The 56,669-nt window shown below is 62.1% G+C and carries 56 protein-coding genes (1 of these 56 running past the window's edge); 17 read left to right on the forward strand and 39 right to left on the reverse strand.

The annotated features are described in order from the left end of the window. Positions 1-57 precede the first annotated feature (57 nt). The 9 genes from P9250_RS14775 to P9250_RS14815 all read right to left on the reverse strand — a co-directional run bounded on the left by P9250_RS14775 (position 58) and on the right by P9250_RS14815 (position 7,880). The gene (locus P9250_RS14775; RefSeq protein WP_310393738.1) at positions 58-195 is read right to left on the reverse strand and encodes an entericidin A/B family lipoprotein; all 138 of its coding nucleotides are present in this window, start codon (positions 193-195) and stop codon (positions 58-60) included. 9 nt (positions 196-204) lie between these two features. Further along, positions 205-1,614 carry a 3-isopropylmalate dehydratase large subunit gene (leuC, locus tag P9250_RS14780; RefSeq protein WP_244829113.1) on the reverse strand — a complete coding sequence of 470 codons (1,410 nt, stop codon included), beginning with the start codon at positions 1,612-1,614 and terminating at the stop codon, positions 205-207. Positions 1,615-1,861: 247 nt separating this feature from the next. Further along, complete coding sequence (gene gltA / locus P9250_RS14785; protein ID WP_244829112.1) at positions 1,862-3,163, reverse strand: citrate synthase; 1,302 nt, start codon at positions 3,161-3,163, stop codon at positions 1,862-1,864. A gap of 147 nt (positions 3,164-3,310) precedes the next feature. After that, positions 3,311-3,607 carry a succinate dehydrogenase assembly factor 2 gene (locus P9250_RS14790; protein WP_310393741.1) on the reverse strand — a complete coding sequence of 99 codons (297 nt, stop codon included), beginning with the start codon at positions 3,605-3,607 and terminating at the stop codon, positions 3,311-3,313. Positions 3,608-3,620: 13 nt separating this feature from the next. Further along, entirely contained in the window at positions 3,621-4,325 is a 705-nt protein-coding gene (locus tag P9250_RS14795; RefSeq protein ID WP_244829110.1) for a succinate dehydrogenase iron-sulfur subunit, read from the reverse strand. Positions 4,326-4,344: 19 nt separating this feature from the next. Continuing rightward, complete coding sequence (sdhA, locus tag P9250_RS14800; RefSeq protein ID WP_244829109.1) at positions 4,345-6,120, reverse strand: succinate dehydrogenase flavoprotein subunit; 1,776 nt, start codon at positions 6,118-6,120, stop codon at positions 4,345-4,347. 5 nt (positions 6,121-6,125) lie between these two features. Further along, positions 6,126-6,494: a succinate dehydrogenase, hydrophobic membrane anchor protein gene (gene sdhD / locus P9250_RS14805; RefSeq protein WP_244829108.1), complete on the reverse strand. Its 369-nt coding sequence runs from the start codon at positions 6,492-6,494 to the stop codon at positions 6,126-6,128. Between the two features lie 4 nt (positions 6,495-6,498). Next, positions 6,499-6,909, reverse strand: a complete 411-nt coding sequence (gene sdhC / locus P9250_RS14810; protein WP_244829107.1) for a succinate dehydrogenase, cytochrome b556 subunit — start codon at positions 6,907-6,909, stop codon at positions 6,499-6,501. 179 nt (positions 6,910-7,088) lie between these two features. After that, complete coding sequence (locus P9250_RS14815; RefSeq protein WP_244829106.1) at positions 7,089-7,880, reverse strand: GntR family transcriptional regulator; 792 nt, start codon at positions 7,878-7,880, stop codon at positions 7,089-7,091. A gap of 613 nt (positions 7,881-8,493) precedes the next feature. Here P9250_RS14815 and P9250_RS14820 point away from each other — a divergent pair. The 6 genes from P9250_RS14820 (at position 8,494) to acnA (ending at position 16,842) form a co-directional block, all read left to right on the forward strand. Continuing rightward, positions 8,494-9,480, forward strand: a complete 987-nt coding sequence (locus P9250_RS14820; protein WP_250493087.1) for a malate dehydrogenase — start codon at positions 8,494-8,496, stop codon at positions 9,478-9,480. 182 nt (positions 9,481-9,662) lie between these two features. Then, on the forward strand, positions 9,663-10,673 hold the full coding sequence (locus P9250_RS14825; protein WP_310393744.1) for an aldolase/citrate lyase family protein: 1,011 nt from the start codon (positions 9,663-9,665) through the stop codon (positions 10,671-10,673). Between the two features lie 94 nt (positions 10,674-10,767). Beyond that, positions 10,768-11,943: a 2-methylcitrate synthase gene (gene prpC, locus P9250_RS14830; RefSeq protein WP_250466472.1), complete on the forward strand. Its 1,176-nt coding sequence runs from the start codon at positions 10,768-10,770 to the stop codon at positions 11,941-11,943. A gap of 85 nt (positions 11,944-12,028) precedes the next feature. After that, complete coding sequence (locus P9250_RS14835; protein WP_244829743.1) at positions 12,029-12,538, forward strand: hypothetical protein; 510 nt, start codon at positions 12,029-12,031, stop codon at positions 12,536-12,538. 29 nt (positions 12,539-12,567) lie between these two features. Then, positions 12,568-14,019, forward strand: a complete 1,452-nt coding sequence (locus P9250_RS14840) for a bifunctional 2-methylcitrate dehydratase/aconitate hydratase (protein ID WP_309959334.1) — start codon at positions 12,568-12,570, stop codon at positions 14,017-14,019. A gap of 105 nt (positions 14,020-14,124) precedes the next feature. Next, on the forward strand, positions 14,125-16,842 hold the full coding sequence (gene acnA, locus P9250_RS14845; RefSeq protein ID WP_310393748.1) for an aconitate hydratase AcnA: 2,718 nt from the start codon (positions 14,125-14,127) through the stop codon (positions 16,840-16,842). Between the two features lie 84 nt (positions 16,843-16,926). On the opposite strand, the gene P9250_RS14850 is transcribed toward acnA, so the two are convergent. Next, complete coding sequence (locus P9250_RS14850; protein WP_250493085.1) at positions 16,927-17,253, reverse strand: DUF2917 domain-containing protein; 327 nt, start codon at positions 17,251-17,253, stop codon at positions 16,927-16,929. A gap of 318 nt (positions 17,254-17,571) precedes the next feature. On the opposite strand from P9250_RS14850, the gene P9250_RS14855 reads away from it, so the two are divergent. Further along, on the forward strand, positions 17,572-18,990 hold the full coding sequence (locus tag P9250_RS14855) for a PLP-dependent aminotransferase family protein (protein WP_250493084.1): 1,419 nt from the start codon (positions 17,572-17,574) through the stop codon (positions 18,988-18,990). Here P9250_RS14855 and P9250_RS14860 read toward each other — a convergent pair. Together P9250_RS14860 and P9250_RS14865 are read right to left on the reverse strand one after the other, a co-directional pair. Continuing rightward, a complete protein-coding gene (locus tag P9250_RS14860; protein ID WP_310393750.1) occupies positions 18,987-19,793 on the reverse strand; it encodes a DUF1932 domain-containing protein in 807 nt (268 codons plus the stop codon). The two genes, P9250_RS14855 and P9250_RS14860, sit on opposite strands and share 4 nt — an antisense overlap. A gap of 51 nt (positions 19,794-19,844) precedes the next feature. Then, a complete protein-coding gene (locus tag P9250_RS14865; RefSeq protein ID WP_250466468.1) occupies positions 19,845-21,296 on the reverse strand; it encodes an NAD-dependent succinate-semialdehyde dehydrogenase in 1,452 nt (483 codons plus the stop codon). Between the two features lie 130 nt (positions 21,297-21,426). Between P9250_RS14865 and P9250_RS14870 the strand changes: the two genes are divergently transcribed. After that, complete coding sequence (locus P9250_RS14870; protein WP_244829096.1) at positions 21,427-21,843, forward strand: MarR family winged helix-turn-helix transcriptional regulator; 417 nt, start codon at positions 21,427-21,429, stop codon at positions 21,841-21,843. 46 nt (positions 21,844-21,889) lie between these two features. On the opposite strand, the gene P9250_RS14875 is transcribed toward P9250_RS14870, so the two are convergent. The 4 genes from P9250_RS14875 to P9250_RS14890 form a co-directional block, all read right to left on the reverse strand. Beyond that, positions 21,890-22,501: a hypothetical protein gene (locus P9250_RS14875; protein WP_244829095.1), complete on the reverse strand. Its 612-nt coding sequence runs from the start codon at positions 22,499-22,501 to the stop codon at positions 21,890-21,892. Between the two features lie 44 nt (positions 22,502-22,545). Further along, entirely contained in the window at positions 22,546-23,319 is a 774-nt protein-coding gene (locus P9250_RS14880) for a molybdopterin-dependent oxidoreductase (RefSeq protein WP_310393752.1), read from the reverse strand. A 3-nt stretch (positions 23,320-23,322) separates the two neighbouring features. Next, entirely contained in the window at positions 23,323-23,844 is a 522-nt protein-coding gene (locus P9250_RS14885) for a cytochrome b/b6 domain-containing protein (RefSeq protein WP_310394174.1), read from the reverse strand. An 88-nt stretch (positions 23,845-23,932) separates the two neighbouring features. Next, positions 23,933-24,073 carry a hypothetical protein gene (locus P9250_RS14890; RefSeq protein WP_244829093.1) on the reverse strand — a complete coding sequence of 47 codons (141 nt, stop codon included), beginning with the start codon at positions 24,071-24,073 and terminating at the stop codon, positions 23,933-23,935. Here P9250_RS14890 and P9250_RS14895 point away from each other — a divergent pair. From P9250_RS14895 to P9250_RS14905, 3 genes are all read left to right on the forward strand, one after another. Beyond that, complete coding sequence (locus tag P9250_RS14895) at positions 24,072-24,743, forward strand: heavy metal response regulator transcription factor (RefSeq protein WP_250466465.1); 672 nt, start codon at positions 24,072-24,074, stop codon at positions 24,741-24,743. The genes P9250_RS14890 and P9250_RS14895 overlap by 2 nt on opposite strands. Continuing rightward, the gene (locus tag P9250_RS14900) at positions 24,740-26,179 is read left to right on the forward strand and encodes a heavy metal sensor histidine kinase (RefSeq protein ID WP_310393754.1); all 1,440 of its coding nucleotides are present in this window, start codon (positions 24,740-24,742) and stop codon (positions 26,177-26,179) included. The genes P9250_RS14895 and P9250_RS14900 overlap by 4 nt, the downstream gene beginning before the upstream one ends. A gap of 222 nt (positions 26,180-26,401) precedes the next feature. Beyond that, positions 26,402-27,571, forward strand: coding sequence for a porin (locus P9250_RS14905; protein ID WP_244829090.1), 1,170 nt, complete (start codon positions 26,402-26,404; stop codon positions 27,569-27,571). A gap of 54 nt (positions 27,572-27,625) precedes the next feature. Here P9250_RS14905 and P9250_RS14910 read toward each other — a convergent pair whose 3' ends face one another. The 13 genes from P9250_RS14910 to P9250_RS14970 form a co-directional block, all read right to left on the reverse strand. Beyond that, entirely contained in the window at positions 27,626-29,428 is a 1,803-nt protein-coding gene (locus P9250_RS14910; RefSeq protein ID WP_310393756.1) for an FAD-dependent oxidoreductase, read from the reverse strand. After that, positions 29,425-30,549 (reverse strand): DedA family protein/thiosulfate sulfurtransferase GlpE, encoded by a 1,125-nt coding sequence (locus P9250_RS14915; RefSeq protein WP_409014902.1) that lies wholly within the window; start codon positions 30,547-30,549, stop codon positions 29,425-29,427. The genes P9250_RS14910 and P9250_RS14915 overlap by 4 nt, the downstream gene beginning before the upstream one ends. Before the next feature lie 271 nt (positions 30,550-30,820). Continuing rightward, the gene (gene denD / locus P9250_RS14920) at positions 30,821-31,786 is read right to left on the reverse strand and encodes a D-erythronate dehydrogenase (protein WP_309959350.1); all 966 of its coding nucleotides are present in this window, start codon (positions 31,784-31,786) and stop codon (positions 30,821-30,823) included. Between the two features lie 13 nt (positions 31,787-31,799). Further along, positions 31,800-32,588, reverse strand: a complete 789-nt coding sequence (otnI, locus tag P9250_RS14925; RefSeq protein ID WP_310393760.1) for a 2-oxo-tetronate isomerase — start codon at positions 32,586-32,588, stop codon at positions 31,800-31,802. Between the two features lie 138 nt (positions 32,589-32,726). Beyond that, on the reverse strand, positions 32,727-33,368 hold the full coding sequence (locus tag P9250_RS14930; RefSeq protein ID WP_244829741.1) for an aldolase: 642 nt from the start codon (positions 33,366-33,368) through the stop codon (positions 32,727-32,729). After that, positions 33,368-34,654 (reverse strand): 3-oxo-tetronate kinase, encoded by a 1,287-nt coding sequence (otnK, locus tag P9250_RS14935; RefSeq protein ID WP_310393762.1) that lies wholly within the window; start codon positions 34,652-34,654, stop codon positions 33,368-33,370. Before otnK ends, P9250_RS14930 begins: the two co-directional genes overlap by 1 nt. Then, the gene (gene ltnD / locus P9250_RS14940; RefSeq protein WP_310393764.1) at positions 34,654-35,547 is read right to left on the reverse strand and encodes an L-threonate dehydrogenase; all 894 of its coding nucleotides are present in this window, start codon (positions 35,545-35,547) and stop codon (positions 34,654-34,656) included. The genes otnK and ltnD overlap by 1 nt, the downstream gene beginning before the upstream one ends. 28 nt (positions 35,548-35,575) lie before the next feature. Continuing rightward, positions 35,576-36,280 (reverse strand): FadR/GntR family transcriptional regulator, encoded by a 705-nt coding sequence (locus tag P9250_RS14945; protein WP_244829740.1) that lies wholly within the window; start codon positions 36,278-36,280, stop codon positions 35,576-35,578. 91 nt (positions 36,281-36,371) lie between these two features. Beyond that, complete coding sequence (locus tag P9250_RS14950; protein ID WP_250466457.1) at positions 36,372-36,710, reverse strand: thioredoxin family protein; 339 nt, start codon at positions 36,708-36,710, stop codon at positions 36,372-36,374. Positions 36,711-36,803: 93 nt separating this feature from the next. Then, positions 36,804-37,331 carry a chromate transporter gene (locus tag P9250_RS14955; RefSeq protein ID WP_250493072.1) on the reverse strand — a complete coding sequence of 176 codons (528 nt, stop codon included), beginning with the start codon at positions 37,329-37,331 and terminating at the stop codon, positions 36,804-36,806. Continuing rightward, complete coding sequence (locus tag P9250_RS14960; RefSeq protein ID WP_244829081.1) at positions 37,328-37,894, reverse strand: chromate transporter; 567 nt, start codon at positions 37,892-37,894, stop codon at positions 37,328-37,330. The genes P9250_RS14955 and P9250_RS14960 overlap by 4 nt, the downstream gene beginning before the upstream one ends. A 160-nt stretch (positions 37,895-38,054) precedes the next feature. Continuing rightward, positions 38,055-38,987, reverse strand: a complete 933-nt coding sequence (panE, locus tag P9250_RS14965) for a 2-dehydropantoate 2-reductase (RefSeq protein ID WP_310393766.1) — start codon at positions 38,985-38,987, stop codon at positions 38,055-38,057. Positions 38,988-39,032: 45 nt separating this feature from the next. Beyond that, on the reverse strand, positions 39,033-39,413 hold the full coding sequence (locus P9250_RS14970) for a hypothetical protein (RefSeq protein WP_310393767.1): 381 nt from the start codon (positions 39,411-39,413) through the stop codon (positions 39,033-39,035). A gap of 291 nt (positions 39,414-39,704) precedes the next feature. Here P9250_RS14970 and gndA point away from each other — a divergent pair, with 291 nt between their 5' ends. After that, the gene (gndA, locus tag P9250_RS14975; RefSeq protein ID WP_244829078.1) at positions 39,705-41,111 is read left to right on the forward strand and encodes an NADP-dependent phosphogluconate dehydrogenase; all 1,407 of its coding nucleotides are present in this window, start codon (positions 39,705-39,707) and stop codon (positions 41,109-41,111) included. A 59-nt stretch (positions 41,112-41,170) separates the two neighbouring features. Here gndA and P9250_RS14980 read toward each other — a convergent pair whose 3' ends face one another. The 8 genes from P9250_RS14980 to P9250_RS15015 all read right to left on the reverse strand — a co-directional run bounded on the left by P9250_RS14980 (position 41,171) and on the right by P9250_RS15015 (position 49,739). Next, a complete protein-coding gene (locus tag P9250_RS14980) occupies positions 41,171-41,671 on the reverse strand; it encodes a DUF4411 family protein (protein WP_244829077.1) in 501 nt (166 codons plus the stop codon). A gap of 2 nt (positions 41,672-41,673) precedes the next feature. Then, a complete protein-coding gene (locus P9250_RS14985; protein ID WP_310393770.1) occupies positions 41,674-42,840 on the reverse strand; it encodes an XRE family transcriptional regulator in 1,167 nt (388 codons plus the stop codon). Positions 42,841-43,001: 161 nt separating this feature from the next. Beyond that, positions 43,002-44,126: a Gfo/Idh/MocA family oxidoreductase gene (locus P9250_RS14990; protein ID WP_310393772.1), complete on the reverse strand. Its 1,125-nt coding sequence runs from the start codon at positions 44,124-44,126 to the stop codon at positions 43,002-43,004. Beyond that, positions 44,123-45,184 carry a sugar phosphate isomerase/epimerase gene (locus P9250_RS14995; protein ID WP_250466453.1) on the reverse strand — a complete coding sequence of 354 codons (1,062 nt, stop codon included), beginning with the start codon at positions 45,182-45,184 and terminating at the stop codon, positions 44,123-44,125. Before P9250_RS14995 ends, P9250_RS14990 begins: the two co-directional genes overlap by 4 nt. Before the next feature lie 54 nt (positions 45,185-45,238). After that, positions 45,239-46,201, reverse strand: a complete 963-nt coding sequence (locus P9250_RS15000; RefSeq protein ID WP_244829073.1) for a substrate-binding domain-containing protein — start codon at positions 46,199-46,201, stop codon at positions 45,239-45,241. A gap of 28 nt (positions 46,202-46,229) precedes the next feature. Further along, positions 46,230-47,246, reverse strand: a complete 1,017-nt coding sequence (locus tag P9250_RS15005) for an ABC transporter permease (protein ID WP_244829072.1) — start codon at positions 47,244-47,246, stop codon at positions 46,230-46,232. Beyond that, positions 47,227-48,714, reverse strand: a complete 1,488-nt coding sequence (locus tag P9250_RS15010; RefSeq protein ID WP_244829071.1) for a sugar ABC transporter ATP-binding protein — start codon at positions 48,712-48,714, stop codon at positions 47,227-47,229. Before P9250_RS15010 ends, P9250_RS15005 begins: the two co-directional genes overlap by 20 nt. A 2-nt stretch (positions 48,715-48,716) precedes the next feature. After that, the gene (locus P9250_RS15015) at positions 48,717-49,739 is read right to left on the reverse strand and encodes a LacI family DNA-binding transcriptional regulator (RefSeq protein ID WP_244829070.1); all 1,023 of its coding nucleotides are present in this window, start codon (positions 49,737-49,739) and stop codon (positions 48,717-48,719) included. Positions 49,740-49,925: 186 nt separating this feature from the next. Between P9250_RS15015 and P9250_RS15020 the strand changes: the two genes are divergently transcribed. Then, complete coding sequence (locus P9250_RS15020; RefSeq protein WP_244829069.1) at positions 49,926-50,342, forward strand: YciI family protein; 417 nt, start codon at positions 49,926-49,928, stop codon at positions 50,340-50,342. A gap of 29 nt (positions 50,343-50,371) precedes the next feature. On the opposite strand, the gene P9250_RS15025 is transcribed toward P9250_RS15020, so the two are convergent. Next, positions 50,372-50,806, reverse strand: a complete 435-nt coding sequence (locus P9250_RS15025) for a MarR family winged helix-turn-helix transcriptional regulator (RefSeq protein WP_310393777.1) — start codon at positions 50,804-50,806, stop codon at positions 50,372-50,374. A 350-nt stretch (positions 50,807-51,156) separates the two neighbouring features. On the opposite strand from P9250_RS15025, the gene P9250_RS15030 reads away from it, so the two are divergent. Then, entirely contained in the window at positions 51,157-52,302 is a 1,146-nt protein-coding gene (locus P9250_RS15030) for a branched-chain amino acid ABC transporter substrate-binding protein (RefSeq protein ID WP_244829067.1), read from the forward strand. 13 nt (positions 52,303-52,315) lie between these two features. On the opposite strand, the gene P9250_RS15035 is transcribed toward P9250_RS15030, so the two are convergent. Then, positions 52,316-53,245 carry a LysR substrate-binding domain-containing protein gene (locus P9250_RS15035; protein WP_309850176.1) on the reverse strand — a complete coding sequence of 310 codons (930 nt, stop codon included), beginning with the start codon at positions 53,243-53,245 and terminating at the stop codon, positions 52,316-52,318. Positions 53,246-53,371: 126 nt separating this feature from the next. On the opposite strand from P9250_RS15035, the gene P9250_RS15040 reads away from it, so the two are divergent. The 3 genes from P9250_RS15040 to P9250_RS15050 form a co-directional block, all read left to right on the forward strand. Beyond that, positions 53,372-54,526, forward strand: a complete 1,155-nt coding sequence (locus P9250_RS15040) for a methionine aminotransferase (RefSeq protein WP_250493063.1) — start codon at positions 53,372-53,374, stop codon at positions 54,524-54,526. Between the two features lie 21 nt (positions 54,527-54,547). Then, positions 54,548-55,330 carry an ABC transporter substrate-binding protein gene (locus P9250_RS15045; RefSeq protein ID WP_244829064.1) on the forward strand — a complete coding sequence of 261 codons (783 nt, stop codon included), beginning with the start codon at positions 54,548-54,550 and terminating at the stop codon, positions 55,328-55,330. Positions 55,331-55,436: 106 nt separating this feature from the next. Then, on the forward strand, positions 55,437-56,669 hold the 5' portion of the coding sequence (locus P9250_RS15050; protein ID WP_244829063.1) for a DHA2 family efflux MFS transporter permease subunit. It continues 351 nt past the right edge of the window; only the first 1,233 of its 1,584 coding nucleotides appear in the window; its start codon is at positions 55,437-55,439; its stop codon lies beyond the right edge, outside the window.

Genomic DNA, 56,669 nt, shown 5'->3' on the forward strand with positions numbered 1-56,669 from the left:
TTGTCTGTTGCAGATCCGGCAATGCTTGGCGCGCCTTGCCGGATGAATGCGGCTCGCCTACTTAGCCGCGTTGCTGATCGAATTGCCCAGATGCTGCAAATCTTCGCCGAAACCGTGCATCGTGTTGCAGCCCGCGAGTGTCAGTATGAGCAGACAACCGGCGGCAACCACGAGCGAGAGTAGATTTCGCTTCATCGCACCGAGTCAGGCGAGCTTGCGAACGTCGACGAAGTGACCTTCGATTGCAGCGGCGGCCGCCATTGCCGGGCTCACCAGATGCGTGCGTCCGCCCGCGCCTTGACGCCCTTCGAAATTGCGGTTCGACGTCGATGCGCAGCGCTCGCCCGGATCGAGCCGGTCCGCGTTCATGGCGAGGCACATGGAGCATCCCGGCTCGCGCCATTCGAAGCCCGCGTTGGTGAAAATCTTGTCGAGCCCTTCCCGCTCGGCCTGCGCTTTCACGAGACCGGAGCCCGGCACGACCATCGCCAGACGAATGTTCGATGCCACGCGGCGGCCGAGCGTCTTCACCACATACGCGGCGGCGCGCAGGTCTTCAATACGCGCATTCGTGCACGAGCCGATGAAGATTTTGTCCGGCTTGATGGCCTCGATTGGCGTGTTCGGTTGCAGCGCCATGTAGTGCAGCGCGCGTTCCATGGCGTCGCGCTTGACCGGATCTTTTTCGCGCTCGGGATCGGGCACGCGGCCATCGACCGACGTGACCATTTCCGGCGACGTGCCCCACGTGACTTGCGGCACGATTTCGGCCGCATTGAGTTCGACCACGCGGTCGAACTGCGCGTCTGGGTCCGACTTGAACTGACGCCAGTACTCGACCGCCTGATTCCACTCGACGCCCTGCGGCGAGTACGGACGATCCTTGAGATAGTTGATCGTGGTGTCGTCGACGGCCACCATGCCGGCGCGCGCGCCCGCTTCGATCGCCATGTTGCAGACCGTCATGCGGCCTTCCATGGTGAGCGCGCGGATGGTCGAGCCGCCGAATTCCATGGCGTAACCGGTGCCGCCCGCCGTGCCGATCTTGCCGATGATCGCGAGCACGATGTCCTTCGCGGTGCAGCCGCGCGGCAATTGGCCTTCGACCTTGATGAGCAGGTTCTTGCTCTTCTTCTGCAAGAGCGTTTGCGTGGCGAGCACGTGCTCCACTTCCGAGGTGCCGATGCCGTGCGCGAGCGCGCCGAACGCGCCGTGCGTGGAGGTGTGCGAGTCGCCGCAGACGATGGTCATGCCCGGCAGCGTCGCGCCCTGTTCCGGCCCGATGATGTGCACGATGCCCTGACGCAGATCGTTCATCTTGAACTGAGTGATGCCGAAGCTATCGCAATTGGAGTCGAGCGTATCGACTTGCAGCTTCGACACGGGATCAGCAATGCCGTGGGAACGGTCGGTGGTCGGCACGTTGTGGTCGGACACGGCCAGGTTCGCGCTGATGCGCCACACCGGGCGCTCGGCCAGCTTAAGGCCTTCGAAGGCCTGCGGGCTCGTCACTTCGTGCAGCAGGTGACGGTCGATATAGAGGATCGACGTGCCGTCCTCTTCCGTGTGGATCACGTGTGTGTTCCACAGTTTGTCGTAGAGAGTCTGTGCCATGTGAGCGCTTTGGAGTGTGACTGCGGGGTTTTCAGTTTGACGACTTGTGAGTCGATTATGCCACTCTCAAGGAGCGCGTGGATAGTACTAGGCTACGGAAAAATCCATTAAAAACAGTGGGTTGGGTGGTGGGTTCGGTACCTGGATCAGCGATACCCGGATAGAAAGACGGACGAGGAAGAAGCCAAAAGCAAAAAGCCCCGGCAATCACTTGCCGGGGCTTTCATCCAACCTAACCTGCATGCGCTTAACGCTTGTCCAGCGCCTTTGCATCACGCGGCGTTTGACCAATGAACAACTGACGCGGACGGCCAATCTTTTGTTCCGGATCGGCGATCATCTCGTTCCATTGCGCGATCCAGCCAACCGTACGGGCCATTGCAAAGATACACGTGAACATGGACGTCGGAATGCCCAGCGCGCGCTGCACGATACCCGAGTAAAAGTCTACGTTCGGGTACAGCTTGCGCGACACGAAGTATTCGTCTTCCAGCGCGATCTTTTCCAGTTCCATCGCGAGCTTGAAGAGCGGGTCGTCATGCAGACCGAGCTCGTTCAGCACTTCGTGGCAGGTTTCGCGCATGAGCTTCGCGCGGGGATCGTAATTCTTGTAGACGCGGTGGCCGAAGCCCATCAGCTTCACGCCCGAGTTCTTGTCCTTCACCTGCTTGATGAACTCGGCGATGTTGTCGACCGAGCCGATTTCTTCCAGCATGTTCAGCGCGGCTTCGTTCGCGCCGCCGTGCGCCGGGCCCCACAGACACGCGATACCCGCTGCAATACACGCAAACGGATTGGCGCCCGACGAACCCGCGAGACGCACCGTCGAGGTCGACGCGTTTTGCTCGTGGTCCGCGTGCAGGATGAGGATACGGTCGAGCGCGCGCACCAGCACGTCGTTGACTTTGTACTCTTCGCAAGGGTTCGAAAACATCATGTACATGAAGTTCGCGCTATACGACAGATCGTTCTTCGGATAAACGAACGGTTGACCGATGCTGAACTTATAAGCCATGGCCACCAGCGTCGGCAGCTTGGCGATCATGCGGATGGCCGACACTTCGCGATGACGCGGGTCGTTGATATTCAGCGAGTCATGGTAGAACGCCGACAGCGCGCCGACTGCGGCGACGAGGACGGCCATGGGATGCGCGTCGCGACGGAAACCGCGGAAGAAGAAGTGCATTTGCTCATGCACCATCGTGTGGCGCGTGACCGTATCCACGAATTCCTGGTTCTGCGCGGCGGTCGGCAGTTCGCCCTTCAGCAGCAGATAGCAGGTTTCGAGGAAGTCGGCGTTCACCGCCAGTTCTTCGATCGGATATCCGCGATAGAGCAGTTCGCCCTTGTCGCCGTCGATATACGTGATCGCGGAATTGCACGCTGCCGTCGACATGAAGCCCGGGTCATACGTGAACTTGCCGGTCTGACCGTACAACTTGCGAATGTCGATCACGTCCGGGCCCATGGTGCCCTTGTAGATCGGCATTTCGACGCTCGGCGAGTTGTCGCTGAACGATAGCGTGGCTTTAACATCTGACGGGGTCATAGCACATCCTCAATCGAAGTATGGATACAGGTTCTCGATAATTTGCACGACGGAAGCTGCGCGGCACAAACTGTACTGTGGGCCTCTTGCGGCCTTAATTCGTTTATTTCGGCTTATTGTGCAGAACTCCGTGGATTCCTGCTGAAATCACACGGTACGCAGCATACCTAGCAGACGGATTACATCGGGCGTCGCAAGCTCGCCTTCGGGCTCGGTGCGCGCCAGCAACAAATCCATCAGTTCGTTGTCGCTCAGCTCCAGCACACGGGTCAACGCGAACACGTCGGCGTCACTGAGGTCATGCTCATATCGGCTGAAAAAACGCTCGAAGATCAGATCGTTTTCCAGCAGGCCGCGCCGCGCACGCCAGCGAAGACGCGCGCGACGAAGGGGGTCGGACTGATGCGGACCGTCGTCCGCGGTATTGCTTGAATTGTCGACCATCTCTTAGCCCATCTCAGACAGCGCGGCGCACCATCAATTCCTTGATCTTGCCGATCGCCTTGGTCGGGTTGAGCCCCTTCGGGCACACGTCGACGCAATTCATGATCGTGTGGCAACGGAACAGACGATACGGATCTTCCAGGTTGTCCAGACGCTCGCCGGTCGCTTCATCCCGGCTATCCGCAATGAAGCGATACGCCTGCAGCAAGCCCGCCGGTCCGACGAACTTGTCCGGATTCCACCAGAAGCTCGGGCACGACGTCGAGCAACTCGCGCACAGAATGCACTCGTACAGCCCGTCGAGCTCGTCGCGTTCGACCGGCGACTGCAGACGCTCTTTTTCCGGCGGCGGCGTGTCGTTGATCAGATACGGCTTGATCGAATGATACTGATTAAAAAATTGCGTGAAGTCGCAAATCAGATCGCGCACCACCGGTAAGCCCGGCAGCGGACGCAGCACAATGCGCTGCGGCAGATCGTTCATGTTCTGCAAACACGCGAGACCGTTCTTGCCGTTGATGTTCATCGCGTCCGAGCCGCACACGCCTTCGCGGCACGAACGGCGAAACGACAGCGTCTCGTCGACCGACTTCAGCTTGAGCAGTGCATCGAGCAGCATGCGTTCGTGCGAGTCGATCTCCAGCTCGTAGGTCTGCATGCGCGGGGCTGCGTCCTTGTCCGGATCGTAGCGATAGACTTCGAAGATTCTCTTTGCCATTTCGATTTTCCCTTGTGCCTTAGAAGGTCCGTGCCTTCGGCGGCACCGATTCGACCGTCAGCGGCTTCATCTGCACCGGCTTGTAGTCGAGGCGATCGCCTTCGCTGAACCACAGCGTATGGCGCATCCAGTTCTCATCGTCGCGATGCTCGAAGTCGCTGTGCGCGTGCGCGCCACGGCTTTCCTTGCGCGCTTCGGCCGACACCATGGTCGCGCGCGCGACTTCGATCAGGTTCGCCAACTCCAGCGCCTCGACCTTCGCCGTGTTGAACACCTTCGATTTGTCCTTCAGATGCACGTGCTTCACGCGCGCGGTGAGTTCGTCGATCTTGCTCACGCCCTCTTCGAGCAGCTTCGATGTGCGGAACACGCCCGCATGCGCCTGCATGGTCGAACGAATGTCGTTGGCGATGTTCTGCGTGTATTCGCCCGACGTCGACTTCTCCAGCACCGCGAGGCGTTCGAGCGCGAAGTCGGCGGCATCGGCCGGCAGCGGCTTGTGCTCTTTCAACTCCTTCGCGTGCTTGATGATGTGATTGCCCGCCGCGCGGCCGAACACCACCAGGTCGAGCAGCGAGTTCGTGCCCAGACGGTTCGCGCCATGCACCGAGACGCACGAGCATTCGCCCACCGCGTAGAACCCGTTGACTGGCTCGTTATAACCATTGGACGTACCCACGACCTGCCCGTGCATGTTCGTCGGTATGCCACCCATTTGATAGTGGATGGTCGGCACCACGGGAATGGGCTCCTTGATGCAATCGACATTGGCGAACTTGAGCGCGATCTCGCGAATCGACGGCAAGCGCTTCATGATCGTCTCGGCGCCGATGTGCGACAGATCCAGCAATACGTGGTCCTTGTTCGGACCCACGCCGCGGCCTTCCTTGATTTCCTGATCCATCGAACGCGAAACGAAGTCGCGCGGCGCGAGGTCCTTGAGCGTCGGCGCGTAGCGCTCCATGAAGCGGTCGCCGTTCGAATTGCGCAAGATGCCGCCTTCGCCGCGCACGCCTTCGGTAATCAGCACGCCCGCGCCCGCGACACCGGTCGGGTGGAATTGCCAGAACTCCATGTCCTGCAACGCGATGCCCGAGCGCGCGGCCATGCCCAAGCCATCGCCCGTGTTGATGAACGCATTCGTCGATGCCGCGAAGATACGTCCCGCGCCGCCCGTGGCGAACAGCGTGGTCTTGCCTTCGAGGATATACACGTCGCCCGTTTCCATCTCCAGCGCGGTGACGCCGAGCACATCGCCTTCGGCGTCGCGGATCAGGTCCAGCGCCATCCATTCGACGAAGAAGTGCGTTTTGGCCGCGACGTTCTGCTGATACAGCGTGTGCAACAACGCGTGGCCGGTACGGTCGGCCGCGGCGCAGGCGCGTTGCACGGGCTTTTCGCCGTAGTTGGCCGTGTGTCCGCCGAACGGACGCTGATAGATCGTGCCATCCGGATTGCGGTCGAACGGCATGCCCATGTGTTCGAGCTCATACACGGCGTTGGGCGCTTCACGGCACATGAATTCGATTGCATCCTGGTCGCCGAGCCAGTCGGAGCCCTTGATGGTGTCGTAGAAGTGATAGTGCCAGTTGTCCTCGCTCATGTTGCCAAGCGAGGCGCCAATGCCGCCTTGCGCGGCGACCGTATGCGAGCGCGTGGGAAACACCTTCGACAAAACAGCGACCGACAGGCCCGCACGCGCGAGCTGCAGCGATGCGCGCATGCCCGAGCCGCCCGCGCCCACGATGACCACGTCGAAACGGCGACGCGGCAGGGAAGTCTTGATTGCAGCCATGTTCTTTAAACTCTCCAGAGAATCTGTGCAGCGTAGCCGGCGCATCCGACGAGCCAGAGGATGGTCAGCACCTGAAGAAACAGGCGCACGGCCATGGGCTTCACGTAATCCATCCAGATATCGCGAATGCCGACCCACGCGTGATAGAACAGGCAAAGCAGAGTCACGAACGTGGCAAGCTTCATCCACTGCATGGCGAAGATGGACGCCCAGCCTTCATAGGAGAAGCTGTGTGCGGCGAAGAACCAGAACAGCAAAACGACGGTGTATGCCGCCATCACGACGGCGGTAATGCGTTGCGCGAGCCAGTCGCGCAGGCCGTAGTGCGCGCCCACGACCAGGCGCTTCGGGCCAACTCTGTTTTGGGTTGCCATGATCTTAGAAGGCTCCGAAAATTTTAAGGGCCATCACAGCCGTGAGAAGCAGCGAGACGACGAGCACGATCAACGCGCTTTGCTTGCCGCCTTCCTTGTTCACGCCAACGTGCGTGTCGAGCAGCAGAAAGCGAATGCCCGCGCAGAAGTGATGCAGATACGCCCACGACAGCACGAGCGTGATGATCTTGACGATGGGGTTGGCCAGAAAGCCCTTGAACGCGTCGAAACTGAGTTCCGAGGTCAGGCTCTGATCGAGCAGATAGAGAATGAACGGCAGCGACACGAAAAGCAGCAAGCCGCTGATGCGATGCAGGATGGACACCTTCCCCGCGAGCGGCAAGCGATACTTCGCGAGTTGACCAAGCCCGATGTTCCGGAACTCGGGCCTTGGTTTTTTTACGGCTTCAGCCATGCTAGACCCCAACTTGTTATTACACCAATCCGCGATTTTAGCGCCTTTTTATTCCGCGCTGCAGCGAAAACCGGCCTAAAACACTCTTCTAAGGCGTGTAAGAAAAGAGTATCCCTTACGTGCTTGCGCGAAACTTACGCACTGCTTGCCACCCTGCATTTCCCGCCTGCTTTCGGCGCTCAACTCAAGTCGTTCTGATAGTAATACCCGGTCGTAACGTACCAGCCGCGCCGCACTTCGACCGGCCGGTCGCCATACGTATAGGAGACGCGTTCGACTGACAGCAGCGGAAAGTCCGGTTTCACATCGAGCAGGCGCGCGACCGCTGGGTCAGCGGCGACGGCGCGGATCTTCTCTGTCGCACGAATCATGCGCGTACCGAACTCCGTCTCGAACATTGCGTAGAGCGGACCCTTGTAATCGGCGAGACGCTCGGCGGTCAGGCCGCGAAAGACCGCGCCGGGCAGCCAGATTTCGTCGAAAACGGTCGTCACGCCATCAAACTGCAACAGGCGCTTGATAAGAACAACGGGGTCGGCCGGTTTCAGATCGAGTTGACGCGCGATCTCGGCGGGCGCGCGCAGCCGCTTGCATTCGAGCAGGCGGCTGACGTGGGGATGAGCGTCGCCGTCGTCGGGCAACAAGCGCAGGAAGCGGAACTGGACGCGGTCTTCATTGTGCGTCGCAACAAACGTGCCCTTGCCTTGACGGCGCACGAGCAGATTGTCGGCGGCGAGTTCGTCGATGGCCTTGCGGACGGTGCCCTGGCTGACTTTATAGCGCGCGGCGAGTTCGACCTCGCTCGGGATGATTTCGCCGGGCTTCCATTCACCCGTTTCGAGCCCCTGCGTGATGAGCGATTTGATTTGCTGATATAGCGGACTGAACGTAGGCGACGACGTACTCGCGGCAGCCTCAGCCGCGCTCGCGCTGCCGTTCGGGTTCGTCGTGCTCGCCGGGTTCGAATTCATGCCGCGCATTTCAACACAAAGCCGCGCCGTGCGTCCAGAGCTTTCCCTGAGAATCCTATGTCTTATATAAGACATAAGATAGTGTTGACTTTGCTTGTGACGAACCCTACACTCCTTGTCGAGCAAGGGTTTGCGGGTTGTCGTAACACCGGAAACCGAGCTGACCGGCGCGTTTGTCCTGGCGGTTTTCGCCAGATGCCGTCAGTTCTTCGGCCGCGCGACATACCGCCAGGCACGCCCTTTCGCTTTCGCCTTACGCCGATCGACCACTCGATTCGCGCGCCGCTGCCTGCCTATCGCCTCGCAACGTCAAGCGCCGTCTCGTATGGGCGCGTTGCCGTAGGACCCAAGCGAATTTCGCGTCCTTTAAGAAACCTCCCGCAAGCAACTCGCTCGAACGAGAGATTCATGGCATGACAGTCACGCCGCGCCCGTCGGTGCGCCGCTCGCCTTGGCGCCAACACAGGCGCGAAGCCGCATCGGCAGGACATCGGCCGGGCGTTCCCACGCTTCGCGGGCGGCATGGCAGGCATGTCTTTCATCAACGCTTTGCGTAACGCGCATAAAATGGCGCTTTCCCTAGCGTTCCACGCACCGTCCAGGAGAGTTATCAATGGCTAAGTCCGCAAAGCGCGTTGCCGTCACCGGCGCCGCAGGTCAAATCGGCTACTCGCTGCTGTTCCGTATCGCCAATGGCGATCTGCTCGGCAAAGACCAGCCCGTGATTCTTCAGTTGCTCGATTTGCCGCAAGCGCAAGGCGCAGTCAAGGGCGTCGTGATGGAACTGGAAGACTGCGCGTTCCCGCTGCTCGCAGGCGTGGTCGTCACGGACGACCCCAAAGTCGCGTTCAAGGACGCCGACGTCGCGCTGCTGGTCGGTGCGCGTCCGCGCTCGAAAGGCATGGAGCGAAAGGACCTCTTGTCGGCCAACGCCGAAATCTTCACGGTTCAGGGCAAGGCGCTCAACGAAGTCGCAAGCCGCGACGTCAAGGTTCTCGTGGTCGGCAACCCGGCCAACACGAACGCCTATATCGCGATGAAGTCGGCGCCGGATCTGCCGAAGAAGAACTTCACCGCCATGCTGCGCCTGGACCACAACCGCGCGCTGTCGCAACTGGCGGCCAAGTCGGGCAAGCCGGTCGCATCGATCGAAAAACTGGCTGTGTGGGGCAACCACTCGCCGACCATGTACCCCGACTTCCGCTTCGCCACGGCCGCCGGCGACGACCTGACGAAGCTCATCAACGACGATGAATGGAACCGCAACACGTTCATCCCGACGGTCGGCAAGCGCGGTGCGGCGATCATCGAAGCGCGCGGTCTGTCGTCGGCGGCATCGGCGGCTAACGCTGCAATCGACCACGTGCGCGACTGGGTGCTCGGCACCAATGGCAAGTGGGTCACCATGGGCATTCCGTCGGACGGCTCGTACGGCATTCCGGAAGACATCATCTACGGCGTGCCGGTCACGTGCGAAAACGGCGAGTACAAACGCGTCGAAGGTCTGGAAATCGACGCGTTCTCGCGCGAAAAAATGGACGGCACGCTGAACGAACTGCTAGAAGAGCGCGACGGCGTGGCGCATTTGCTGGGCAAGTAATTTTAAGTATTGCGGGGAAGCCGGGAGGCTTCCCGCTGGCGCGAATGCATCCGATGCATCGCGCCTGATTCGAACGCGTTTGGAGCTTGCCGTGCTTTCACGGAAGCAGCCCGAGCGCGGCCGAATCAGAAGCATTGAGCAAGATCGACATCCTTTTCCCCCAATTGGACCCGACGCCGACGATGCGCGCTCTCACCCCCGCCGAAGTGCTGTTTGACGGCGACCCGCAGCCTGCTGTCCTGCCGCCCTGCGATCACTACGCGGGCAGCGAAAAGCTGATGAAGAAGTCGCTCGCGTTGCAGGCGCAACTCGGGCCGGTCTTCGACATCACGCTCGATTGCGAGGACGGTGCGGAAGTAGGCCGCGAGGCGGAGCATGCGGAACTCGTCGCGTCGTTCGTCGGCGGCGAGGAAGACCGCTTCGGGCGCGTGGGCGTGCGCATTCACGACTTCAATCACCGCGCGTGGCGCGACGACGTGCGCATCATCCTGCGTCACGCGAGGAAAGCGCCTGCCTTCGTCATGCTGCCGAAAATCCGCAGCGTCTTCGACGCCGCCGAGATGGTGGCTTTCGTCGAGGCATCGCGTTGCGAGTTCGGCATCGAGAAACCGGTGCCTTGTCATTTGCTGATCGAAACGCATGGCGCGCTTCGCGAAGCCTTCGAGCTCGCGGCGCTGCCCGGCGTCGAATCGCTGAGCTTCGGTCTGATGGACTTTGTTTCGGCGCACAACGGCGCCATTCCAGATACCGCCATGCGCTCGCCCGGCCAGTTCGAACATCCGCTCGTGCGGCGCGCGAAGCTGGAAATCGCGGCGGCGTGTCATGCACACGGCAAGGTGCCTTCCCACAACGTATCGACGGAAGTGCGCGACATGGGCATCGTGGCGAACGACGCCGGGCGCGCGCGCAACGAGTTCGGCTATACGCGCATGTGGAGCATTCATCCGGAGCAGATACGGCCTGTCGTCGAAGCCTTCTCGCCACGTGCCGATGAAATCGCGCTCGCCGCCGAGATACTGCTTGGCGCACAACGCGCGCAGTGGGGCCCAACGCGTCACGGCGATACCTTGCACGATCGCGCGAGCTATCGCTATTACTGGTCGGTGCTGCGGCGCGCCGAGGCCACCGGCCAGGCAATGCCAAGCGATTACGCGTCGCTCTTCGCCACGCCGGCGCAAGGCGGCAACGCATGACAGAGCATTTGCAGCACGCGCGCGAGCGGTTACGCAGCGCGCGTTTCAAGAAGAAGTAACGCACGCCCTGAGCGTTGAAAGGAGACTTGAAGCAATGAGCGATACCGTATCGACCGACGCACCCGCCGCAGCGGGCGCATTCAAGCCAAAAAAATCCGTCGCGCTTTCGGGCGTGACCGCGGGCAATACCGCGTTGTGCACAGTCGGCAAGACCGGCAACGACCTGCACTATCGCGGTTACGACATTCTCGATGTCGCGACCACCAGCGAGTTCGAGGAGATCGCTTATCTGCTCGTGCATGGCAAGCTGCCGAACGTCGCCGAGTTGAAGGCGTACAAGACAAAACTCAAGGCTTTGCGCGGCTTGCCCGCAAACCTCAAGGCCGCGCTCGAATGGATTCCGGCGTCCGCGCACCCCATGGACGTCATGCGCACCGGCGTATCCATGCTCGGCACCATCCTGCCCGAAAAAGACGATCACAACGTTCCCGGCGCGAAGGATATCGCCGACAAACTGATGGCCTCGCTCGGTTCGATGCTGCTCTACTGGTATCACTACTCGCACAACGGCAAGCGCATCGAAGTCGAAACTGACGACGACTCCATCGGCGGACACTTTCTGCATTTGCTGCATGGCGTGGAGCCCTCGAAATCGTGGGTCGAAGCCATGCACGTATCGCTCAATCTTTACGCTGAACATGAGTTCAACGCATCCACGTTCACCACTCGCGTGATCGCGGGCACGGGATCGGACATGTATTCGGCGATCGTGGGTGGCATTGGCGCATTGCGCGGCCCGAAACATGGCGGCGCCAATGAAGTCGCGTTCGAAATTCAATCGCGCTATCAGACGCCCGACGAAGCCGAGTCCGATATTCGCGCACGCGTCGAGAAGAAGGAAGTGGTGATCGGCTTCGGTCATCCGGTCTATACCATCTCCGATCCGCGTAACAAGGTCATCAAGGAGGTCGCGAAGAAGCTCTCGAAGGAAGCGGGCGACAACAAGCTCTTCAGCATCGCCGAACGGCTCGAATCCGTGATGGCCGACGCGAAGAAAATGTTCCCCAACCTCGACTGGTTCAGCGCGGTTTCGTATCACATGATGGGCGTGCCCACGGCCATGTTCACGCCGCTCTTCGTCATCTCGCGCACGGCGGGATGGAGCGCGCACATCATCGAGCAACGCATCGACAACAAAATCATCCGGCCGAGTGCGAACTACACGGGCCCCGATAATTTGAAGTTCACGCCACTAAATAAGCGAAAATAGCGGACTGCGCGATCGAATTTCGCGAGGACGAAATTCACTCCGCGCGGCAACCGTTACCAACCTCCATGTTTTGAAAGGTTTTTCGATGAATAAACTCCTGATCGCTGCAATCGTCGGCACACTGGCTACCACCAGCGTGTTCGTCAGTGCCGACGCCTTCGCCGCGACGACCACCACGGACTCGAAGGCGGCAAAGGCCAAACGCCCGGCTCCGGCACGTCGACTCATCAAGCGCTCACCCAAGGCCGAAGCGGCCGCGGCAGCGAAGACCGACCCGATTCCCGAAGGCGCCGTCAAGTGGACCTGTAAGGAAGGCGCGTCTTTCTATCTGAAAGGCGACATGAAGCGTGACACCATCGTCACCGTGAATTGGGCCAAGAAGGACTACAAGCTGCCCCGTCAGGACACCACGACCGGCGCCGATCGTTTCCACGATGCGGCAACGGGCATGGATCTCGTCGTGATCCCGTCGAAGGCAATGCTGTTCTCCGACAAAGATTCGTCGCGCCTGGCCGACGAGTGCATGACCGCCGAAATGGCTGCGGGCGCAACCGCTCCCACGCAGTCGGAAGCGTTGTTCAAGAAGGCCGAATAACAAAGTCTGCAATCAAACAGGAATCCTCGATGTCCGCACCGATCTCGAACGTCCGGCCAGAGCCGGATCAGGTACTCGTCGACATAGTCGACTACGTTCTCAACTATCGCGTCGAGAGCACGCTTGCGCTGGAAACCGCGCGCAACTGCCTGATCGACACCCTCGGCTGCGGACTCGAAGCCCTCTCGTACCCTGCCTGCACCAAGCTGATGGGACCGATCGTGCCCGGCACGATCGTCCCCAACGGCGCGAAGGTGCCTGGCACCCAGTTTCAGCTCGACCCGGTTCAGGCCGCCTTCAACATCGGCGCCATGATCCGCTGGCTCGACTTCAACGACACATGGCTCGCCGCCGAATGGGGCCATCCGTCGGACAACCTGGGCGGCATTCTCGCCACCGCCGACTGGCTGTCACGTAACGCAATCGCCACCGGCAAGAAGCCGGTCGCCATGAAAGACGTGCTGATCGCCATGGTCAAGGCGCACGAAATTCAAGGCTGTATCGCGCTGGAAAACTCGTTCAACAAGGTCGGGCTCGATCACGTGCTGCTGGTCAAGCTCGCGTCCACAGCGGTCGTCGGTCAGTTGATCGGCCTCTCGCGCGACGAACTCATCAACGCGGTGTCGCTCGCTTTCGTCGATGGTCATTCGCTGCGTACATATCGCCATGCGCCGAACACGGGTTCGCGCAAGTCGTGGGCCGCGGGCGACGCGACCTCGCGTGCCGTGCGTCTCGCGCTGATCGCGAAGACCGGCGAAATGGGCTATCCGTCGGTCTTGACCACGAAGACCTGGGGCTTCTACGACGTGCTCTTCAAGGGCAACGACTTCAAGTTCCAGCGCCCGTACGGCTCGTATGTCATGGAGAACGTGCTCTTTAAGATTTCGTTCCCGGCCGAATTCCATTCGCAAACCGCCGTCGAAGCCGCCATGACGCTGCACGGCAAGCTGAAGGAAGCGGGCAAGAGTGTCGAAGATATCGCGAAGATCACCATTCGCACGCACGAAGCGGCTATCCGCATCATCGACAAGAAGGGACCGCTCAACAATCCGGCCGACCGCGATCACTGCATTCAGTACATGATCGCCGTGCCGCTCATCCACGGCCGTCTCACCGCCGCCGATTACGAAGATTCGATCGCGCAGGACCCGCGCATCGACACCTTGCGCGCGAAGATGGAATGCGTGGAAGACCCGCAATACACGACCGATTACCACGACCCTGAGAAGCGCTCGATTGCGAACGCGCTCACCGTCGAGTTCACGGACGGTTCGAAGCTCGATGAAATCGCGGTGGAATATCCGATCGGTCACAAGCGCCGCCGCGAGGACGGCATTCCGCTGCTCGTCGAGAAGTTCAAGACCAATCTCGCGCGCCGGTTCCCGCAAAAACAGCAACAGGCGATCCTCGCGGTATCGCTCGATCAGGCAAAGCTCGAAGCCATGCCGGTCAATGAATACGTCGATTTGTATGTGATCTAGCGCCTGGAGCCGGTGCGCGCGTGCCGGCGCGTCAAACCAGGCACGACCCGGTTTCAGATTCAGGAAACGTTGCATCAAACCCAGATCAGCCCAAGGAAAATAACCATGGCCCACAATCTTCACAATACGCTCAAGGAATTCGACAGTGGTTCCGGCAAAGGCAAGTTCTACTCGCTGCCGCAACTCGGCGAAGCCCTGAAGGTCAAGATCGAACGTCTGCCGGTGTCTATCCGGCTGGTGCTCGAATCCGTGCTGCGCAATTACGACGGCAAGAAGATTTCCGAAGAGCACATCGAACAACTCGTGAACTGGAAACCGACTGCAGCCCGCGTCGATGAAATCCCGTTCGTCGTCGCGCGCGTCGTGCTGCAGGATTTCACCGGCGTGCCCCTGCTCGCCGACATCGCCGCCATGCGCGGTGTGGCCGAACGCGCGGGCAAGGACCCGAAGGCGATCGAGCCGCTCGTGCCGGTGGATCTCGTCGTCGATCACTCGGTGCAGATCGATCACTTCCGCGAGCCGAACGCGCTCGACCTGAACATGAAGCTGGAGTTTCAGCGCAATAACGAGCGCTACCAGTTCATGAAGTGGGGCATGCAGGCGTTCGACACGTTCAAGGTCGTGCCGCCGGGCGTGGGTATCGTCCACCAGGTGAATCTGGAGTATCTCGCACGCGGCGTGCACAAGAAGACCGAAGGCAACGACACGGTCTACTACCCGGACACGCTCGTCGGCACCGACAGCCACACGACGATGATCAACGGCATCGGCGTGGTGGGCTGGGGCGTGGGCGGCATCGAAGCGGAAGCGGGCATGCTCGGCCAGCCGGTGTATTTCCTCACGCCGGATGTCGTCGGCGTCGAGTTGAAGGGCAAGCTGCGCGAAGGCTGCACGGCAACCGACCTCGTCTTGACCATCACGGAAATGCTGCGCAAGGAGAAGGTCGTCGGCAAGTTCGTCGAGTTCTTCGGCGAAGGCACGGCTTCCATCGCGGTGCCGGACCGCGCGACCATCGGCAACATGGCGCCGGAATACGGCGCCACCATGGGCTTCTTCCCGGTCGATGAAAAAACCATCGACTACTTCAAGGGCACGGGCCGTACCGACGCCGAAATCTCCGCCTTCGAGAACTACTTCAGGGCGCAGAAGCTGTGGGGCGTGCCGAAGGCCGGCGACATCGACTTCACGAAGACGCTGACGCTAGATCTGTCCACCGTCGCGCCGTCGCTCGCGGGTCCGAAGCGCCCGCAAGACCGTATCGAAATCGGCAATGTGAAGACCACGTTTACCGACCTCTTCTCGAAGCCGGTCGGCGAAAACGGCTTTGCCAAGAAGCCCGCCGATCTGACCGCCGACTACAAGACCGCCGATGGCGTCGACGTGAAGAACGGCGACGTGCTGATCGCCGCGATCACGTCGTGCACGAACACGTCGAACCCGAGCGTGCTGCTGGCCGCCGGTCTGCTGGCCAAGAAAGCGGTCGAGGCCGGTCTGACGGTGGCGCCGCATATCAAGACGTCTCTGGCACCGGGATCGCGTATCGTCACCGAATATCTGACGAAGACCGATCTCCTGCAGTATCTGGACAAGCTCGGCTTTACGCTCGCCGCTTACGGTTGCACGACGTGTATCGGCAATGCGGGCGACCTGACGCCGGAACTGAACGACGCCATCGTGAAGAACGATATCGTCGCGGCCGCCGTCCTGTCGGGCAACCGCAACTTCGAAGCGCGTATTCACCCGAACATCCGCGCCAACTTCCTGGCTTCGCCGCCGCTGGTAGTTGCTTATGCCATCGCGGGCAACATCACGCGCGACCTCATGACCGAGCCGGTCGGCAAGGGCAAGGACGGGCATGACGTGTATCTCGGCGACATCTGGCCGACGAGCGAGGAAGTGCATTCGCTGCTCAAGTACGCGCTCAACGCCGAAGCCTTCCGCGAGAACTACTCGCAGCTTACGAAGGATGGCGACCTGTGGAGCAAGATCGCGGGCGAAACCGGTCAGGTCTATGACTGGCCGAAGTCGACGTATATCGCGGAGCCGCCGTTCTTCGGCCACGACTTCTCGATGACCCCGGCCGACTCGATTCCCGCCGTGAAGGGCGCACGCGCGCTCGGCATCTTCGGCGACTCGGTCACGACCGACCACATCAGCCCGGCAGGTTCAATCAAGGAAACGTCGCCGGCGGGCGTGTGGCTGAAGGCGAACGGCGTGCAGAAGGCCGACTTCAACAGCTACGGCTCGCGTCGCGGCAACCACGACGTGATGATGCGCGGCACTTTCGCCAACGTGCGTATCAAGAACCTGATGATTCCGCTGAAGGAAGATGGCACGCGCGTGGAAGGTGGCCTGACGATCCATCAACCGAGCGGCGAACAGTTGTCCATCTACGACGCCGCGATGAAGTACATCGGCGACAACACGCAGACCGTGATCTTCGCGGGCGAGGAATACGGCACGGGTTCGTCGCGCGACTGGGCGGCGAAAGGCACGCAACTGCTCGGCGTGAAAGCCGTGGTGGCGCGCAGCTTCGAGCGTATCCATCGTTCGAACCTGGTCGGCATGGGCGTGTTGCCGCTGCAGTTCAAGGGTACGGACAGCGTGCAGACGCTCGGCATCACGGGCGAAGAGACGTACGATATCGAAGGTCTGGGCGACGACTTCAAGCCGCAGCAAGAAGTGACGCTCGTGATCCATCGGAAGGACGGCAAGGAAGATCGCGTGCAGGTGCTGCTGCGTATCGACACGCCGATCGAAGTCGACTACTACAAGCACGGCGGCATTTTGCCGTTCGTGTTGCGCTCGCTGCTGGCGGCGTAAGCGAGTAGTCTGTAGCTTTGCAGGTGACCGCGCTCGAAAGAGCGCGGGAACATTGGACCCGGCCTCGGCCGGGTTTTTTTTCGCCTATGCCTTCGAGATCGCCGCACCGGAAGGCGCCGTGCGGCGCGCGAGCCACGCGCGGGCTGCGTCGATCAAGCGCCTCGATGTGGTCGTCGGCGTGGAAACCGACGCCAACGAAAAAGCGCTTTCGTCCCGCGCGCCGCTTACCCAGATCGTCGAGAACGGCTGAAGTTCGACGCACTCGCCCGCATCGAGCCAGAAATCGCCGGCGTCGCCTTCGATGGTCAGCCAGATCTGGCCACGCGTAGCGCGCAGCGTTTGCGGCCGGTCGATAAACCAGCTAGTCGGCGCATCGCGCCCGTCGAGTTCAAAAGTCCTGATTTCACGCATGATGCCGCTCCCTGTCGCTCGATCGCCTGATCGCTTGATGGATGCTGCGAATGTAAAAGCGTGTCGCAGCCGTTAAGCGTATTATTCGGCCAGTGCCGAACATCTAGAATGAACACTTGCGTACAGTTACACAGGAACTGTATAGCCAGAAATACCGAACACTTCTAAGTGAGTAATTTTGTCGGTATTCGCTCAGAACAGTGTGGATGGCCGTTTGGCCTAGTTGACGGCGATTTTCGGATGCGTTCGAATACTTCAAATTACTCCGCAAACACTTGATCGCAACTGTTCACTCTGTTCGACCGAACACTTAAAACGATGAACGCACTTCCGCTAAATATCGATGGCGCCACGGGCGTGCCGCTGACCGAGCAGATCGTCAGCCAAATCGAAACCATGATCCGCTCGCGCCGCGTGCTGGCGGGCGCGAAACTGCCGTCGATCCGGCAACTTGCGACCGAACAGAGCATCAGCCGCTTTCCGGTGATCGAAGCGTACGACCGTCTTGCGTCGCGCGGGCTGATCCAGCCGCGTCACGGTTCGGGCTTTTACGTGGCGAATCATGTGGACGAACACGCGCGCGACGCTGGCAATTGCGACCCGCGTCTCGCGGAAGAGGAGTCGAGCCAGATCCTCGCGCAGTTCAACTATCCCGGCGAGACGCTCAAGCTGTCGAGCGGCTTCATTCCCGAGGCATGGCGCGATGTCGATGGCCTCACGCAGGCGGTGCGGCAGGCGTCGCGCGCGGACATCGCAAGCGTGATCGACTACGCCATTCCGCACGGCGACACGAACCTGCGCCAGCAGATCCAAATGCGCCTCAACACGCTCGGCATCAACGCGGATTTGCCCAATGTGATGATCACGAGCGGCGCGAGTCAGGCGCTCGATCTCGTCGTGCGCTACATGCTCAAGCCCGGTGATACGGTATTCGTCGAAGATCCCGGCTACTACAATCTGTTTGGCTTGCTGAAGCTGCAAGGCGTGCGGCTCGTCGGCGTGCCGCGTCTGGCCAACGGGCCGGATGTCGAGATGGCCGAAGCGCTTCTGAAGCAGCACACGCCCAAACTGTTCTTCGTGAACACCGTGTTCCAGAACCCGACGGCGACCAACATCGCGCCGCAAGTCGCTTTCAGGCTGCTGCAACTTGCGACGCAGCACGGTTTCACTATCGTGGAAGACGACATTTATGCGGATTTTCAGACCGTGCCGACGCAACGGCTCGCATCGCTCGATCAGTTCGACCGCGTGATTTATGTGGGCGGCTTGTCGAAGACGCTGTCGTCGTCGCTGAGAATCGGCTATCTTGCGGCCAATCGCGAGCTCGTGAAGAATCTCGTCGATGTGAAAGTGCTGACGAGCCTCGGCGGCACGCGCTTCGCCGAGAGCGTTGCGGCAAGTCTGCTGGAACGCGGCACGTACAGGAAGTATCTCGAAAGGCTGCGCAAGCGCGTGCGCGATTCGCTTTCTAGCGCGGTGCAGCAGTTGGAGAGCTACGGCTGGGACGTATTCGATCAACCGAGCGGCGGCAATTTCGTCTGGGCGAAGGTACCGGGTATCGAAGACTCGACGAAGCTCGTGAGTGAAGCGCTGAAGTTCGGCGTTACGCTGGCGCCGGGGAATTACTATCGGCCAAACGGCGAGGCGTGCGCGTGGGTGCGCATCAATTCGGCATACGCAGGCGACCGGCGCGCCGCACGCTTTTTCGAACACATGACGCAGACGGCCAGGGCTTAACGCTCGAAGAACTGCTTGAGCGCGTCGGTGGCGTCCTTGTCCTGGGCCAGGCGTTCGTAGAGACCGGCCGCGCCTTCATAGATGCGATGCTCGGCATGTTCGTCGCCGATAAAGCCCGCGATCTCTTCCATCTCCGCGACCCATCGATACGCCTTGGGCGGCATGCGCGGCACGCTATTCGCAAGCCATTTGGCCAGCTCGGGCTGACTCGCCGATAACTCTTCGAAGAGCGCATCGCCCGCGCCATTGCGAAGCGCGGCGAGCGACATGGCCGCGCCGATCGCGGTCAATCCCTTCGTGATTCCCGCATACGACATCTTGAGCGCCGATGCCGCGCCGACAGGACCATCGAGCACGTGTACGTCGAGGCCCGCATCGGCGAGTGCGAGCGTACGGTGCGCTTGCGGTCCCGACACATAGAACTTTGGCGCGGATGGCAAACCGATGATCGCGCCATCGACGAACGGAACGTCGAGCGCTTCTGCCACGCGCTTGACCGTCGCCGGACTGACCGCGTTGCAATCGACGTAGAGAGGCTTACGGGCGGCCCGCGCAAGCACGGGCGCCAGACGGTGCGCCGATTCGACCGCCACCGCGGGCGGCACGATCGATAGAATGAAATCGCACTCGGCGAAGCGGTCGGGACTTGCGTCTTCGATCCCCGCCTCGCGCGCGCGAGCGATGCTGGCCTCGCTGCGCCCTTCGAGCGTCGTCAAGACACGCGCGCCCTTCTGCGTCAGCCTGTGGCCGACAGCCGCGCCCATGCTGCCCGTGCCGAGCAAACCCACGACCGTTCGCGTCACCTGCTTCTCCTGTCGATGCGCAAGCGTCGTGATAACGCCCGCGCGTTTCCATCAACGATGCTCGGTCACGAACTTGGTGACGAGATACGCTTCCATCGCCTCGCTGCCGCCTTCCGAACCGTAGCCCGAATCCTTCACACCGCCGAACGGCGTTTCAGGCAAGGCAAGCCCGTGATGGTTGATCGACAGCATGCCGCTTTCGATATCGTCCGATACCGCCGCCGCGGTCGCCGCCGAACTCGTGTACGCATAAGCGGCGAGACCGTAAGGCAAGCGATTCGCTTCGGCGATGACTTCGTCGTACGACTTGAACGAGGCGATAGGCGCAATCGGGCCGAACGGCTCTTCGGTCATGATGCGCGCGCTCATGGGCACGTCCACCAGCACGGTCGGCGCGAAGAAGTAACCTTCGCGGCCCACGCGTTCGCCACCCGTCAGCACCTTTGCGCCGTGCTCGCGGGCATCGGCGACGAGGCGTTCCATGGCTTCGAGACGGCGGCCGTTGGCGAGCGGGCCCATTTGCACGCCGTCGTCGAGACCGTTGCCGACCTTCACCGCGCTCGCCGTCGCGACGAAGTGATGCACGAACTCTTCATACGCCGCTTCTTCGACGAGAAAGCGCGTAGGCGAGATACACACCTGACCGGCGTTGCGGAACTTGGCCGATGCCAGCATCTTCGCCGCGCGCGGCACGTCCGCGTCCTTGAAGACGATAGCGGGCGCATGTCCGCCGAGCTCCATGGTCACGCGCTTCATATGCTCGCCCGCCAGCGATGCGAGCAGCTTGCCCACCGGTGTGGAACCCGTGAACGAAATCTTGCGGATGGCCGGATGCGCGATCAAATATTTCGATACATCCGCCGGCACGCCGAACACGAGATTCAGCACGCCCTTGGGCAAACCCGCATCGGCATAAGCCTGCACGAGCGCCGCGCAACTCGCGGGCGTTTCCTCCGGTCCCTTCAACACGACCGAGCAGCCCGAGGCCAGCGCCGCCGACACCTTGCGCACCGCCTGATTGATCGGGAAGTTCCACGGTGTGAAAGCGGCCACGGGACCGACGGGCTCGCGCGTCACGATCTGGCGCACCGCGTCCGAACGGGACGGAATCACGCGGCCATACGTGCGGCGCCCTTCTTCGGCAAACCATTCGATGATGTCCGCAGCCGACAGCGTCTCGATGCGAGCTTCCCCGAGCGGCTTGCCCTGCTCCATCGACATGATGGCGGCGATCTGCTCCGCGCGGTCGCGGATGTTCTGCGCGGCGCGACGCATCAGCTTGCTGCGCTCGTACGGCGAAACCTTGCGCCATTCCTTGAAGCCACGCGCGGCGGCATCGGCGGCAAGCGAGAGTTCGTCGATGCCCGCGAGCGCCAGACGGCCGATTTCCGCTTCGCTCGCGGGATTGATCACGGCGGTGTCGCGCGAGCCGGCGCGCCATTCGCCATCGATAAAAAGTTGTGTGTTCGGATATGACGGAAGGTCGGAACGCGTATTGCTCATGCATGTTCTCCTGACGAGTGGTTCGCGGCAAACGACGATGTTAACCCGAGCCCGTAAAATCTGCTGACCCGTTCGTCGACGACACGCGGATAGTTGCAGAGCAAATCAATTCGATTCAAAGGAAAGCCGCATGTTCGACCAATGCCTTTACTTCAACACCACGGCGCTTGCACGCACATTGGAGCGCGAGTGGACGAAAGCGTTCAAGCCGTTCGGCCTTACGCCGTCACAAGGCTTCATGCTGCGCGCGATCGTCGAGCATCCCGGCTTGCTGCAGGGCGAGCTTGCCGATGCGCTCGCCATTTCGCGACCCACGGCCACGCGCACGCTGGACGGCTTACAAAAGCTCGGCTTGGTCGAACGCTGGTCGACCGACAGGGATGGACGCGAGGCATCGATTCATCCGACAGCCGCGGCGCCTGCGCTGATGAAGCGCATTGGCTCGATGAGCTCGGAGGTCACGAAGCGCATGAGGCGCAAACTCGGGTCTGCGCACTTCGACGAGACGGTGTCGAACGTGAGAGACGTGCGCGCGAGTCTGGAATGAAAACGCCCGCTTTGAAGCGGGCGCGGGTCTTACGTTACATCGAAGCTTACATCGGCGGAGCGACGCCGTCCTTTTCCACGACGATACGCTGCGCGGCAAAGTCGCCACCTGCCGGACTCGCCACGACGAACACCTTCTTGCCAGGCTTCAGGTCGTCATGCGAAGCGGGCGCGAAGGTCACGACCGGCACGTTCGGCGGCACGGTGACAGCGTTCGAGCCGCCCTTGTACGACAGCTTGAGATCGCGTCCGCTCGTGCCTTGCACGACCTGATCGACGTTCGCGTTGGTCATCGAGCTTTGCGGGCCGAGGTCCCACGCGTAGTGGCCTTCACCCGTGCCGCGTGCCGCTTCCGGAAACACCAGCACCTCGGTTGCGGTCATCTTGCCGTCGGTGCCCGTGGTCGCGGCCGTGCCGACGAACTGCCCCGGCTTGATGTCTTCGAGCTTGATGTTCTTGAGCGCCGTGACTGGCGTGTCGGCCTTCACCGCGACCTTGACCGTGTCGCCGCTACGCCGATGCACCGTCATCGTGTCGCCGGACAGGGACACGATATCGCCGCGAATACGCGTGGGTTTGGCAGCGGGCGTCTGCGCGAAGGCCGCGCTCGTGAGTGCGAGCGCCGCGATGCTGACGCCGAGTTTCATGCGAATCGACATGGATTCTCCTTTGGTATCGATAAGGGTCAAGCGAAGAGACTTCTTCAGGAACCGCCGAACCAGTTATAGCCCTGGTTCTCCCAGTAGCCGCCGGGGTAATCGTTGGTCACGGTGATCGCGACGATATGCTTCGGATTCTTGTAGCCGAGCTTGGTCGGCATGCGCAGCTTCATCGGAAAACCGTATTTGGGCGGCAAGGTCTGACCGTCGTAGCTGAGCGTGAGCAAGGTTTGTGCATGCAGTGCGGTCGGCATGTCGATGCTGGTCGAGTAATTGTCCGCACAGTGAAAGGCCACGTATTTCGCGGTCATATCCACGCCTGCATGCAGCAGAAAATTCGCGAAGCGCACGCCGCCCCACTTGCCTATGGCGCTCCATCCTTCAATGCAAATGTGCCGTGTCACCTGGCTCTCTTGCGGCATGGCATGAAGCTCGTCGAGCGTCCAGACCCGCTTGCCTTTGACCAGGCCGCCGACCTGCAGCTTGTAGCTCGAAGCGTCCACTTCGGGCACTTCGTCGATGTCGTAGAACGCGTTGAAGGGAAACGGACGCGTAATCATCGAATCGGGATAAGTCGGCGCGAGTTGCTTGGGATCGAAGAGCAACGCCTGCATGTCGTCGTTGAAGGACGAGATCTTGCGCAGCATCGCGTTGACGGATTTGTCGTCGGTGATGTTGCAGCCGGACAGCATCGCAAGGCCGCCGAGCGAAAGAATGCGCTTGCCGAATAAACGGCGCGCGGGGGCTTTTAATTCCTTCGCCGCATCTTTAACGATGAGTTCGGCGTCCGTTCGTGTTTTAAAAAGCTTGAGCGACATGAATCAACGTCCCTTGATCATCAACACGAGCGAACGCGGCACGAGCGCGACCATGGCGACATGCACGACGAAGAACGCCACCAGGAAGCTCATGCCGAGGAAATGCACGACGCGTGCGTTGTCGTAGCCGCCCATTAGCGCGCGTAAAAGCGGGAACTGCACCGACTTCCACACGACGAGGCCCGACAGAATGATGACGACGATATCCACCGTGACCGCCAGATACGCGAATTTTTGCACGGCGTTGTAGCGCGTGAGATCGTCGTGACCGAGCTTGCCGCGCACGGCGGCAATGCCATCGGCAATGATGCTTTTGATGCTGAGCGGAAACATGCGCTCGCGCAGACGGCCCGTCGCAACGTTCATCCCGACATAGACGATGAAGTTCGCCACGAGCAGCCACATGGCCGCGAAATGCCATTGCAGCGCACCGCCGAGCCAGCCGCCGAGCGTGATGGCCGGATAAAACGTGAACGCTTTGAAGATCGGCGATGCGTTGTAGATTTGCCAGCCGCTCGTCACCATGATGAGTATGGCGAAGGCATTGACCCAATGTGTGATGCGAAGCCAAAGCGGCTGCACGGAATGTCGCGAATTGTTCTGCACGTCTTTCTCACGGAGCAAACACAGGACCGATGGTAGCCAGCCCGCTCTGATCGATCCATGACGCATCGATGACTTTTTTGTCATTTTCGACGGACCGTTCGAGCGCACTGGCAAAATGACGGCAATACAAAGCAAGAATGCCGCGCATGACCATCCTCGTTATAGAAGACGATCGCAAGACCGGAGACTACCTGAAAAAAGGGCTTATCGAGTCCGGGTATCAGGTCGATCTCGTGCGCAACGGCACCGACGGTCTGCATCAGGCGCTGGCGAACTCTTACGAGCTGATCGTGCTCGACGTGATGCTGCCCGGCATCGACGGGTGGCAGGTCATGTCGGCGTTGCGCGCGAAACGTGACTTGCCTGTCATCTTTCTCACGGCCCGCGACCACGTCACGGACCGTATCCACGGTCTCGAACTCGGCGCGGACGACTATCTCGTCAAGCCCTTTTCCTTCACCGAACTCGTGCTGCGCATTCGCACGCTCTTGCGTCGCGGCGTGATGCGCGAATCGGACATGTTCCAGATTGCCGATCTCCACGTCGATGTGCTGCGCCGCAAGGTGACGCGCAAGGGCATGGATATCGCGTTGACGAACAAGGAATTCGCGCTGCTGCATCTCTTTTGCAAGCATCAGGGCGAGGCGTTGTCGCGCACGCAGATTGCCTCGGAAGTGTGGGACATGAATTTCGATAGCGACACCAACGTGGTCGATGTCGCCATCAAGCGTCTGCGCGCGAAGATCGACAATCCGTTCGAGCCGAAGCTGATTCATACGGTGCGCAGTATTGGCTATTCGTTTGGGGAAGAGCCTTGAACGACGCCGTCTTGCGCTGGCTGCCGCCGCAGCCGTCGCGCTCGCTTGCCGTGCGTATTGCCGTGTCGTTCGTGCTGATCGTGTGCGTGGTGGTCGGCATGGTCGGCGCATCGCTCTATCACGCGACCAACTCCGCCCTCTCCACGCGTGCGGATTATCAGTTGATCGCCCGTGTCGAACACTATCGCGCGCTGCTGCACGACCTCTACACGATCAAGGAAATCGAAGCGCGGCCGCGGCTTTTCGAAACCATGCTCGGCGACCGGCAGGACGTGATCATCTTCCGGCGTGCGGGCGCGGCGCCGTTCATCGCCGTCAATCCCGAGAACATGCCGCTGCCGCCGCTGCAGACCGTGCCCGTGACACGCGCAGTCGCGCTCGACGATCTCTTCGAAGGCACGCGCGCCGATGGCGTGCGCATGCGCTGGCTCGGTGCGCAGGCGCGTATCGGCGAAAGCGGTGAAGTGGTTGAGATCATGGCCGCGCACGTGATGACGCAGGAAGCGCACGTGTTGTCGGCGTATCTCGTGCGCGTGTGGATCACCATGATCGCCGCCGTGCTCGTTACGATGCTGCTCGCTTACTGGGTCACGAGCCGCGGCCTGATGCCGCTCAGGCTCATGGCGGACAAAGCCGCCGAGATCGCGCCGGACAGCATGTCGGCGAGACTCGACGTCGCGCACGCGCCGCAGGAACTCCAAAGCCTCGCGGCTTCGTTCAACGCCATGCTCGACCGACTCGAACACGGCTATGCGCGCCTCGTGCAGTTTTCCGCCGATCTCGCGCACGAACTGCGTACGCCGATTGGCGTGTTGATCGGCGAGACGCAGGTAACGCTCGCGCATGAACGCAGCGTGGCGGAGTATCGCGCCGTGCTCGAATCGCATCTGGAGGAACTGGAGCGAATCGCGCGCATTGCGCAGAACATTCTGTTTCTGGCGCAAGCGGATCACGAGACGCAACGCATCGAATGCGAGAAGCTCGATATCCGCGACGAACTCGACAACCTCGCCGCTTACTTCGAAGGCATCGCGGAAGAACGGCACATCAGCTTCGATATCGAGGCAAGCGGCCAGATAGTTGCAAACGCAATCATGTGCCGCCGCGCGATCGGCAATGTGGTCGTCAATGCGGTGCGTTACGCGAGCGCAGGCACGGTCGTGCGCCTGTCAGGTCACGCGGATGCGGACGGCGCATGCATCGTCGTGGGCAATCGCGGCGCGCGTATAGAAGACGCCGAACTGGCGCGTCTCTTCGACCGCTTCTATCGTGGCGATGCGGCTCGTAGCGAGTTCACGGAGTCCAGCGGGCTCGGCCTTTCCATCGTCCAGGCAATCATGCGCATGCATGGCGGCAGCGCGTCGGCGCGTTGCACGCAGAACGGCTGGATCGAATTCGAACTGCGCTTTCCTGCCTCATCCTTGCTCAAGCTATAAAAATTCTTATAGCAAGTATTGTGGAAGAAAGGCTACAGCTTCCCCTCGAAGCGTTTACCGCTAGCTGACATTTCGCTATATTCCACGCGACATAACGATGGTGTTCATCGCGCAACGGTATGTCCGACGAAACCCTTCGGCGTGAACACAACAGCCGCACAAGCGGCGCCGCTTCGCGTGGCAAATCGTCACTCGCGAACAGCAAATAACAAGGAAAGATCGATGAAGCAGAAAATCCTGGCGCTCGCCATCCTCGGGACCTTCGGCATGGCCGCGCATGCGCAAAGCAGCGTCACGCTTTACGGCCTGATCGACGCCGGTATCACCTATGCGAACAAGGTTTCGACCGGACCGAACAGCCACGACAGCCTCGTGAAATACGGCGACGGCGTTGCATCAGGCAGCCGCTGGGGTTTGCGCGGACAGGAAGACCTGGGCGGCGGGCTCAAGGCCATCTTCGTCCTGGAAAGCGGCTTCAATAGCGGCGATGGCACGCTCGGCCAAGGCGGCGCGGAATTCGGCCGGCAAGCCTTCGTCGGTCTGTCGAAGAACGATGTCGGCGCGCTGACCTTCGGTCGCCAGTATTCGTTCTCCACCGATGTCATCGGCGGCAATTACACGATGGGTAGCCAAACGCCCGCCGGCAACTATGCGTACCACATCAACGATCTGGATCAGTTGACTTCGAGCCGTATCAACAACTCGGTGAAGTTCAACAGCGCGAGCTTCTATGGCGTAACCTTCGGCGCCATGTACGGCTTCTCCAATTCAACGCAATTCGCAGGCACGCCGACTACCACGGGCGCGGGCGCGACGCAAGGTTCGTCGAGCACGTACAGCTTCGGTTTGAACTACAACCAGGGACCGTTCGGCATCGGCGCGGCGTACACCAACATCCGCTTCCCGAATGGCGCGACGCCTGCATTCAGCACGAACATCGCGAACATCGCCACGGGCGGCCTGCGCGATCTCGAAACCTATGGCGTCGGCGCGCGCTACACGTTCTCCGCGGCCACGGTCTGGGCGAACTGGACGCATACGACGTTCGAACCGCTGGTCGCGGCATCGTCGAAGTTGAACAACTACGAAATCGGCGGCAAGTACAACATCACGCCGGCGTTCAGCGCGGGTCTCGGCTATACGTTCTCAAAGCTCGACGACAACTTCGAAGGCAAATGGCATCAGATCAACGGCGCGGTGGATTACGCGTTGTCCAAGCGCACCGATGTGTATTTGCTCGGCATCTATCAGAAGGCGTCGGGCAGCAACACGGTTGCCGGCCGCAATGTGCCGGTGCAAGCGGAAATTGGCTCGTCGACGGCCTTTATCGGCCAGAGTGCCGGAGCGAACACGCAGTTCGTCACGCGCGTCGGCTTGCGGCATCGGTTCTGACCGGCTTTCGAGCCTGCCTCAAACGAAAAGCCCCGCGAATGCGGGGCTTTTTCATCAAGCAACCGGTGCAGGCACCGCCTGTCGCCGTGCGAGCAAGCCGTGTATCTGCGCGACGACCGCCGCACCCTCGCCGACCGCGGCCGCCACGCGCTTGGTCGAACTCGAGCGGACATCGCCGATGGCGAACACGCCCTGCACGCTCGTCTCCAGCATCATCACGCCTTGCGTGCGGCCCTCGTGCGCTTCCGGCCCGGTCAGCACGAAACCCTTTTCGTCCGTGTTGACGTTGCAATTGGTCAGCCAGTCCGTGTTCGGGTCCGCGCCCGTGAAGAGAAACAGATGCCGCGATTCGAGCCGCAACGGCCCCTCCGGCGTCTTGCAGACGACGGCGCTCAACATGCGATCGTCGCCTTCGAGCGAGGTAATCTCCGTATGCGTGCGCACCGTCACGTTCGGCAAGGACGCAATGCGCTCGATCAGATAATGCGACATGCTGGCCGCGAGCCCCGCGCCGCGAATCAGCACATCCACGTGCTTTGCGTGCGAAGCGAGATACACGGCCGCCTGTCCCGCCGAGTTACCGCCGCCGACCAGCACCACTTCCGAGTTCTTGCACAACTTGGCCTCGACCGGCGACGCCCAGTAATACGTGCCATGCCCTTCGTACTTTTCGAGCCCGGCGATGGCCGGCCGCCGATATGCCGCGCCCGATGCAATCACCACCGTCTGCGTCGCCACGCACGTGCCGTTCTCGAGTTCGATCCGAATGGGCGTCGCACCGCAATGCAGCGCCTTGATGCGCGTGGGAATGGCGATATGCGCGCCGAACTTCTGCGCCTGCACGAACGCGCGTCCGGCAAGCGCTTGCCCTGAAATACCGGTCGGAAAACCGAGATAGTTTTCGATACGCGAACTCGCGCCCGCTTGTCCGCCCGGCGCGCGACAGTCGAACACGGCAACCGACAATCCCTCCGACGCCGCATACACCGCCGTGGCGAGCCCGGCCGGTCCCGCGCCGACGATCGCGACATCGTAGACATGGCTCGGATCGAATTCCGGCAGCCAGCCGAGTTGCGTCGCCACCTGGTTCTCGGTCGGCGCGCGCAATACGGTGCCGTCCGGGCAGATCACCAGCGGAAAGTCGGCTTTAGAAGCCGAGATGCGTTCGAGCAGCGCGATGGCATCGGGATCGGTACACGCGTCGATTACCGTGTGCGGATGGCCGTTGCGCCGCAAGAAACCTTGCAGCGAAACCAGACGCCCATCGTCGGACTGGCCGAGCAGCACCGGTCCGCTGCCTTTTTCGATCAAGCCGACGCGCCGCAGAATCAGCGCCCGCATGATGCGCTCGCCCAGTTCCGCTTCCGCGACGAGCAGCGCGCGCAGACGCTCGGGCGGGATCACCACGCCTTCGACATCCTCGGCGGCCATGCCATCGACGAGACACGGCTTGCCCGAAAGCTGCGCCACTTCCGCCAGAAAATTGCCCGGACCATGCTCGACAACCAGATGCACGCGGTCGAGCGCATCGCGCCGCGTCACGCGCACCGAACCGCTCAGCACGATCACCATGCCGCGCCCGAGATCGCCCGTGCGAAAGAGCCACTCGCCCTTGCGCCAGCGCGCCGCGCTGCCGAAGCGGATCATGCGTTCGATCTCGTTCGCCGTGAGGATAGGGAACATCTGATGCATACGCGAATTCAGCGGCGAATATGGCGCGTTTTCATCCGCTGCCGCAGGCTCGACGACGGTCGTCGACGGAACGACGTTCGGATCTTCCGACGACGGCACACGCGCGCTCCATGCCACGACATTGGGCATGTCCGCGCCGTGCTCGTTGTTCGGGGTTGTACTCATGCGCGATCTCCGTGTGGAAAACCAGCTTCATGCAAGGATGCGGAGCCCGTGGATGCCGCCGTCGCGGAAGACGCGGCAGCCGATGCGCCCGGCGCCTGTTTCACGGGCCACGGGCACATTGCCGCCATCTCGGCGACTTCTTCCGGCGTGGCCGCGACGATCTGGCCGAACTCGGTCAGCTTCGCGACATCGAAGCCGGCGAGACGCCAGGCATCGAGCCCGCCCGTGAGCGGCACGACATCGTTGAAGCCCGCGTTGCGCATGGTCTTCGCCATCCACGCAGCGGACACTTCATTCGGGCACGAACAGTAGATGACGATCTTGCGCGACTTGTCGTAGTTTTCAATGATCTTCGCCAACTCGCGTTCATCGGCGAACACGGAGCCGGGAATCGTGAACGGATCGAGCATGCGCTTTTCCGGCGAGCGGATATCGAAGATCACCGGCACGGGTTCGTCGCGCATCATCGTGTAAAGCGTGTCCACGCTGATGCGCGCTTTTTCCAGCGTCGCCATGAGCGCGCGGCGACGCCACCAGCGATACGCCACATACACCGCGAGCAGCACCGCGACGACCATGATGGCCTGCCGGCCGAGCTGCGAAATCATGGCGAAGACCATTTCCAGTTCGGCCGCGAACAGCACGCCGACCGTAAGGCCAACCGTGCCCCACAGCGCAATGCCAAGACCGTCCCAGGTAATGAAGCTGCGCAGCTTCACGCCCATGGCGCCCGCGAGCGGCACGGACACGAGCGACAAACCGGGAATGAACTTCGCCACGAGCAGAATGCGCACGCCCCACCGGCCGAAGAAGCGCTCGGTTTTCTTGACGCAGGTATCGCGCGACAGCGAGAGCTTGCAGATGGTCTTGAGCGTGCGGTCGCCGTATTTGCGGCCGCCTTGGAACCAGACGAGATCGCCGATCACTCCGCCCGCGACCGCCACGCACAGAACACCGATAAGCGGTGGCCAGAACGCCGCGCCATTCACCGCCATTAGCGCGAAGGACGCGCCGACGACGATCATCGTTGGCATGGCGGGCACGGGCAGCCCGAGCGCCGCGCCCATCACATTGACGAATACGATCAACGGGCCGAATCGATCGACGAGCTGGTGGAGCAACATGGGATTCTCCGCGCAAGGGGCAGCCTGACGAGACGACGGGTTTTGCGCGTGGCGGCAGCGCGGATCGGCGCTGGAATGAGAAACGAGCAGGCTACCGCTCGTGGTTCACTGCGGTGCACGCGGCGCCGGACCGGCGTTCGTCACATTTAAGGGAGGAGTGTAGCGCGGAAAGGGGATACAAGCTTGCATCGTGCAACCTTTGAGGCGGTTGCCGGGTGCGCTGCGGGTTGGCTCGCGCGGACGCCGTAAACACGGCGTCCTGCCTCATTTAACCGCGCTGATCGGCGATATACGCGCGAATCACATCGGCGAAAGACTTGTCGCCCGTGAGCCCGAGTTCTTCAGCGCGCGCTGGATTCCACGCGCCCGGCCAGCTTCCCACGATCTTTTCGATGCGCGGCTCCGGCTCGAAGTCGATGCGCGCCACGACTTCATCGCCCGCGACTTCACGCAGCGCCGCGACCATCTCGTTCACGCTCACCGAAAGCCCCGGCAGATTGATCACCGGCCGAAGACCCAGCTTCGCGCGCTCGATCTCGCATCCGGCGATGAGCGCGTCCACCGCGCTTTTCGGCGAGAGCAGCCAGACGCGCGTGTCGCCATCGACGGGACATACCGAGCGCTCGCCATTGAGCGGCTCGCGGATGATGCCGCTCGCAAACGACGACGCCGCCGCGTTCGGTTTGCCCGGCCGCACGCTGATGGTCGGTAGGCGCAGCACGCGGCCATCGACGAAACCGCGCCGTGAGAAATCGGACAGCAGCAATTCCGCGATGGCCTTCTGCGTTCCATACGACGATTGCGGGTTGAGCGCGGTGTCGTCCTGCACGACTTCCGGCAGCGTTCCGCCATACACCGCGACCGAACTCGTGAACACGACGCGCGGCACGTGGCCCCGCGCGCGGCACACTTCGAGCAGCGCGCGCGAGGCATCGAGATTGATCTTCATGCCGAGGTCGAAGTCGGCTTCCGCCTGGCCGCTCACGATGGCCGCGAGATGAAAGATGGCTTCCGTCTTCGTATCGATGTAGCGCTCGAGCGTGGCCTTGTCCGAGATGTCGCCGGTTTCGGCTTTGACGCGCTTGTCGTCGAGAAGCGCGGCATCGCTCGGGCGCGCGACATCGAGCAGTACGAGTTCGGTGACCGGCTTGCCGTCGAGTTCGCCTTTTTCCAGCAGACGTTTGGCGAGCTTTTGCCCGAGGAAGCCTGCGCCTCCCGTGATGAGAACCTTCATGTCGTCTCCTTTTTTATAGGTAAGGCTTGAGCCAGCCGAGGCCCGCGGACGTACCCGCTTTCGGGCGATACTCGCAGCCAATGTAGCCTTCGTAGCCCAGCGAATCGATGAGATCGAACAGATACGGGTAGTTGAGTTCGCCCAGATCCGGCTCGTGTCGATCCGGCACGCCCGCAATCTGAATATGGCCGATGCCCGCGTTCCCGCGTTTCATGTCGCGCTTGAGTTTGACCGCGACATCGCCTTCCACGATCTGACAGTGATAGATGTCGAATTGCACTTGCAGATTCGGCGCGCCGATTTCATCGCAGATAGCCTGTGCTTCGTCCTGACGATTGAGGAAGAAGCCGGGAATGTCGCGCGTGTTGATCGGCTCGATCACGACATCCACGTTCGCCGATTCCGCCTGCTTCGCCGCATACGCGAGATTTTTCAGGTAGATCGCCTTGCGCTCCTCGCGCGACTCGCCGGGCTTGATGAGTCCCGCCATGAAGTGCAGTTTCTTATTGCCGAGCGCGGCGGTGTATTCGAGCGCCTGGTCCACGCTCTTCTTAAATTCGTCCTCGCGGCCCGGCAAGGACGCGATGCCGCGTTCGCCCGCGGCCCAGTCGCCCGGCGGCGCGTTGAAAAGCGCTTGCGTGAGGTTGTTGTCCTGCAATCGGGCTTTGATGTCCGATGCCGAAAAGTCATAGGGAAACAGGAATTCGACCGCCTTGAAGCCGTCTTTCGCGGCTGCGCCGAAGCGGTCGAGGAACTCGTGTTCCGGGTACATCATCGTGAGGTTGGCTGCAAAGCGGGGCATTGCGGTTGTCTCCTTTTCAATGCGTTCGATTCCGGGTCTTGACCACTAAAGTCAGCGCGTTACTTGCTCTTGGTTGCGGTCGCCGAGTGCCGCTGCGGCGTCGTTACCGCGCGCGGCCTTCGCAACCTCGCACGGCTCTCACCAACGCGCGCCGAACGTCGTGCGCAAATCCTCGAGCGCGCTGTCGGGCAACGGCGCAGGCCTCGGCATCGTCGATAAGTAAAGCTGCGCCGTCTCCTCCAGTTCCTCCAGCGCATACGACGCATGCGCCACCGACTTTTCCCACACCACCGGTCCGAGCCGCTCAAGCAAGACCGCGCGCACCGTCGATGCCAGCGCCGCCACTTCTTCCGCCACGGCCGGATCGCCCGGACGTCGATAGCGAATCAGCGGCACATGGCCGACTTTCATGACGTAGTACGGCGTGATCGGCGGCAACACGTCCTCGTTTTTCCAGACGCCCGCGAGCGTCAGCGCGACGAGATGCGTCGAATGCGTATGCACGACGCCGTGCGCATCCGCATTGTTCTCGTAGATGCGCCGATGCAGCGCCAGCGTCTTGGATGGCCGTCCGCCCGACACATGCTTGCCTTCCAGATCCACCTTCGCGATATCCGCCGGATCGAGCCGGCCGAGGCACGCGTCGGTCGGCGTGATGAGCCAGCCATCGTCGAGACGCGCGCTGATATTGCCCGCGCTGCCCACGGTATAGCGACGTTCGTACAAGCTCGCGCCCGTCACGCAGATTTCCTCGCGGATACGGTTTTCGTTCGACGACATCACGCCACCCCGTCCAGCGCCTTCAAGGCCTTCGCAAAGAAATCCGTCGTGCCGAAGTTGCCCGACTTGAGCGCAAGCGCGAGCGGCGCATCGTCTGCATTGGCGCCGATGGATTGCGTCGCGGGCACACCCGGATCGATCTGCGGCCCGATACGCAACGAACGCACGTCGAGCGCCTGCACGACCGCGCCCGATGTCTCGCCGCCCGCGACCACGAACTTGCGCACGCCTGCGTCGCGCAGTTGCCGCGCAATCGCGGCGAGCGCGTCTTCAACCAGCTGTCCCGCCTTCTCCACGCCCAGTTCCTTCTGCACGGCCTTTACGTCATCCGGCGAAGACGTTGCGTAGATGAGCACGGTTTCATCGCCATGACTGCGCGCGAATTCCAGCGCCTGATCGACGACCGCTTCGCCGCGCGACAGCGCCAGCGGATCGACGCGAAAACTCGGCTTCGACGCGCGCCACTCCGCGACCTGCGCATTCGTGGCCTTCGACGCGCTGCCCGCGAGCACCACCGACCTGCCTTCGATCTTCGGCAGCTCGCCCGCATCTTCCGCATGAGCAAGCAGATTCGCCGCGCGATAATTTTCCGGCAGTCCAAGCGCGATACCCGAGCCGCCCGTGATGAGCTTGAGGTCGCCGAGGGCGTCGCCGAGTACGAAGAGATCGGCGTCGGAAATGGCATCCGCGATAGCCAGGCGCACGCCATCCTTCTTCAGTTCGGCGATGCGCGCGCGTACCGCATCCGTGCCCTTCATGACCGTGTCGTAGCGAATCAGGCCGACCTTCGACTTCGTTTGCCGTTGCAGCACGCGCACGAGGTTGGGATCGGTCATTGGCGTGAGCGGATGGTTCTCCATGCCCGATTCATTCAGCAGCACGTCGCCGACGAAGAGGTTGCCGCGAAAGATCGTGCGGCCGTTCTCGGGAAACGCGGGGCAGGCAATGGTGAAGTCGTCGTTCAGCGCTTCGAGCAAGGCGTCCGCGACCGGGCCGATATTGCCCTTGTCGGTGGAATCGAAGGTCGAGCAATACTTGAAGATGAACTGGCGGCAGCCTTGCGCGCGCAGCCATTCGAGCGCTTCGAGCGACTGACGCACGGCGTCCTCGGCGGGAATCGTGCGCGATTTCAGCGCGACGATCAACGCGTCGGCTTCGATCTTCGTCCCGGCTGCCGGAACGCCGATGCTTTGCACCGTGCGCATGCCGCCGCGCACGAGCATGTTGGCGAGATCGGTCGCGCCGGTGAAATCGTCTGCGATGCAGCCAAGCAAGGCCTGCGCCATTATTTCGCTCCCTTCGGGACTTCGATGCCCGGAAAAATTTTGATGACTGCGGAATCGTCCTCGCCGCCGTGTCCGGCAGTCGAGGCCATCATGAACATCTGATGCGCGGCCGCCGAAAGCGGCAGCGGAAACTTCGACGTGCGGGCCGTATCGAGCACGAGGCCCAAGTCCTTCACGAAGATATCGACGGCGGATAGCGGCGTGTAGTCGCCCGAGAGAATGTGCGGCACGCGGTTCTCGAACATCCACGAATTGCCCGCGCTGTGCGTGATGACGTCGTAGAGGGCGTCCGGGTCCACGCCTTCGCGCAGGCCGAGCGCCATGGCTTCGGCGGCGGCGGCGATATGCACGCCCGCCAGCAATTGGTTGATGATTTTTACCTTCGAGCCCGCGCCGTGCTCCTCCGACAGCCGATACACCTTGCCCGCGATGGCATCGAGCACGTCTTCGCAGGCGGCGTAGGCATCGGCGGGGCCGGAGGTCATCATCGTCATTTCGCCGGATGCCGCCTTGGCGGCGCCGCCCGATACCGGCGAGTCCAGCATCAGCACGCCGGTTGCCGCGACGCGCTTGCCGAGCTCCACCGCGAAACCCGGCGCGACCGTCGCGCAGGCGAGCACGACGCTGCCCGGTTTCATCGCCGGGACCGCGCCGTTATCGCCGAATAGAACCGCTTCGGTTTGCGCGGCGTTCACGACCAGCGTGACGACGACCTCACACTTGCCGCCCATTTCGGCCGGCGACGCGCATGCATTGCCGCCTTCGGCCGTGAACGAATCGAGCGCTTGCTGGCGGACATCGCATGCATGCACGGCGAAGCCCGCGCGCAATAGCGAGCGCGCGACGCCCAGACCCATTGCGCCCAGCCCGATGACTCCCACGTTTCTTGACATAGCGTTCTCTTGATTTTCGATGAAGCGGTTAGCAAAGGCCCGCTTCCGCCAGTCGGCGCGCGGCGTTGTAGAGATGTGTCTGAGCGGCGTTGCGCGCGGCCATGGGGTCGCCGGCGCGAATGGCTTCGGCGATGGCGGCGTGTTCCTCGCGCACTTGGCGCGAGAAGTCTTCGCGCAGCGCTTCGTTGCCGCGCGTGACGATGGTTCCGGCTTCGAGGTACTGGCTCAGAAAAGCGAGCGTCTTGAGGAAATAGGGATTGCCCGTGGCGGTCGCGATCTCGCGATGGAACGCCACGTCTTCCGCCACGCCGTTCTGGCCGGCGCGCACGGCTTCATCGATACGAACGAGCGCGGCGTCGATAGCGGCCATTTGCTCGTCGGTGCGGCGCATCGCGGCTTCGGACGCGACTTCGGCTTCGATCGCCCGGCGCAGCGCGAGGATATGCAGCACGGAGCCCGGCTCGACGGCCTGCGCGTAGTCGATCCGCAACGGCCGAATGCCCGCGCGCTCGACGATGAAGACGCCACTGCCTTGCCGAGGTTCGACCATGCCTTCGTTTTTCAGCCGCGAAATGGCCTCGCGAATCACCGTGCGGCTCACGCCGAACTCCTGCGCGAGCACGGCTTCGGTCGGCAGCTTGCCGGTGGCGGTGAAACTGCCCTTCTCGATCAGCTTTTGCAATTGCTGCGCGACCGTATCGCTCAGGGCGCGGGACGGGATCTTTTCGAACATACGGATGGACGGCTCTTGTACGGTCATCGGGTCATCATACAAGTTTGCATCGCCGAGATCGTATCAGCTTTAACCCCTAGCCGGGAAGCGGCTACTGCTCCAAAGGATCGTCGATCAGCGCCAGCGCATCGCGTATTTCGGACGCGTCGCCGGGACGAACGAGCCGCGCGACTTCCTTGCCGCCTGTCATGAAAATGAGCGTCGGCCAAAGCTTGACGCGAAACGAGCGGCCGAGCGGTCGGCCGCTGCCGTCCTCGATCTTCATGTGACGGATATCGCGATGATCCTGGAACGCCTGCGCGATCAGCGGCTGCGCGGCGCGGCAGAAGCCGCACCAGTCGGTGCCGAATTCGATGACGACGGGCGCCGTCGATGCATCGAGTTCAGCGCGTTCCGGCGCGGTTTTCGCGTATTCGGTGGTCATGGTCATGGCTTCGTCCTGGCTGTCTTGTCCGGTTCGATTTCAGCAGAAAGTGCGCCCGCATGCTTGAGCCGGCCTTTGCGGACCGCGCTTACTGCCCGTTCACTGCCCGATCCCCGTCAGCCCGATCAGCGCTCCGCCCGCCAGCAACCACAGCGGATGCAGTTTCGTCTTGTACGACACGACCGCCACGACAGCGGTGATCGCGACCAGCATCCACGTCTGATCGGATGCCTCGGCGATCAGCAGCGCGCTCGCCGCCACGAGGCCCGCCGTGATCGGCACGAGACCGAGTTGCACATAGCGCCGCCACGGTCGGTCCTTGAACCGCTCCCACGCGTGCAGCGCGGCAATCGTCACGAGCGATGACGGCCCGAACTTCGCGATCGACGTGACCAGCACGCCCGGCCAGCCCGCGACATGCCAGCCGATCAGCGTGACGACCATCATGTTCGGCCCGGGCGCCGCCTGCGCCAGTGCAAAGAGCGCGGAAAAGTCGGCCTTCGTCATCCAGTCGTGTACTTGCACGACCTGCCGCTGCATCTCGGGAAGAATGGTGTTGCCGCCGCCGAACGCGAGCAGCGAGAGCTGGCTGAAGATGGCGGCGAGCGAAAGCAGATTCGCGATCATCGGCGCACCTTCCACGCAATGAGGACCGAGATCGGCGTGAGCACGAGCATCGACGGAAGCAAGGGCGTGCGCAGGAACGCGATGGCCGCGAGCATGACGAGCGCGATGACTGCCGCCTCGGGCTTCTTGCGCAGCGGCCACATGATCTTGATGGCCATCGCGATCAGCAGCCCGGCCGCCGCCGCCGCAAGCCCCGCGAACAGATGCGCGATACGAGGGTCCTGATGCGTGCGCTGATAGATGACGCCCAGCGCGATCACGATCAGCGACGGCCCGCCGATCAGCCCGAGCAGGCCCGCGAACGCGCCGGCCAGGCCACGAAAGCGCATGCCGATAGCCACCGACAGGTTGATCACGTTGCCGCCCGGCAGGAACTGGCAGAGGCCGAGGAGATCGGTGAACTCGTCGGCAGTCAGCCATTTGCGGCGTTCGACGATCTCGCGCCGCGCGAGCGGCAACGCGCCGCCGAACGCGGTGAGGCCGAGCGTGAGAAAGCCGGTGAAGATCTGCGAGACGGTGGGCGGCGCGGCGGTGCGGCCGGTGAGAGCGGGATCGGATGACATGAGGCGCGGGCGTGAACGTTCATCGGGAAAGCCGAAAGGGTACAGCGTCCCGATGTGCGCCAGAAGAGGTGTTTATCGTTGTGGGTTGATTGAAAGCGATGCGGTACGCATGGCGGTTCGCCGCTGCGAAGGCGAAGGCGAACGCGGCGCATCGCCGTCCTCAGCCAGCCAGCCGCGCCCGCCGCGCTTCGTAAGCCTTCAGATTCGCAAACGCGATTGCCAGCACGGAAGCGCCATCCACCGGCGTCTTGCGCCGCGCCAGCAAGTCGCCGACGATATGATCCGCTTCGATCCGCGCGCCGTTTTCCAGATCGCGCAGCATCGACGCCGTCATCAGCGAACCGCGGTCCGTGAAGTAACCGCGTGCACGCGTGACGAGCGCCTCGCCCGGCGAATGACCGTTATCGGCCGCGATCCCGCTGCATTCGTCGAAGAGACGACGCAACACATCATCGCCACCCGGCGCGCTCACGATGTCGCCAACGGGCGCGCGCATCAGGCACGTTCCCGTGGCGAGCGTCGCCAAAAAGACCCACTTCTCCCACATCGCCTGGAGAATGTCCTCGCTCACCTGCAGATCGAACCGCGCGTCGCTCAATTGCGCGGCGATTGTGTCGATGCGCGCCGAATGCCCGCCCGCGCGCTCGCCGATGGTCATCGACTGCATGTCGTTCAGATGGAGCACTTCGCCTTCACCGCCGAGCGTCGCGCCGATCACGCACTGCCCGCCGAGCACTTTTGCCGTGCCGAAGCGCGCATCGAGCACGTCGAGATGGCCCATGCCGTTCAGAAGCGGCAGGATGGCGGTGTCCGGTCCGACCGCGGGCGCGAACGAATCGATGGCGTTGGCCAGGTCATAAGCCTTGCAGCTCAGAATGACGAGATCGAACGGCTTATCGATGTCCCTTGTCAGCACGAGCGGCGGCGCGTCGAAATGGAGATCGCCGGCCGGACTTTTCACCACGAGGCCACTCTCGTGCAGCTTCTGCGCGCGGCGTTCGCGCACCAGAAAGGTCACGTCCCTGCCTGCTTCGAGTAACCGCGCGCCGAAGTATCCGCCGATGGCGCCCGCGCCCACTACCAGAATCCGCATGTCACGCTCCGTGTCGTTGATGGTGCTCGTGTTCGTGATCGTTCTTCACGCCTGCCAGACGCCATGACCCGCTTCGCGCAAGCCGATTGCAAGTTCCACTTCCATATCGCGCGCGCCCTCGTAGGGCATCGGGTTGTACATCTCATACAGATGCGGCAAGAGCCGCAAGCCGAAATCGCGCACGAAGCGGTTCGACTGAATGCCCGCCTTGTGCTTGTCGAAGCGCACGTCGGGATCGATTCCCGTCATGCCGACATAGACGAACGGCTTGCCCAACACGTAATCCGGATTCGCACGACGAAAGCGCGCCTCGTTCCAGACTGCGTCCGCCAGTTCGACGACGTAGACCGAATAATGATGCGCTCGCGCGCGCCGGGCCTGCGCCATGAATGAATTGCCTCGCGGCGTGCTGGTTGGGCTGGTCATTCTATGACGGCGCCGCGTGCGCTGCCCGAACGCCCTGCCGAGAGCGCGCTTTCCCTGCCGGATGGCGCTCAAAGTGGTAAATTCGGGTCGGTCTGCGTTCGCGTCAGCGGCCGCGCCGCCGGTAGAATTCCGGCCGCGCCGCAGCGCGTCGCACCGGGCCTTCAGCCGGCCCCGGCGCGATCCGCGCGTGAAGACGATCTCTTCATCCTGCGAACGCCGCATTTATCGATACGTTTCATCCCCGAAGCCTGCGCCACGAGCCGCGGGCTTCGGCCATCCGGAGATCAAGCAATGAGCAAGCAAGCTATCGGCGTAGTGGGCCTCGCCGTCATGGGCCGCAACCTGGCCTTGAATATCGAGAGCCGCGGCCACGCCGTTTCGGTCTACAACCGCAGCCGCGAAAAAACCGATGAACTGATTGCCGAACATCCCGACAAGAAGCTCGTGCCCGCGTACACGCTCGAAGAGTTCGTCCAGTCGCTCGAAACTCCGCGCCGCATTCTGTTGATGGTCAAGGCCGGTGCCGGCACGGATGCCACCATCGACGCGCTGCGTCCGCTGCTGGACAAGGGCGACATTCTCATCGACGGCGGCAATACGCATTTCACCGATACCATTCGCCGCAATCAGGACCTCGCGAAGTCGGGGCTGCATTTCATCGGCACGGGCGTGTCGGGCGGTGAGGAAGGCGCGCTCAAGGGCCCGTCGATCATGCCGGGCGGTCAGAAAGAAGCCTACGAACTCGTCGCACCGATCCTCACCGAGATCGCCGCGAAGGCGCCGGACGGCGAACCGTGCGTCGCGTACATGGGCCCGGACGGCGCGGGTCACTTCGTGAAGATGGTGCACAACGGCATCGAGTATGGCGATATGCAATTGATCGCCGAAAGCTACGACGTGCTGAAGCGCGTGGCGGGTCTGTCGAACGAAGAACTCGGCAAAGTGTATGTCGAGTGGAATCAGGGCGAGCTGGACAGCTATCTGATCGAAATCACGTCGAAGATTTTCTCGAAGAAAGACGACGAAACCGGCAAGGATCTCGTCGATGTCATTCTGGATCGCGCGGCGCAGAAAGGCACGGGCAAGTGGACGAGCCAGAACGCGCTCGATCTCGGCGCACCGTTGCCGCTGATTACCGAAGCGGTGTTCGCGCGTGTTTTGTCGTCGCTGAAGGATCAGCGCGTGAAGGCGAGCAAGGTACTCACCGGTCCGTCGCCGAAGTTCGACGGCGACCGTGAGGCATTTATCGAATCGGTGCGGCGTGCGCTGTATCTGAGCAAGATCGTTTCCTACGCGCAGGGCTTTGCGCAGTTGCGCGCGGCATCGGACGAATACGACTGGAACTTGCAGTACGGCACCATCGCCAAGATTTTCCGGGCGGGTTGCATTATCCGCGCGCGCTTCCTGCAGAAGATCACGGACGCATATGAGAAGGACGCGGGGCTAGCCAATTTGCTACTCGATCCGTATTTCAGCGATATCGCCGCGAAGTACCAGGACGCATTGCGCGATGTCGTCGTGGCGGCGGTGAAGGCGGGCGTGCCGGTGCCGGCGTTTTCATCGGCGGTGGCGTATTTCGACAGCTACCGGTCGGAAACACTGCCGGCGAATCTCGTGCAGGCGCAGCGGGACTTTTTCGGTGCGCATACGTTCGAGCGCACGGATAAGCCGGGAAGCTTTCACGCTAACTGGGCTTGAGGGTGCTGGTTTGAGTTGAAGCGGGGCGGCTCTTTTGGAGCCGCCTTTTTTTTGATGGTTCAGGCCGCACGCGCCCAGCCAAAAGAAATTCGAAGCTCGCGCAAGATGTCGAACGTGTCGCGAATCGGCACGCCGAAATTGACGCAGACATTCGGAATCTTTACTTTGGTCGTGTGCTCGTGGAAACGTTCGTGGGTCGCAACGCCGCAACCCATCGTTCGGGCTTTCGCAATGAGCCACGGGTCCGCGCCGCCAAGGAACTGATCTCTGCTCGGCCGGGTGTATCGGTCAATTGATTCGATATGCTGAACGATTTCGATAAAAGAAGATTGAGTTTCTTCGTCTGTCACATCCACGAACCAACCGGTTCCGCGCCGCGCCTCGATCCACTCCGCAAGACTGTCTCCCTTGCCCGCGAGTTCGTCGTAGACTTCGCCGATGCTCGCAATCAGCCCTTTCGCATTCGCGTCGTCCAGCCAATCCCAGAAGCCGGGGCAAATATCGCTTGCATAATACCGATTCTGCGCCTCGATAAAAATGTTGCTGTCCAACAGATACATGCTTACTTTTCCCCGTACACACTGTCCGCAAGTTGTCTGAGCTTTGCAGGACTGATTCCAAGCATGCTGCCTGCGTCGCGCAGCAACATGCGGCCTTCGAGAGCCGATTCCAGTACCGCCTTCGTGAGTAACTTGCTGTTTCTGACCGCCAGCGTCTTGTAGGCATTGCCGCCGCTAGTCCTGCGCGCTCCGGCCGCGGCCCAGTCTCGACGTTCGGATTCGTAGAAGCGGCTGAATTCGTCCCACGTCGCGAAGCGCAGTTCGACCGCGCGACGACCGATCACGATTCCGCTTACCTTGAACATTCGCGCGAGCTCGCGCACTTGCGCTGCGAAGTCCTGACGCGGCGTCCAGCGGCCGCGAAGCTCCTCGGCGGAAACGAGGAATTCGGCCGCGGCAGCGTTGCATTGACGTTCGATGTCGCTATAGCGCGCCGCGACGTCCCCGAGCCGCTCGTTGGATATACCGCTCGCCCCGAGCCAGATATGAGCCAGTTCGTGTATCACCGTGAAGATCTGGGCGGCCTTTGCGTCCCTCGCATTCACGAAGATGACGGGCGCAAGTTCATCGGCAATGGCGAAGCCACGAAACTCATCGACCGAAAGCGGACGATGCGTATTGTTCCCGACGATTCCCGAACGCATGACGAGAACGCCCGCCGCCTCGATGCGCCCGATCAACAAGCGCAAGTAGTCTTCCCAGTTGCCGCTTTCGGCGCGATCCTGCGCGGTTATCTTCAGCGCGCGTTTCATATTGGCCGCGACGGTGGTAGCGGGGATGCGCATGTCGAGCCGTCCGGGAAAATCTAGCGATGGCTCGCCCTGCTGCTGCCGGTATTCCCTGAACCACGCTTGCTTCCTCAAGACGTCGTTTAGCAACTCGCGGAAATTCGTGCTGAGCGGCTTGACCGGACCATCGCCGACGGTCCGGAAATCTACAATGGGCAGGGGTTCTTCAGGCGGCTCGGCAAGATAGAGGTAGCCAAAGGGTATATGCGTAAGCTCCGCAATCCGCTTGGCCTGCCTGAAGGTAGGCATTCGCACGCCGGCTTCCCACGAAGAGACGCGTGCAGCCGGTGTTCCCAGCTTGTCGGCCAGTGCAGGCGCGTCGATACCCGAACGCTCGAGCGCCCAGGAAAGTATCGCGGGATTGATTCGTGCCTCGGTCATTACAGGGAGTGTCGCTGCCACCTGCTGCCACCTCGATTGCGTCAAACGATGCTCAAGGTCCGGCCGCTAAGGAAACGCCTTGATCGTCATTCAGGAATGAATGACAAGAGCCTACCATTGGAAATAGCACTGTGTCGTTGACTTGAAGCAGGCACACCGCTTCAGTCAGATACCTCCACCCAAGCCCCATCCCTCCCACTACTCCTCAACACCGCCTCCACGAACCTCAACCCCGCGACGCCATCCTCGACCGTGGTCAACCAGTCATCCCCCTGCGTCGTCCCGCTAGCGATACACGCAGCCGCATCCGTATAAAGCTGCGCGAACGCCTCCAGATACCCTTCCGGATGCCCCGCCGGAACCCGCGTCGCGTGCAGCGCCTCGGCGCTTTGCACGCGTCCGCGCGTGATTCGCTGCGACGCGCCGCCCACCGGCGTGAACCACAATTCGTTCGGCTCCTGCTGATCGAACATCAAACCGGCCTTCGTGCCATAAACGCGCAAGCGCAACGCGTTCTCTTCGCCCGCCGCGACCTGGCTCGCCCACAATATGCCGCGCGCGCCGTTCGCGTAGCGCAGCATCGCTTGCACGTGATCGTCGATACGCCGCCCCGCCACGAACGTCGTCACTTCCGCCGCCAACTCCGACGGCCGCATCCCCGTCACATAGTCGGCAAGCTGATACGCGTGCGTGCCGATATCGCCGAGGCATCCCGCCGGCCCCGCGAGCGCGGGATCGGTGCGCCACACGGCCTGACGGTTCGCCTGCGTTTCCACCGGCAACGAAAGCCAGTCCTGCGCATATTCGACCTGCACCACGCGGATATCGCCGAGCAATCCCTGCCGCACCATGCCGCGCGCATGCCGCACGAGCGGATAGCCCGTGTACGTGTATGTCACCGCGAACACCAGCCCCTTGTCGCGCGCGAGCTTTTGCAGCGCCTCGCCTTCGGCCAGCGATACCGCGAGCGGCTTGTCGCAGATCACGTGGATGCCGGCTTCGAGAAACGCCGTGGCAATGGGCGCATGCAGATGATTCGGCGTGACGATAGCCACCGCTTCCACGCCGTCCGAACGCCCCGCCTCGACGCGCGCCATTTCGCGATAATCGCCATAGCTGCGCGGCAAACCGATTGCCGATGCGCTCGCCGCCGCGCGCCGTGGGTCCGATGACAACGCGCCCGCCACCAGCTCATAACGGTCGTCGAGCCGCGCCGCGATCCGGTGCACCGCGCCGATAAACGCGCCCTCGCCGCCGCCGACCATGCCCAGCCGCACGCGCTTCATCGCGTTTCTCCCATGCCGAGCACGCCGCGCAACTGCTCGCGATTCGCGCCGCTGCCCGCGAAGTCGTCGAAGGCGCGTTCGGCCACGCGGATGATGTGATCGCGGATAAACACCGCGCCTTCGCGCGCGCCGTCTTCCGGATGCTTCAACGCGCATTCCCATTCGAGCACGGCCCAGCCTGGGAAATCGTATTGCGCCATCTTCGAGAAGATCGCCTTGAAGTCGATCTGCCCGTCGCCTAACGAGCGAAAGCGCCCGGCGCGCTCGACCCATCCCGAATATCCGCCGTACACGCCTTGGCGGCCATTCGGCCGGAACTCCGCGTCCTTCACATGAAACGCCTTGATGCGCGCGTGATAGATGTCGATGAACGCCAGATAATCGAGTTGCTGCAAAACGAAGTGACTCGGATCGAACAGGATATTCGCGCGCGGATGGTCATCCACCGCCGCGAGAAAGCGCTCGAAGGTCACGCCATCGTGGAGGTCTTCGCCGGGGTGCAGTTCGTAACACACGTCGACGCCCGCGTGCTCGAACTCATCGAGGATCGGTCGCCAGCGCGCGGCAAGTTCCTCGAATGCGGCTTCGACGAGACCCGCCGGACGCTGCGGCCACGGATAGAAATACGGCCACGCGAGCGCGCCCGAAAAGGTCACATGCGCGGCGAGCCCGAGCCGTTTCGATGCCGCCGCCGCGTACTTCAATTGCCCGATCGCCCATTCGGTGCGCGCGGCCGGATCGCCTCGCACATGGGGCGCGGCGAAGCCATCGAACAAGGTGTCGTAGGCCGGATGCACCGCGACCAGTTGCCCTTGCAGATGCGTAGACAATTCGGTGATCGCGACGCCCGCATCCTCGACGGTGCGGCGAATGTCGTCGCAATAGGCATCGCTGGATGCGGCCTTCTCCAGATCGATCAGACGCGGATCCGCCGGCACCTGAATGCCCGCGTAGCCGAGTCCTTTCGCCCACGACGCGAGATGCGCGAGCGAGTCGAACGGCACGTCGTCGCCCATGAATTGCGCGAGAAAGATCGCGGGGCCCTTGATGGTCTTCATCTTTCGCCTCGATATTTGAACAACGCGAAGGGCCGGTCGAAACCGGCCCGCCACTCAGAACGGCGAGTTCGGGTAATAGAACTGCTTGGCGTTCTCCTTCGTGATGAGCACCGAGGGAATGATCGTGGTCGGCGGCAGCTTGTCGCCCTTCAGGCGCGCTTCGGCGGTGAGCTTGATCGCGTCGTAGATGAACTTCGGCGAGTACGAGACGTCGGCCTTTACGAGCTTGTCGCCATCCATGATGCGCTTGACCGCTTCCTTCGATCCCGCGCCGCCGAACACTTCCTTGATATCGGTGCGCTTTGCCTGCTCGATCGCCTTCAGTACGCCGATCATCATGTCGTCGTCGGCGGCCCACACGGCGTCGATGTGCTTGAAACGCGTGAGATAGTCCTGCATGGTCTTGAAGGCGTCGTCGCGATTCCAGTTGGCGTATTTCGCATCGAGAATCTTCATGTCCGGATGCTGCTTGATCACGCCTTCGAACGCGGCCCAGCGTTCATTGTCGAGGGTCGTCGGAATGCCGCGCAACGCGACGATATCGCCCTTGTTGTCCAGCGTCTTCGCGAGATATTCGGCGGGCAGCTTGCCGAACGCGGTGTTGTCGCCGGCGACGTACGCGTCCTGCGCGCTGGTGTCGGTCAAGCCGCGATCCACGACCGTCACGTATACACCTTTCTTCTTCACCTGCGCGACCGGCTGCGTGAGCGACGCCGATTCGAACGGGAAAATCACGAGCGCATTGATCTTGTTGACCGTCACGAGATCCTGCAACTGGTTGGCCTGTTCGGGCGCGCCGGCCGCCGTCTTCACGATCACTTTGAGGTCGGGATGCGCCTTCTCCAGTTCCTTCTTCGCTTCGTTGGCCCACCAGACGATACCGCCCGTGAAGCCGTGCGTCGCGGTCGGAATGGCGACGCCGAGCACGACTTTATCGGCGGCGGATACGGACGTGGAAACGGCGAACGCGCTCGCCGTCAAGGTAAGCGCGGCGAGCGCGCGAAGCACGAGTTTCATGACGATGTCTCCTGTGTTTTAGATACTTCTATCGACGTCCACGCTGCAGGAAGGCCACGAAGATGATCACGGCGCCCTGCACCGCCGCATTCAGATACACGCTGATGATGCTAGTCAGGTTCAAGATGTTGTTGATGACCGAAAGCAGAATCGCGCCGATGACCGTGCCGATCACGCGCCCTTCGCCGCCTCTGAGCGCGGTGCCGCCTACCACCACGGCCGCGATAGCTTCGAGCTCCCACAAGAGGCCGGTGGTCGGCGTGGCCGAACCGAGCCGCGGCACGTAGAGCACGGTCGCGACCGCGACGCACAGTCCAAGCAGCACGTAGGTCGCGATCTTCACCTGATCCACGCGAATGGCCGCATAACGCGCAACCTGTTCGTTCGAGCCGATAGCCTGCACGTGACGCCCGAACACCGTGCGATTGAGCACGATAGCGCCGCCCGCCGCGACGATCAGGAACACCCAGATCGGCACGGGCACGCCGAAGAGACTCGCGTAATAGACCGGGCCGTAGAGATCGACGAGCGAATTGTCGAGCGTGAGCGCGCCGCCATCCGCGAGCCATGTCAGAAGCGCGCGAAACACGCCGAGCGTTCCCAGCGTGACGATGAACGGCTCGATGCGCCCCTTGGTCACGAGCAAGCCATGCGCGAGCCCGAACAACGCACCGAGCACGAGCGCCAGCACGATGCCGAGCGCGAGAATCGCGAGCGGCGGCACGGCATGTCCGCGCACGCCCTGCAGCAGCCCGTTCATCATGTAGATCATGCTGCCCGCGATGAGCGCGGCCATTGACCCGACCGACAGATCGATCCCGCCCGAGATGATGACGAAGGTCATCCCCACCGCGATGATGCCGATGAACGATGTGCGCGTGAGCACGTTCATGGCGTTGTCGAAAGTGGCGAAGTCGCCGTTTAGCATGGTTCCGCCGACGCAAAGCGCGATCAGCCCGATCAGCGGCCCGACGCCGAACAGTATGCGTGAGTAAGCGGCGAGGCGGCTTTCCTGCGCGGTGTCTTCAGTGTGTGCCGGTCGCATGCGCGATCAACCTCTCTTCGGTCAGGAGTTCCATGCCGAGCGTCGCGACGAGCTCGCCCGCGCGCATCACCGCGACGCGATGACAAAGCCCGATGAGTTCGATCAGCTCGGAAGAGATCACGATCACCGCGCGGCCTTCGGCGGCCAGGCGATGAATCAGGAAATAGATGTCGCGTTTGGCGCCGACATCGACGCCGCGCGTCGGTTCGTCGAGCACGATCACGCGCGGATCGGGATGCAGGAACTTGGCGAGCGCGAGCTTCTGCTGATTGCCGCCCGAGAGCATGCGCGCGCGGCTCTTCGCATTGCCCGTGCGTATGCCGAAGTCCTTCACGGCGACATCGAGCGCCACGCGTTCCGCGTGCATGTCGACGAGGGGATGCGCGTAGCGTTCCAGCGTCATCATCGTGAGATTGTCTTTCAACGCCATGTCGACATGCAGGCCGCGTCCCTTGCGGTCTTCGCTCAAGTAAGTGATGCCGTGACGCATGGCGTCGCGCGGGCTTTTGAGCTTCACGGTGCCATTTTCAATCGCGATGGTTCCCGCGCTCAGCGGCCGCAAACCCACGAGCGCTTCGAAGAGTTCCGTGCGTCCCGCGCCGACGAGACCCGCGAAGCCGAACACTTCGCCCGCGCGCACCGAGAAGCTCACGCCTTCCGCCCAGCCCGGCACCGACGCTTGATCGACCTTGAAGGCGACGGGCGCATCGGCGGCGAGCGGCGGCTTGTCCGGGAACATGTCAGAGACTTCGCGGCCGACCATCAGGTTCGCCATCTGATGACGCGTGATTTCATCGGTCGGCGAGCGCGCGACGAAGCGGCCATCGCGCATGACGATCACTTCGTCGGTCACGCGCTCCACTTCGTCAAGCTTGTGCGAGATATAGACGATGGTCACGCCCGCTTCCTTCAGCCGTGCCATCAGCGCAAAAAGACGCTGCGTTTCCGAAGGCGTGAGCGTCGCGGTGGGCTCGTCCATGATGAGCAGGCGCGCATTGCGCAGCATCGCCTTGGCAATCTCGACCAACTGCTTTTCCGCGACGATCAAGTCGCGCACGCGCGTGTCTGGGTTCTTGTGCAGGCCGACTTCGGTGAGCGCGTCGCGGGCGGCATCGCGCATGGCCGGTTCATCGAGAAAGAAGCCGCGCCGCAACTCGTGCCCGAGAAACATGTTCTGCGTGATGCTGAGATGATCCGCGAGGTTCAGTTCCTGGTGGATCAGCACGATGCCGGCATGTTCCGCTTCACGCGAACTTCTAAAGTCGGCTCGTCTTCCGTCGATCACCATCTCGCCTGCGTTGGCGCGCTCGTAGCCAGCGAGGATTTTCATGAGCGTGGACTTGCCCGCGCCGTTTTCGCCAAGCAAGCCGTGGATGCGTCCCGGCTTCAGATCGAAGCTCACGCCGTGCAGCACGCGCACCGGCCCGAACTGTTTTTCGATTCCCTCGAAGCGCACGGCAAGGCTCATTTTCACGCGCTCCTTCGTTGAATGAGTCGATGCGGCAGCAGCACGCCCGGCACGTCCGCGCGTGGATCGCGCAGGCGCTTGAGCAGCAGTTCCGCCGCCGTTTCACCGAGCGCCTGCATAGGCTGCGAGACAGTGGTAAGCGGCGGATAGACATGTGCGGCCACCGCGATATCGTCGAAGCCCACTACCGCGACATCTTCCGGTACGCGCAAGCCGACGCCGCGCAGACCGTTCATCACGCCGATGGCGAGCGTGTCAGAAACGGCGAAGATCGCGGTCGGTCTTGTGCGCTCGCCAAGCGAGGCAAGCTGCGTGGCCGCGCGTTCGCCGGCGTCGTAATCGAGGCTTTCGAGTTCGACCTGCCACGCCGGATTGGCTTCGATACCCGCGTCCCGAAGCGCATCGCGATAACCGGCCAGCCGCTGGCGTCCGTACAGATAGCCGTGTCCCGAGTTGATGAGCGCGATGCGTTCGTGTCCCTTGCCAAGCAGATACCGCACGACATCGCCCGCTGCAAGATGATTGTCGATGCCCACGTAAGGCACGCCCGCGCCCGGATCGAATTCGCAGCACGCAACCCACGGCAAGGTCGAGGCCTCTTCGGCAAGCGCCTTTTGCACGGCGGCGGGGTCGAGACAAATTGCGCCATCCGCGCGGCGTCCGCGTAACAGGTCGAAGTAACTGCGCTCGCGCAAGGGGTCGGCGCCGGTATCGCACATCAGCATGAAATAGCCGTTTTGTCGCGCCACGCTGTCGATGCCACGTACGATAGCCGCATAAAACGGATTGCCGAAGTCCGGCACCATGGTGAGCAGCAGACGGCTTTCCGCCGTGCGAAGATTGCGCGCAAGTTCGTTGATGCGGTAACCGCTCGCAGCGACCGCCACGCGCACTTTTTCGCGCGTCGTCTCGCGCACGTTCGCATGGCCGTTGAGCACGCGCGATACCGTCGCCACCGACACGCCCGCGCGCTCGGCGACATCCGCTATCGATACTTCCTCGCGTGTACGAACCGTATCCGACATGCTGCGCGCCACCGCGGCGAACGAGATGTAATGGATTACATTATTCGGCGCGAGACGCGCTTAAAGCAACCGGAATCGGCTAGGGATAAACGCTTAAGGCGCGCGTCTGTCGATTTGCTTGCGGCTGGCTCGTCGTATGGTGTGAGCGGGGAAATGCCACGCTTGCAACTTATCGAGGAGCATTCCATGCGTTTCATGATGCTGATGATCCCGCGCGGCTACGAAAGCGCGCAACCGGGCACGCTGCCCTCCGCCGAAGCCGTCGCCTCAATGATGAAGTACAACGAAGAACTGCAGAAGGCAGGCGTGTTGCTCGCGCTCGACGGACTGCATCCCCCTTCGATGGGCGCGCGCGTTTCGTTCGAAGGCGGCAAGCCGCGCGTCGTCGACGGCCCTTTCGCCGAAGCCAAGGAAGTGCTAGGCGGTTACTGGATGCTGCAGGTCAAATCGCGCGAAGAGGCGATCGAATGGGCGAAGCGTTGTCCCGCTTCGGACAACGAGGTGATCGAAGTGCGGCAAGTCATGGAGTTCGGCGACTTTCCGCCCGACGTGCAGGAAGCGGCGGCGGGCTTCGATGAAGCGCACAACAAGCCGCGCTCTTGAGCCAGACGCGGAGCATTCGTGCTTTCGCCTCAAGCCGACGCGGTCAGTTCGAATAGCGATTGACGCAAGGCCTTCGCGCGCTTCTCTCCGAACTTCGCTTCGAACTCGGCCTGCGCGATGCGCCATTGCTCGACCGCTTTCTTGAGCGTCTCCCTGCCTTGCGACGTCAGCCGCAGCCCGACTGCACGCGAACTCGCCGCCTGCTGCTCCGCTTCGACGATGCCATCGCGTTGCAAAGGCTTGAGCGCGCGAACGAGCGTGGTGCGGTCCATGACCATGGCGTCGGCGAGATCCGCCATCGACACATCGGGCCGGCGCGCGATAGCCAACATGAGCGTGTATTGCGCGGCCGTGATGCCGGCCACGTTCAGATGCCGCTCGTACAACTGCGAGACATAGCGCGCGGCCTGGCGGATTGCGAAGCAGTTGCAATCGAAGAGAGAAGAGTTCGGATTCGTAGCCATGCCGTTTAGCATATTTGTGCATATGCACTCTGTCAAGGGCCGCGTTTTCATCGACGCGACAGGAGGCTCTCGGGACGCGGCGCGAATCGTCGTGGCGCGACTTGCTTCAAATCCGGCAGTGCCGCATCCCGCTTGGGTATTCGGTCCGCCGACGCTATGCCGAAATCCGCATCCGTCACGCGACTTAACAACAAGACGCGGCGAATTTGGCTCCCTAAATTGCGCATGTCCCGCCTCGTTCACCGTGCGCCGGATGCGCGCGAGGGGAAAGCCCTTCTTGCCGGCGCACTTGTGGCGATGTCCCATTCGATAGTCGAAACAGTCAGTCAGACCAACAAGGAGAGGAAACCATGCGTATCCACACGAGCCTCAAGCTAGTCTGCGCCGCCGTCGCGCTTGCCGCGCTGCCGTTCGCCGCGGCCGCCGAGGACATGACGGTGAAAGTCGGCTTTGCCGCGCCGCTCACCGGCGCAAACGCGGGCTACGGCAAAGATCTCCAGAACGGCGTGCAACTCGCGCTCGATGAAGCGAACGCCAAAAAGATCAGCATCGGCGGCAAGACGGCGAAGTTTGAAATCGCGGCGGAAGACGATCAGGCCGACCCGCGCATCGGCGTGCAGGCCGCGCAGAAGCTCGTGGATGACGGCGTGGCCGTGGTCGTCGGACACTTCAACTCGGGCACGACGCTGCCTGCATCGCCGATCTACAACACCGCCGGCATTCCGCTGATCGATCCCGCGGCGACTAACCCGACCATTACCACGCGTGGCCTGGAAAACGTCTTCACGGTCATTTCGAGCGATGCGCAGAACGCGGGCAACGCCGGCGCCTACGCGGTGACGACGACGAAGGCGAAGAAGATCGGCATCATCGACGACCGCACGGCCTTCGGTCAGGGCGAAGCCGACGAGTTCGAGAAAGCGGTGAAAGCGAAAGGCGGCACGATCGTCGCGCGCGAATTCAGCGACAACCAGACGGTCGACTTCAGCGCGCAGCTCACGCGTCTGAAGGCGGCCAACGCCGATCTGATTTTCTTCGGCGGATTGGATCGGCAAGCGGCAGCCGTGGTCAAGCGCATGAAGCAGCTCGGCATGACCGCGCAGTTCGTGGGCGGCGGCGGCGTGATGGATGCCGACTTCCTCAAGCTCGCCGGCGACGCGGCCGAAGGCGCGCAGGCGTGGGAATACGGCAGCCCGCTCGACAAGCTGCCGCAAGGCAAGGCGTTCAGCGACAAGTTCCAGAAACGCTTCGGGGTGGCGATTCTCTCGTATGCACCGTTCGGCTACGACGCCGCGTGGGCCGCGATCAACGCAATGGAGAAGGCCGGTTCCGCCGATCCCAAGGTGTATCGGCCGGCGTTGAAGAAGATCTCCTTCGATGGCATCACCGGCCCGATCGCATTCGATGACAACGGCGCGTTGAAGAACGCGTCATCGACGCTCTATCAGGTGAAGAACGGCCAGTGGGACACCGTGGTGACGAAGCACGGCATGTAAGCGTTGCACGTGCTCAGGCTTGAACGGCGTTCGTGTAAGCCTGGAGCGTCTCACGCGTCTGTGCCGCCTCCCCTTCCAGCCATTTCGCGAACTGCTGCAAGGTCGGCGACGGCGCGGGCCGCTCGGGGTAAACGAGGTAGTACGCCGCGCCGCTCGGCACACACAGCGAAAACGGCGCGATCACGCGTTTCGCGCGCAAGTCGTCCTCGATCAGCGACAAGTCGCCGATGGTTACGCCGAGACCCTGCATCGCCGATGTGATGGCGAGATCGAGCGTGTCGAAATGCTGCGCCTTCATCGAAGGAAGGCCGGCGTAACCGTAAGCGCCGAGCCACAAGAGCCAGTCGCGCCGGTCGCGTGTGGGATGCAAAAGCGTCTTGCCGGCCAGATCGTCGGGCGTCGGCGCGCGGTCCCGCCGAACCTTGAACTGCTCGGGCGCACAGACGGGCGTCAACACTTCATCGAACAGATGGTGCGAGCTGACACCCTTCTGCGCTGGCGCCGGCGCGCCAAACACGATGGCTGCATCGAACTGTTCGGCGTTGAACTCGACACTGTGCGACACGGCTGCTGTCACTTCGATCACCAGTTCCGGACGCTCGTTCTGCAGACGAATGACACGCGGCAAGACCCAGCGCATGGCGCAGGTCGGACACTTCAGACGCAGTGTTCCGGACTGTGCGCCACCTTTCGCGAGCGCATCGGCGATCTGTTCGAAAGCCTGCTGCAACGGCGCAATGAGCAACGCGCCATGATGCGTGAGCGCGAGGCCGCGCGCCTGCCGCACGAAGAGCGCATAGCCGAGATGCGCCTCCAGTCCGGCAATCTGGCGGCTCACCGCGCCTTGCGTCACGTTCAACACATCGGCGGCGCGCGTGAAATTGAGCTTGCGCGCGACCACGAGGAAGGTCTTCAGCACGTCCAGGGATGGCAAGGGTTTCATGTGGTCGTTCGCGGGTTTGTCTACGTAGCCATGAATTCGAAGCATGGCTAGTATGACAAAGTTTCGATTGTTCCGGGTTTATTGCCGCGGTTCAATCGACGGACTGCAATACCGGAGACATTTGCCGTGCAAAGCGCCTGCATCCCCGAGTCGAAGCTGCCGAGCGTCGGCACGACTATTTTCACCGTGATCGGCCAGCTTGCCGACGAACATCACGCGCTCAATCTTTCTCAAGGCGCGCCGAACTTCGCATGCGATCCGCGCCTGATCGAAGGCGTCGAGCGAGCCATGCGAGCAGGACATAACCAATATTCGCCGATGTCGGGCGTGCTGGCGCTGCGTGAAGCCATCGCCGACAAGACGCACAAGCTGTATGGCGCGCAGTACGATCCGGGCACGGAAGTGACGGTCGTGGCGAGCGCGAGCGAGGGGCTTTACGCGACCATCAGCGCGCTCGTGCATCCCGGCGACGAGGTAATTTACTTCGAGCCGTCGTTCGACAGTTACGCGCCGATCGTGCAGCTTCAGGGTGCGACGCCTATCGCCATCCAGCTATCGGCGGAGAATTTTCAGATCGACTGGGACGAAGTCGCGGCGGCCATCACGCCGAAAACGCGCATGATCCTCGTCAACACGCCGCACAATCCGACCGGCAGCGCCTTCGCCGATGAAGACATCGCGCGTCTCACGGCGCTCACGCGCGACACGAAGATCATCGTGCTGTCGGACGAAGTCTACGAGCACGTAGTGTTCGACGGCGCGCCGCATCACGGCATGGCGCGCTACCCGGAACTGGCTGAGCGCAGCGTGATCGTGTCGTCGTTCGGCAAGTCGTATCACGTGACGGGCTGGCGCGTCGGCTACTGTCTCGCGCCCGCCGCGTTGACTGCCGAGATCCGCAAGATTCACCAGTTCATGACGTTTTCCGCCGATACGCCGATGCAAATGGCTTTCGCCGAAGCGCTCGCCGACGAATCGAGCTATCTCAACCTCGGACCGTTCTATCAGCACAAGCGCGATTTGCTGGCGACATCGCTCGCGGGATCGCGCTTCGAGTTGCTGCCGAGCGCGGGCAGTTTCTTCATGCTCGCACGCTACGGCGCGATTTCGGATGAAAGCGACAGCGACTTCGTGCTGCGCCTGATTCGCGAGGCGCGCGTGGCGACCATTCCGTTGTCCGCGTTTTATACCGACGGCACCGACAACCGCGTGATCCGGCTTTCGTTCGCGAAGGACGACGACACGCTGATCGAAGGCGCGCGCCGCCTTTGCTCCATCTAAAAACATTCGAGACACGACACGATGAAGATCAAATACGCCGCCACCGCCCTATTCCTTGCCTGCTCGTTCGCGAGCGGCGCGGCGTTCGCCGCCGATACCTTGCGTTTCGGGCTCGAAGCGCAGTATCCGCCGTTCGAGTCGAAGGCGTCGACGGGCGAACTGCAAGGACTCGATATCGATGTCGGCAACGCCGTGTGCGTGGCGGCGCAGATGAGCTGCAAGTGGGTCGAGACCTCTTTCGACGGGTTGATTCCCGCGCTGCAGGGCCGCAAGTTCGACGCCATCAATTCGGCGATGAACGCGACCGACCAGCGCCGTCAGGCCATCGACTTCACGACGGTGGTGTATCGCGTGCCGACGCAACTCATCGCGAAAACGGGCAGTGGACTCGAACCGACGCCCGCGTCGCTAAAGGGCAAGAGCGTGGGCGTGTTGCAGGGTTCGATCCAGGAGACCTTTGCCAAGGCGCATTGGGAAAACGAAGGCGTGAAGGTCGTGCCGTATCAGGATCAGAACCAGGTCTACACGGACCTCAAGTCCGGCCGCCTCGATGCCACGCTGGTGCTCGCGCCTGCGGGACAAACCGGCTTTCTGTCGAAGCCCGACGGCAACGGCTTTGCGTTCGTCGGCGCGCCGGTGCGGGACGACAAGATTCTCGGCAGCGGCATTGCGTACGGCGTGCGCAAGGGCGACGATGCGCTGAAGAGCAAACTCAACGCGGCCATCGCGAAGGTGAAGGCCGACGGCACGATCGACAAGTTCGCGAAGAAGTATTTGGGGGAAATCGATATTTCGGCGAAGTGAGGGATGAGCGGGCGTTCAGCAACTTTCCCACGGCACAGGCACACTGGCGGCTTGATTCACCACCCGCGGCGAGTTGAAGCGCCGCGGCGCCCTCACAGGAAAAGCATTGAGCACGCCGCCTCGAACGAACCCCGCCGCCCCTGGACAACCGGCCGCGCCCGCACCACTGCAAGGCGGGCAACTGGTGCTCGCCACTTTCGCCGTGGCGCTCGCTACGTTCATGAACGTGTTGGATTCGTCGATCGCCAACGTCGCGATTCCGACCATCTCCGGCAATCTCGGCGTCTCGGTCAACGAAGGCACCTGGGTCATTACGGTGTTCGCCGCGTCGAACGCGGTTTCCATTCCGCTGACCGGCTGGCTCACGCAGCGACTCGGGCAAATTCATCTGTTCGTCGGCGCGATCCTCATGTTCGTGCTCTCCTCGTGGTTGTGCGGTCTTGCGCCCAATTTGCCTGTGCTGCTTTTCGCGCGCGTCTTGCAGGGCGCGGTGGCCGGGCCGCTGATTCCGCTCTCGCAAGCCATTCTGCTCGGCTCGTATCCGAAAGAGAAATCGTCGATGGCGCTCTCGCTCTGGGCGATGACCGCGACCGTCGGCCCGATCGCCGGTCCCGCGCTCGGCGGCTGGATCACGGATAGTTATTCTTGGTCGTGGATCTTCTATATCAACATCCCGGTCGGCATTTTCGCGGCGGGCGTGACGTGGATCATCTACCGCAACCGCGAGTCGCCGAGCCGCAAGGCGCCTATCGATATCGTCGGGCTCGGGCTGCTGATCGCGTGGGTCGCGTCCTTGCAGATCATGCTCGACAAGGGACGCGATCTCGACTGGTTCCAGTCGCCGGTCATCGTCATTCTCGCGATAACGGCAGCCATTTCATTCGCGTTTTTCGTCGTGTGGGAACTGACGGCGGAGAATCCGGTCGTCGATTTGCGGCTCTTCGCGGGACGCAATTTCTTCGGCGGCACGGTGGCCATTTCGGTCGCTTATGGCGTGTTTTTCGGCAATCTCGTGTTGTTGCCGCAATGGATGCAGCAGTATCTGAACTACCGTTCCGTCGACGCGGGTCTCGTCACCGCGCCGCTCGGCATCTTCGCCGTAATTCTCGCGCCGGTAATGGGCAAGGTGCTGCCGCGCAGCGACGCACGCGTGATCGCGACCATGGCGTTCGTCGGCTTTGCGTTCGTATTCTGGCTGCGCTCGAAGTATGTGATCGAGATCGATACCTGGCATCTCGTGCTGCCGACGCTCCTGCAGGGCATTCCGATGGCGATGTTCTTCGTGCCGCTCACGGCCATCGTGCTGTCGGGCTTGCCGCCATCGAAAATACCGGCGGCG

The sequence above is a fragment of the Caballeronia sp. LP006 genome (assembly GCF_031450995.1).
GTDB lineage: Bacteria > Pseudomonadota > Gammaproteobacteria > Burkholderiales > Burkholderiaceae > Caballeronia.

Coding starts and splice junctions, on each gene's coding strand:
- P9250_RS14775 (WP_310393738.1), bottom strand. CDS start 195: ATGAAGCGAAATCTACTCTCGCTCGTGGTTGCCGCCGGTTGTCTGCTC.
- leuC (WP_244829113.1), bottom strand. CDS start 1,614: ATGGCACAGACTCTCTACGACAAACTGTGGAACACACACGTGATCCAC.
- gltA (WP_244829112.1), bottom strand. CDS start 3,163: ATGACCCCGTCAGATGTTAAAGCCACGCTATCGTTCAGCGACAACTCG.
- P9250_RS14790 (WP_310393741.1), bottom strand. CDS start 3,607: ATGGTCGACAATTCAAGCAATACCGCGGACGACGGTCCGCATCAGTCC.
- P9250_RS14795 (WP_244829110.1), bottom strand. CDS start 4,325: ATGGCAAAGAGAATCTTCGAAGTCTATCGCTACGATCCGGACAAGGAC.
- sdhA (WP_244829109.1), bottom strand. CDS start 6,120: ATGGCTGCAATCAAGACTTCCCTGCCGCGTCGCCGTTTCGACGTGGTC.
- sdhD (WP_244829108.1), bottom strand. CDS start 6,494: ATGGCAACCCAAAACAGAGTTGGCCCGAAGCGCCTGGTCGTGGGCGCG.
- sdhC (WP_244829107.1), bottom strand. CDS start 6,909: ATGGCTGAAGCCGTAAAAAAACCAAGGCCCGAGTTCCGGAACATCGGG.
- P9250_RS14815 (WP_244829106.1), bottom strand. CDS start 7,880: ATGAATTCGAACCCGGCGAGCACGACGAACCCGAACGGCAGCGCGAGC.
- P9250_RS14820 (WP_250493087.1), top strand. CDS start 8,494: ATGGCTAAGTCCGCAAAGCGCGTTGCCGTCACCGGCGCCGCAGGTCAA.
- P9250_RS14825 (WP_310393744.1), top strand. CDS start 9,663: ATGCGCGCTCTCACCCCCGCCGAAGTGCTGTTTGACGGCGACCCGCAG.
- prpC (WP_250466472.1), top strand. CDS start 10,768: ATGAGCGATACCGTATCGACCGACGCACCCGCCGCAGCGGGCGCATTC.
- P9250_RS14835 (WP_244829743.1), top strand. CDS start 12,029: ATGAATAAACTCCTGATCGCTGCAATCGTCGGCACACTGGCTACCACC.
- P9250_RS14840 (WP_309959334.1), top strand. CDS start 12,568: ATGTCCGCACCGATCTCGAACGTCCGGCCAGAGCCGGATCAGGTACTC.
- acnA (WP_310393748.1), top strand. CDS start 14,125: ATGGCCCACAATCTTCACAATACGCTCAAGGAATTCGACAGTGGTTCC.
- P9250_RS14850 (WP_250493085.1), bottom strand. CDS start 17,253: ATGCGTGAAATCAGGACTTTTGAACTCGACGGGCGCGATGCGCCGACT.
- P9250_RS14855 (WP_250493084.1), top strand. CDS start 17,572: ATGAACGCACTTCCGCTAAATATCGATGGCGCCACGGGCGTGCCGCTG.
- P9250_RS14865 (WP_250466468.1), bottom strand. CDS start 21,296: ATGAGCAATACGCGTTCCGACCTTCCGTCATATCCGAACACACAACTT.
- P9250_RS14870 (WP_244829096.1), top strand. CDS start 21,427: ATGTTCGACCAATGCCTTTACTTCAACACCACGGCGCTTGCACGCACA.
- P9250_RS14875 (WP_244829095.1), bottom strand. CDS start 22,501: ATGTCGATTCGCATGAAACTCGGCGTCAGCATCGCGGCGCTCGCACTC.
- P9250_RS14880 (WP_310393752.1), bottom strand. CDS start 23,319: ATGTCGCTCAAGCTTTTTAAAACACGAACGGACGCCGAACTCATCGTT.
- P9250_RS14885 (WP_310394174.1), bottom strand. CDS start 23,844: ATGGTGACGAGCGGCTGGCAAATCTACAACGCATCGCCGATCTTCAAA.
- P9250_RS14895 (WP_250466465.1), top strand. CDS start 24,072: ATGACCATCCTCGTTATAGAAGACGATCGCAAGACCGGAGACTACCTG.
- P9250_RS14890 (WP_244829093.1), bottom strand. CDS start 24,073: ATGCGCGGCATTCTTGCTTTGTATTGCCGTCATTTTGCCAGTGCGCTC.
- P9250_RS14905 (WP_244829090.1), top strand. CDS start 26,402: ATGAAGCAGAAAATCCTGGCGCTCGCCATCCTCGGGACCTTCGGCATG.
- P9250_RS14910 (WP_310393756.1), bottom strand. CDS start 29,428: ATGAGTACAACCCCGAACAACGAGCACGGCGCGGACATGCCCAATGTC.
- denD (WP_309959350.1), bottom strand. CDS start 31,786: ATGAAGGTTCTCATCACGGGAGGCGCAGGCTTCCTCGGGCAAAAGCTC.
- otnI (WP_310393760.1), bottom strand. CDS start 32,588: ATGCCCCGCTTTGCAGCCAACCTCACGATGATGTACCCGGAACACGAG.
- P9250_RS14930 (WP_244829741.1), bottom strand. CDS start 33,368: ATGTCGTCGAACGAAAACCGTATCCGCGAGGAAATCTGCGTGACGGGC.
- otnK (WP_310393762.1), bottom strand. CDS start 34,654: ATGGCGCAGGCCTTGCTTGGCTGCATCGCAGACGATTTCACCGGCGCG.
- ltnD (WP_310393764.1), bottom strand. CDS start 35,547: ATGTCAAGAAACGTGGGAGTCATCGGGCTGGGCGCAATGGGTCTGGGC.
- P9250_RS14945 (WP_244829740.1), bottom strand. CDS start 36,280: ATGTTCGAAAAGATCCCGTCCCGCGCCCTGAGCGATACGGTCGCGCAG.
- P9250_RS14950 (WP_250466457.1), bottom strand. CDS start 36,710: ATGACCATGACCACCGAATACGCGAAAACCGCGCCGGAACGCGCTGAA.
- P9250_RS14955 (WP_250493072.1), bottom strand. CDS start 37,331: ATGATCGCGAATCTGCTTTCGCTCGCCGCCATCTTCAGCCAGCTCTCG.
- P9250_RS14960 (WP_244829081.1), bottom strand. CDS start 37,894: ATGTCATCCGATCCCGCTCTCACCGGCCGCACCGCCGCGCCGCCCACC.
- panE (WP_310393766.1), bottom strand. CDS start 38,987: ATGCGGATTCTGGTAGTGGGCGCGGGCGCCATCGGCGGATACTTCGGC.
- P9250_RS14970 (WP_310393767.1), bottom strand. CDS start 39,413: ATGACCAGCCCAACCAGCACGCCGCGAGGCAATTCATTCATGGCGCAG.
- gndA (WP_244829078.1), top strand. CDS start 39,705: ATGAGCAAGCAAGCTATCGGCGTAGTGGGCCTCGCCGTCATGGGCCGC.
- P9250_RS14980 (WP_244829077.1), bottom strand. CDS start 41,671: ATGTATCTGTTGGACAGCAACATTTTTATCGAGGCGCAGAATCGGTAT.
- P9250_RS14985 (WP_310393770.1), bottom strand. CDS start 42,840: ATGACCGAGGCACGAATCAATCCCGCGATACTTTCCTGGGCGCTCGAG.
- P9250_RS14990 (WP_310393772.1), bottom strand. CDS start 44,126: ATGAAGCGCGTGCGGCTGGGCATGGTCGGCGGCGGCGAGGGCGCGTTT.
- P9250_RS14995 (WP_250466453.1), bottom strand. CDS start 45,184: ATGAAGACCATCAAGGGCCCCGCGATCTTTCTCGCGCAATTCATGGGC.
- P9250_RS15000 (WP_244829073.1), bottom strand. CDS start 46,201: ATGAAACTCGTGCTTCGCGCGCTCGCCGCGCTTACCTTGACGGCGAGC.
- P9250_RS15005 (WP_244829072.1), bottom strand. CDS start 47,246: ATGCGACCGGCACACACTGAAGACACCGCGCAGGAAAGCCGCCTCGCC.
- P9250_RS15010 (WP_244829071.1), bottom strand. CDS start 48,714: ATGAGCCTTGCCGTGCGCTTCGAGGGAATCGAAAAACAGTTCGGGCCG.
- P9250_RS15015 (WP_244829070.1), bottom strand. CDS start 49,739: ATGTCGGATACGGTTCGTACACGCGAGGAAGTATCGATAGCGGATGTC.
- P9250_RS15020 (WP_244829069.1), top strand. CDS start 49,926: ATGCGTTTCATGATGCTGATGATCCCGCGCGGCTACGAAAGCGCGCAA.
- P9250_RS15025 (WP_310393777.1), bottom strand. CDS start 50,806: ATGGCTACGAATCCGAACTCTTCTCTCTTCGATTGCAACTGCTTCGCA.
- P9250_RS15030 (WP_244829067.1), top strand. CDS start 51,157: ATGCGTATCCACACGAGCCTCAAGCTAGTCTGCGCCGCCGTCGCGCTT.
- P9250_RS15035 (WP_309850176.1), bottom strand. CDS start 53,245: ATGAAACCCTTGCCATCCCTGGACGTGCTGAAGACCTTCCTCGTGGTC.
- P9250_RS15045 (WP_244829064.1), top strand. CDS start 54,548: ATGAAGATCAAATACGCCGCCACCGCCCTATTCCTTGCCTGCTCGTTC.